Origin of the sequence: Actinomyces sp. HMSC065F12 (assembly GCF_001814535.1) — a bacterium.
Classification (GTDB): Bacteria; Actinomycetota; Actinomycetes; order Actinomycetales; family Actinomycetaceae; genus Pauljensenia; species Pauljensenia radingae_A.
The window spans coordinates 1-57671 of the sequence record NZ_KV816943.1; the positions used below are offsets into that span (position 1 = coordinate 1).

At 58.4% G+C, this 57671-nt stretch carries 49 protein-coding genes, 2 tRNA genes and 1 other RNA gene (1 of these 52 running past the window's edge); 16 read left to right on the plus strand and 36 right to left on the minus strand.

The genetic code is table 11. The features are described from left to right. Window positions 1-5 precede the first annotated feature (5 nt). Window positions 6-79, minus strand: a tRNA-Gly gene (locus HMPREF2975_RS01035). Window positions 80-156: 77 nt separating this feature from the next. Here HMPREF2975_RS01035 and HMPREF2975_RS01040 point away from each other — a divergent pair. The 3 genes from HMPREF2975_RS01040 to trxA all read left to right on the plus strand — a co-directional run bounded on the left by HMPREF2975_RS01040 (window position 157) and on the right by trxA (window position 2057). Next, window positions 157-645 carry a (deoxy)nucleoside triphosphate pyrophosphohydrolase gene (locus tag HMPREF2975_RS01040; RefSeq protein WP_307781422.1) on the plus strand — a complete coding sequence of 163 codons (489 nt, stop codon included), beginning with the start codon at window positions 157-159 and terminating at the stop codon, window positions 643-645. A 114-nt stretch (window positions 646-759) separates the two neighbouring features. Next, window positions 760-1530: a TetR/AcrR family transcriptional regulator gene (locus tag HMPREF2975_RS01045; protein WP_058237417.1), complete on the plus strand. Its 771-nt coding sequence runs from the start codon at window positions 760-762 to the stop codon at window positions 1528-1530. A 161-nt stretch (window positions 1531-1691) separates the two neighbouring features. Continuing rightward, window positions 1692-2057 carry a thioredoxin gene (gene trxA, locus HMPREF2975_RS01050; protein WP_058237418.1) on the plus strand — a complete coding sequence of 122 codons (366 nt, stop codon included), beginning with the start codon at window positions 1692-1694 and terminating at the stop codon, window positions 2055-2057. Between the two features lie 92 nt (window positions 2058-2149). Here trxA and HMPREF2975_RS01055 read toward each other — a convergent pair whose 3' ends face one another. The 10 genes from HMPREF2975_RS01055 to betT form a co-directional block, all read right to left on the minus strand. Beyond that, window positions 2150-3229 (minus strand): aspartate-semialdehyde dehydrogenase, encoded by a 1080-nt coding sequence (locus HMPREF2975_RS01055; RefSeq protein ID WP_070725225.1) that lies wholly within the window; start codon window positions 3227-3229, stop codon window positions 2150-2152. Beyond that, window positions 3226-4542, minus strand: coding sequence for an aspartate kinase (locus HMPREF2975_RS01060; protein ID WP_058237420.1), 1317 nt, complete (start codon window positions 4540-4542; stop codon window positions 3226-3228). The genes HMPREF2975_RS01055 and HMPREF2975_RS01060 overlap by 4 nt, the downstream gene beginning before the upstream one ends. Window positions 4543-4643: 101 nt before the next feature. Further along, window positions 4644-5240 (minus strand): recombination mediator RecR, encoded by a 597-nt coding sequence (gene recR / locus HMPREF2975_RS01065; protein WP_058237421.1) that lies wholly within the window; start codon window positions 5238-5240, stop codon window positions 4644-4646. Between the two features lie 9 nt (window positions 5241-5249). Continuing rightward, window positions 5250-8219, minus strand: coding sequence for a DNA polymerase III subunit gamma and tau (locus HMPREF2975_RS01070; RefSeq protein WP_070725227.1), 2970 nt, complete (start codon window positions 8217-8219; stop codon window positions 5250-5252). A gap of 68 nt (window positions 8220-8287) precedes the next feature. Beyond that, an RNA gene (ffs, locus tag HMPREF2975_RS01075) (signal recognition particle sRNA small type) lies at window positions 8288-8383 on the minus strand. A 129-nt stretch (window positions 8384-8512) separates the two neighbouring features. Further along, window positions 8513-9073: a TetR/AcrR family transcriptional regulator gene (locus HMPREF2975_RS01080; RefSeq protein ID WP_070725229.1), complete on the minus strand. Its 561-nt coding sequence runs from the start codon at window positions 9071-9073 to the stop codon at window positions 8513-8515. Window positions 9074-9782: 709 nt separating this feature from the next. After that, window positions 9783-10016, minus strand: a complete 234-nt coding sequence (locus tag HMPREF2975_RS01085; RefSeq protein WP_070725231.1) for a hypothetical protein — start codon at window positions 10014-10016, stop codon at window positions 9783-9785. Between the two features lie 4 nt (window positions 10017-10020). Further along, window positions 10021-10257, minus strand: a complete 237-nt coding sequence (locus HMPREF2975_RS01090; protein WP_070725233.1) for a hypothetical protein — start codon at window positions 10255-10257, stop codon at window positions 10021-10023. Between the two features lie 110 nt (window positions 10258-10367). Next, a tRNA-Ser gene (locus tag HMPREF2975_RS01095) sits at window positions 10368-10452 on the minus strand. Window positions 10453-10639: 187 nt separating this feature from the next. Next, window positions 10640-12937 (minus strand): choline BCCT transporter BetT, encoded by a 2298-nt coding sequence (gene betT / locus HMPREF2975_RS01100; protein ID WP_070725236.1) that lies wholly within the window; start codon window positions 12935-12937, stop codon window positions 10640-10642. Between the two features lie 230 nt (window positions 12938-13167). Here betT and HMPREF2975_RS01105 point away from each other — a divergent pair, with 230 nt between their 5' ends. Together HMPREF2975_RS01105 and HMPREF2975_RS01110 are read left to right on the plus strand one after the other, a co-directional pair. Next, complete coding sequence (locus HMPREF2975_RS01105; RefSeq protein ID WP_141757236.1) at window positions 13168-13620, plus strand: hypothetical protein; 453 nt, start codon at window positions 13168-13170, stop codon at window positions 13618-13620. Between the two features lie 9 nt (window positions 13621-13629). Continuing rightward, window positions 13630-14304, plus strand: coding sequence for a LytR C-terminal domain-containing protein (locus HMPREF2975_RS01110; protein WP_070725239.1), 675 nt, complete (start codon window positions 13630-13632; stop codon window positions 14302-14304). Between the two features lie 98 nt (window positions 14305-14402). Here the strand turns inward: HMPREF2975_RS01110 and HMPREF2975_RS01115 are convergent, their stop codons facing one another. Further along, a complete protein-coding gene (locus HMPREF2975_RS01115; protein WP_082628607.1) occupies window positions 14403-15875 on the minus strand; it encodes a uracil-xanthine permease family protein in 1473 nt (490 codons plus the stop codon). A 281-nt stretch (window positions 15876-16156) separates the two neighbouring features. Between HMPREF2975_RS01115 and HMPREF2975_RS01120 the strand changes: the two genes are divergently transcribed. From HMPREF2975_RS01120 to HMPREF2975_RS01135, 4 genes are all read left to right on the plus strand, one after another. Then, window positions 16157-16609: a hypothetical protein gene (locus HMPREF2975_RS01120; RefSeq protein ID WP_070725241.1), complete on the plus strand. Its 453-nt coding sequence runs from the start codon at window positions 16157-16159 to the stop codon at window positions 16607-16609. A 57-nt stretch (window positions 16610-16666) separates the two neighbouring features. Continuing rightward, window positions 16667-17404, plus strand: coding sequence for a glutamine amidotransferase-related protein (locus HMPREF2975_RS01125; RefSeq protein WP_070725242.1), 738 nt, complete (start codon window positions 16667-16669; stop codon window positions 17402-17404). Next, window positions 17404-18252 carry an SIR2 family NAD-dependent protein deacylase gene (locus HMPREF2975_RS01130; RefSeq protein WP_070725244.1) on the plus strand — a complete coding sequence of 283 codons (849 nt, stop codon included), beginning with the start codon at window positions 17404-17406 and terminating at the stop codon, window positions 18250-18252. Before HMPREF2975_RS01125 ends, HMPREF2975_RS01130 begins: the two co-directional genes overlap by 1 nt. A 128-nt stretch (window positions 18253-18380) precedes the next feature. After that, window positions 18381-20372 (plus strand): right-handed parallel beta-helix repeat-containing protein, encoded by a 1992-nt coding sequence (locus HMPREF2975_RS01135; RefSeq protein ID WP_070725245.1) that lies wholly within the window; start codon window positions 18381-18383, stop codon window positions 20370-20372. A gap of 194 nt (window positions 20373-20566) precedes the next feature. Here the strand turns inward: HMPREF2975_RS01135 and HMPREF2975_RS01140 are convergent, their stop codons facing one another. The 3 genes from HMPREF2975_RS01140 to HMPREF2975_RS01150 are packed head-to-tail and all read right to left on the minus strand — an operon-like array spanning window position 20567 to window position 23679. Beyond that, the gene (locus tag HMPREF2975_RS01140; RefSeq protein WP_070725247.1) at window positions 20567-21397 is read right to left on the minus strand and encodes a carbohydrate ABC transporter permease; all 831 of its coding nucleotides are present in this window, start codon (window positions 21395-21397) and stop codon (window positions 20567-20569) included. Next, window positions 21394-22302 carry a carbohydrate ABC transporter permease gene (locus HMPREF2975_RS01145; RefSeq protein WP_070725249.1) on the minus strand — a complete coding sequence of 303 codons (909 nt, stop codon included), beginning with the start codon at window positions 22300-22302 and terminating at the stop codon, window positions 21394-21396. Before HMPREF2975_RS01145 ends, HMPREF2975_RS01140 begins: the two co-directional genes overlap by 4 nt. 54 nt (window positions 22303-22356) lie before the next feature. Beyond that, window positions 22357-23679 carry an extracellular solute-binding protein gene (locus HMPREF2975_RS01150; protein ID WP_070725251.1) on the minus strand — a complete coding sequence of 441 codons (1323 nt, stop codon included), beginning with the start codon at window positions 23677-23679 and terminating at the stop codon, window positions 22357-22359. 217 nt (window positions 23680-23896) lie between these two features. Here HMPREF2975_RS01150 and HMPREF2975_RS01155 point away from each other — a divergent pair, with 217 nt between their 5' ends. Beyond that, window positions 23897-24997, plus strand: coding sequence for a LacI family DNA-binding transcriptional regulator (locus HMPREF2975_RS01155; protein WP_083314324.1), 1101 nt, complete (start codon window positions 23897-23899; stop codon window positions 24995-24997). 35 nt (window positions 24998-25032) lie between these two features. On the opposite strand, the gene HMPREF2975_RS01160 is transcribed toward HMPREF2975_RS01155, so the two are convergent. The 4 genes from HMPREF2975_RS01160 to HMPREF2975_RS01175 form a co-directional block, all read right to left on the minus strand. Beyond that, window positions 25033-25977 (minus strand): variant leucine-rich repeat-containing protein, encoded by a 945-nt coding sequence (locus HMPREF2975_RS01160; protein ID WP_058237445.1) that lies wholly within the window; start codon window positions 25975-25977, stop codon window positions 25033-25035. 117 nt (window positions 25978-26094) lie between these two features. After that, window positions 26095-26907 (minus strand): anaerobic ribonucleoside-triphosphate reductase activating protein, encoded by an 813-nt coding sequence (locus HMPREF2975_RS01165; protein WP_070725256.1) that lies wholly within the window; start codon window positions 26905-26907, stop codon window positions 26095-26097. Beyond that, complete coding sequence (locus tag HMPREF2975_RS01170; protein ID WP_070725258.1) at window positions 26904-28757, minus strand: ribonucleoside triphosphate reductase; 1854 nt, start codon at window positions 28755-28757, stop codon at window positions 26904-26906. The genes HMPREF2975_RS01165 and HMPREF2975_RS01170 overlap by 4 nt, the downstream gene beginning before the upstream one ends. A gap of 329 nt (window positions 28758-29086) precedes the next feature. Further along, window positions 29087-30124 (minus strand): phosphatase PAP2 family protein, encoded by a 1038-nt coding sequence (locus HMPREF2975_RS01175; protein ID WP_070725260.1) that lies wholly within the window; start codon window positions 30122-30124, stop codon window positions 29087-29089. A gap of 273 nt (window positions 30125-30397) precedes the next feature. On the opposite strand from HMPREF2975_RS01175, the gene HMPREF2975_RS01180 reads away from it, so the two are divergent. The 6 genes from HMPREF2975_RS01180 (at window position 30398) to HMPREF2975_RS01205 (ending at window position 36127) form a co-directional block, all read left to right on the plus strand. Continuing rightward, window positions 30398-30877, plus strand: coding sequence for a type III secretion system chaperone family protein (locus tag HMPREF2975_RS01180; RefSeq protein ID WP_058237449.1), 480 nt, complete (start codon window positions 30398-30400; stop codon window positions 30875-30877). A 2-nt stretch (window positions 30878-30879) separates the two neighbouring features. Next, a complete protein-coding gene (locus tag HMPREF2975_RS01185) occupies window positions 30880-31368 on the plus strand; it encodes a YbjN domain-containing protein (RefSeq protein ID WP_058237450.1) in 489 nt (162 codons plus the stop codon). A 70-nt stretch (window positions 31369-31438) separates the two neighbouring features. Next, window positions 31439-31894, plus strand: a complete 456-nt coding sequence (locus tag HMPREF2975_RS01190) for a hypothetical protein (RefSeq protein WP_058237451.1) — start codon at window positions 31439-31441, stop codon at window positions 31892-31894. Continuing rightward, window positions 31891-32370: a YbjN domain-containing protein gene (locus tag HMPREF2975_RS01195; protein WP_070725261.1), complete on the plus strand. Its 480-nt coding sequence runs from the start codon at window positions 31891-31893 to the stop codon at window positions 32368-32370. Before HMPREF2975_RS01190 ends, HMPREF2975_RS01195 begins: the two co-directional genes overlap by 4 nt. Beyond that, entirely contained in the window at window positions 32363-34933 is a 2571-nt protein-coding gene (locus tag HMPREF2975_RS01200) for a DEAD/DEAH box helicase (RefSeq protein ID WP_070725263.1), read from the plus strand. The genes HMPREF2975_RS01195 and HMPREF2975_RS01200 overlap by 8 nt, the downstream gene beginning before the upstream one ends. Before the next feature lie 309 nt (window positions 34934-35242). Then, window positions 35243-36127, plus strand: a complete 885-nt coding sequence (locus HMPREF2975_RS01205; RefSeq protein WP_070725266.1) for a hypothetical protein — start codon at window positions 35243-35245, stop codon at window positions 36125-36127. On the opposite strand, the gene HMPREF2975_RS01210 is transcribed toward HMPREF2975_RS01205, so the two are convergent. The 17 genes from HMPREF2975_RS01210 to HMPREF2975_RS01290 all read right to left on the minus strand — a co-directional run. Next, on the minus strand, window positions 36124-36876 hold the full coding sequence (locus HMPREF2975_RS01210) for a CDP-alcohol phosphatidyltransferase family protein (protein ID WP_227469082.1): 753 nt from the start codon (window positions 36874-36876) through the stop codon (window positions 36124-36126). The two genes, HMPREF2975_RS01205 and HMPREF2975_RS01210, sit on opposite strands and share 4 nt — an antisense overlap. Window positions 36877-37008: 132 nt before the next feature. Then, window positions 37009-37629: a hypothetical protein gene (locus HMPREF2975_RS01215; RefSeq protein ID WP_070725268.1), complete on the minus strand. Its 621-nt coding sequence runs from the start codon at window positions 37627-37629 to the stop codon at window positions 37009-37011. Between the two features lie 34 nt (window positions 37630-37663). Next, the gene (locus HMPREF2975_RS01220) at window positions 37664-40375 is read right to left on the minus strand and encodes a hypothetical protein (RefSeq protein ID WP_070725270.1); all 2712 of its coding nucleotides are present in this window, start codon (window positions 40373-40375) and stop codon (window positions 37664-37666) included. A 2-nt stretch (window positions 40376-40377) separates the two neighbouring features. Further along, window positions 40378-40728 (minus strand): hypothetical protein, encoded by a 351-nt coding sequence (locus tag HMPREF2975_RS01225; RefSeq protein WP_193599953.1) that lies wholly within the window; start codon window positions 40726-40728, stop codon window positions 40378-40380. A gap of 179 nt (window positions 40729-40907) precedes the next feature. Beyond that, window positions 40908-41738: a prephenate dehydratase gene (locus HMPREF2975_RS01230; RefSeq protein ID WP_257525583.1), complete on the minus strand. Its 831-nt coding sequence runs from the start codon at window positions 41736-41738 to the stop codon at window positions 40908-40910. Between the two features lie 135 nt (window positions 41739-41873). After that, window positions 41874-43151 (minus strand): zinc-binding dehydrogenase, encoded by a 1278-nt coding sequence (locus HMPREF2975_RS01235; RefSeq protein ID WP_058237458.1) that lies wholly within the window; start codon window positions 43149-43151, stop codon window positions 41874-41876. 31 nt (window positions 43152-43182) lie between these two features. Continuing rightward, window positions 43183-44223 (minus strand): SDR family NAD(P)-dependent oxidoreductase, encoded by a 1041-nt coding sequence (locus tag HMPREF2975_RS01240; protein ID WP_070725271.1) that lies wholly within the window; start codon window positions 44221-44223, stop codon window positions 43183-43185. A gap of 43 nt (window positions 44224-44266) precedes the next feature. Next, a complete protein-coding gene (locus tag HMPREF2975_RS01245; RefSeq protein ID WP_070725273.1) occupies window positions 44267-45580 on the minus strand; it encodes a PHP domain-containing protein in 1314 nt (437 codons plus the stop codon). A 139-nt stretch (window positions 45581-45719) separates the two neighbouring features. After that, on the minus strand, window positions 45720-48170 hold the full coding sequence (locus HMPREF2975_RS01250) for an alpha-ketoacid dehydrogenase subunit alpha/beta (protein WP_070725275.1): 2451 nt from the start codon (window positions 48168-48170) through the stop codon (window positions 45720-45722). A 42-nt stretch (window positions 48171-48212) separates the two neighbouring features. Next, window positions 48213-49583: a dihydrolipoyl dehydrogenase gene (gene lpdA / locus HMPREF2975_RS01255; protein ID WP_070725304.1), complete on the minus strand. Its 1371-nt coding sequence runs from the start codon at window positions 49581-49583 to the stop codon at window positions 48213-48215. Between the two features lie 5 nt (window positions 49584-49588). Next, window positions 49589-50938: a dihydrolipoamide acetyltransferase family protein gene (locus HMPREF2975_RS01260; protein WP_070725277.1), complete on the minus strand. Its 1350-nt coding sequence runs from the start codon at window positions 50936-50938 to the stop codon at window positions 49589-49591. An 11-nt stretch (window positions 50939-50949) separates the two neighbouring features. Further along, window positions 50950-51702, minus strand: coding sequence for a DeoR/GlpR family DNA-binding transcription regulator (locus HMPREF2975_RS01265; protein WP_058237464.1), 753 nt, complete (start codon window positions 51700-51702; stop codon window positions 50950-50952). Window positions 51703-51977: 275 nt separating this feature from the next. Next, the gene (locus HMPREF2975_RS01270; RefSeq protein WP_058237465.1) at window positions 51978-52409 is read right to left on the minus strand and encodes an RbsD/FucU family protein; all 432 of its coding nucleotides are present in this window, start codon (window positions 52407-52409) and stop codon (window positions 51978-51980) included. A gap of 13 nt (window positions 52410-52422) precedes the next feature. Continuing rightward, entirely contained in the window at window positions 52423-53463 is a 1041-nt protein-coding gene (locus HMPREF2975_RS01275; RefSeq protein WP_227469084.1) for a LacI family DNA-binding transcriptional regulator, read from the minus strand. Then, a complete protein-coding gene (locus HMPREF2975_RS01280) occupies window positions 53438-54844 on the minus strand; it encodes a rhamnulokinase (RefSeq protein WP_070725279.1) in 1407 nt (468 codons plus the stop codon). Before HMPREF2975_RS01280 ends, HMPREF2975_RS01275 begins: the two co-directional genes overlap by 26 nt. Window positions 54845-54998: 154 nt before the next feature. Next, entirely contained in the window at window positions 54999-56765 is a 1767-nt protein-coding gene (locus HMPREF2975_RS01285; RefSeq protein WP_058237467.1) for an L-fucose isomerase, read from the minus strand. 178 nt (window positions 56766-56943) lie between these two features. Next, window positions 56944-57671, minus strand: the 3' portion of a protein-coding gene (locus HMPREF2975_RS01290) for an ABC transporter substrate-binding protein (protein ID WP_058237468.1). 292 nt of this gene lie beyond the right edge of the window; the window shows 728 of its 1020 coding nt (coding positions 293-1020); its start codon lies off the right edge, out of view; it ends in the stop codon at window positions 56944-56946.

Genomic DNA, 57671 nt, shown 5'->3' on the forward strand with positions numbered 1-57671 from the left:
AAGTGTGGAGCGGGCGACGGGAATCGAACCCGCCTTTACAGCTTGGGAAGCTGTCGTTCTACCGATGAACTACGCCCGCAATGGCGTCACTTTCTTCTCAAAGACGCTTCACGATGATAACTGTTTCCGAGCGCTAACACCAATTCAGAACACAAAGTGGACACCCACGCAAATCGCGCCACACGCATTACGCCTACCATAGAGGCCGTGACCATCACGCAGCATCAACCGGTACGCCCCGTCGTGGGCGCAGCAATCGTCGACAGTCTTGACCGGCCCCACCAGCTCTTGGCAGCGGCACGCTCCTATCCACCCGAGTTGGCCGGCCGGTTCGAACTTCCCGGCGGAAAAGTGGAGCCAGGTGAGAACGCGATGGACGCCCTCGTCCGTGAGGTGCGTGAAGAACTAGGGACGACTATTGAACTGGGCGCCCAGGTCGCAGGACCGCTCGACGGGTGGTGGCCGATCCTTGGGACACGCACAATGGCCGTGTGGCTGGCGCAGGTCTCGCCGGGTTCCAAGGCGCCGCGAGCTGGATCCTCCCATCAGCGTATTCAATGGGTTCCGCTCGAGGAAGCGCTGAGGTTGAACTGGCTGGATCCTGATTTTCCAATCGTGCAGGCGATCATTGACCAGTGCGCATGAACCGACACGGGTGAATCCCCGCTCTCATTCTCCGCTGGCACCGCGCTATTCGCGCACTCAGCAGATTTCAACATAATTTGACGACACACAGTACGCTTCTGTCAGAATACAATTATGCCGAAGATTATTGGATCGACTCTTGCGGCTCATCGCGAGCTGACTCGCAGCCGACTTTTTACTGCCCTGTCAGAACTGCTGTCCGAAGAACCGTTCGATGCCATCACCATGGCACAGATTGCCGAACGTGCCGAAGTGGGTCGAACTGCCGTGTATAACCACTTCAGCGACAAGGAAGCTCTGCTGCTGGCATTCATGGAGGATGCCACCGCCAAGTTCGCTAACTTCCTCAGGGACAAGCTGGCCGGAATTGACGATCCGATCGAGCAACTCACCGTATATCTGCGCTCCTATCTCGATCTCAAAGATCAGTTTCATCTCGCATCGAGCATCACGCTGAGCAAGCAGGTATCGTCACAGCACACTGCCCGCCTCCATGACCACGCCGGAATCGTTGAGCATATCCTGCTCCACATCCTGGAAGCAGCAATGGCACAGGGGCGCATTCCACAGCAGAACTTGTTGACGCTGGTTGCGCTGATTCACTCATGTCTGGCCGGCGTGCGAGTACCGACACATTCGCCTGCAGACTCACCGGCAGATGCGCCTGACAACGCGCGCGCAGGAAGCGACGAGGATGCCGCGAGCCGCACCGATGCCCGAGAAGCCACAATCGGCACCGTCGTGGCGTTTATTCTCAGAGCGATCGGTGTGGCGGCCGATGAAGTTTCCCTGCCTCCAGCTGAGCAGCTTGAACGAGCACACTCGCAAACCTCCGGCAGCACCGATTCTCTCGCGATACTGCGCTGCCCTGTTGCGCACGGCTGATACTCACAATACGGCCACTCAGCACGAGTTTCCTGACTCACAGTGAGGCGAGGATCTTCACAGCCTGATTGCTCCAGTCATGGAATAATCGTGCATACAGCACAGTTGAGATAGGTGAAAGGCTGCGGACCGACCGTAGACCACTCATGATGGGAGGCCCTATGAGCACTGTTGAACTGACCAAAGAGACATTCGAGCAGACTATCAAGGACAATGACATTGTCCTGGTCGACTTCTGGGCAACGTGGTGCGGACCGTGCCAGCAGTTCGGCCCTGTTTTCGAAGAAGCGTCGAACAAGCACGAGGACATCGTCTTCGGCAAGATCGACACCGATCAGCAGCAGGAGCTGGCCACCGCCATGCAGATCAGCTCAATCCCCACGGTGATGGGTTTCCGCGATGGTATTGCCGTTTTCCGCCAGTCCGGCGCTCTGCCGGCAGTCGCGCTGGAGGATCTGATCACTCAGATTCAGAACCTCGACATGGATGATGTGCGCGCCAAGATCGCAGAGCAGAAGAACCAGTAGGCTTTTCGCACTCACGCGTGAACGCAGTCGCCCTCGTCAGTTATTGATTGACGAGGGCGACGCTGTTTGTCTGGGGCGCAGGTGGATGGAAGCTAGCCGGCGAGCAGCTCCTGAGCGACCAGTTCGGCCAGTTGCACCGAGTTCAATGCAGCGCCTTTACGCAGGTTGTCACCGGCCACTACCAGCACAAGCCCCTTACCGTCATCAACGGCCTGATCCTGGCGGATCCTGCCGACCAGCACATCATCAATGCCGGCGCAATCAAGCGGTGTGGGCACATCCACCAGGCGTACACCGGGAGCCTCGGCCAACAGTTCGCGCGCACGGTCAGGAGTGATCGCGCGGTCGAACTCGACGTGGATCGTCAGAGTGTGGCCAGTGAACACGGGCACGCGCACACACGTTCCCGACACCTTCAGATCCGGGACGTGCAGGATGCGGCGCGACTCATTGCGCAGCTTCTGCTCCTCATCGGTTTCGTCTGACCCGTCATCGACGAGCGCCCCCGCGAAGGGCACCACGTCAAAGGCGATCGGTGCGACGTATGTGGACGGTTCTGGCAAGGTGACGGCCTGGCCGTCCAGTGTCAGTTTGCTCAGATCCTGGTGCGCGCCGGCACGAATACCTTCTTCCAGTTCACGCACGCCTTTCAGCCCGGATCCGGAGACAGCCTGATAGCTGGAGACGAAGAGGCGGCGCAGGACACCCTCGTCGTGCAGGACTTTCAGTACCGGCATCGCGGCCATCGTGGTGCAGTTCGGGTTCGCAATGATGCCTTTGGGACGCTGCGCGATATCCTCGCCGTTAACTTCGGACACGACCAGCGGCACGTTCGGATCTTTGCGCCAGCCGGAGGAATTGTCCACCACGACTGCGCCTTTTTCAACGAAACGTGGGGCGTAGGTGCGTGAGGCGGTAGCTCCGGCGGAGAAGATCGCGATGTCGATACCGGACAGGTCAGCGGTCGCCACGTCTTCGACGACGATGTCCTGGTCACGCCAGGTCAGTGTCTTGCCTGCTGAACGTGCGGTGGCAAAAAAACGCAGGCTGGTCAATGGGAAGTCGCGCTCATCGAGCAGGGTGCGCATGACAGAGCCCACCTGGCCGGTGGCTCCTACGACGGCGACGCTCAGGTCGCGCTGGGTGTGACTACGGGTTTCAGGCGTGGTCATCGTCCTGTTCCTCCATATACGACGGCTTCAGATTCGGTGGAATCCAGACCGAAAGCAGTGTGCACTGCCTGCACGGCGCGGTCAAGGTCTTCCAGCTTGGTCACCACAGAGATGCGGATCTCTGAGGTGGAAATAAGATCAATGTTGATGCCGGCCTGGGACAGTGCGCCGAACAGTTTGGCCGATACGCCGGGGTTGGTTCGCATGCCAGCTCCAACCAGGGACAGTTTGCCGATATCGGGGTTGTACTTGAGTTCCTTGAAGCCCAGTTCTTCGCGCGCAGCTTCCAGCGCCTGCATGACGTGGTCGGCGTCCTCGGCGGGCAGTGTGAAGGAGATGTTGGCGCGATTTTCCAAGGTGACGGGAATGTTCTGCACGATCATGTCAATGTTCGCACCTTGCTGCGCCACCAGTTCAAACAGGCGTGCGGCCATGCCGGGTGAATTCGCAATGCCGACCACGGTGATCTTGTCCTGTGACCGGTCGTGAGCAATGCCGGAGATAATCGGCTCTTCCATTGGGTCCTCCTGGTTGGCAGCTAACGCAGCTTGAGGGACGAGGCCGGCCAGTGCAGGGTTTGCGGGTCTGTCGGAAATCCATGTCCCATTCTTGTCGGAAAAAGATGAGCGCACATGCAGCGGAACGTGGTATCGACGAGCGAACTCCACTGCCCGAAGGTGCAGAATCTTTGCTCCATGTGCGGCAAGTTCGAGTGTTTCTTCCTGACTGATGGTGCGCACGCGCCGCGCGGTCGGCACGATGCGCGGGTCAGCAGTGAACAGCCCGTCAACGTCGGTGTAGATTTCGCACACGTCGGCGTGCAAAGCGGCAGCCAGGGCGACCGCTGTCGTATCGGAGCCGCCGCGACCCAGCGTCGTCGTTTCGTCATCTTCTGATATTCCCTGGAATCCTGCGACGATGGCGACCTGACCGTCACGGATGGAGCGCGCTACGCGTTCGGGCACCATGCCGACGATTTGCGCTTTACCGAAGTGAGTGTCGGTACGGATGCCGGCTTGTGCACCGGTGTAGGCCTGTGCAGGCACGCCGCATTCATTGACCGCCATCGCCAGCAGTGACATGGAGATTCTTTCCCCGGCTGTGAGCAGGATGTCGAGTTCGCGGTCAGGTGGCGCGCTGGTGATCTGGGCGGCTGTGTCCAGCAGATCATCTGTTGTGTCACCCATCGCTGAGACCACCACGACGACCTGGTGTCCTGCATTTCGAGTGTCCACGACACGCTGGGCGACCCTCTTCATCGCGTCTACGTCCGCGACAGATGAGCCACCGTATTTCTGAACAATCAGTGCCACTTTGTCTCGTTTCCTTGTGATCAACCTGGGATGGGTTTCCCCTTCATCCTATGAGTCTGCGACTCGTGACGGAAAGATGCCCGCTATGCGGTCGCGTGGAGTTATTCGGCGCGACGGCGGCCTTCGAGCGCGCGCCCCAACGTCACGGGATCTGCGTATTCCAGGTCGCCACCCATTGGCAGTCCCATAGCCAGGCGCGAGGTCACCACGCCGATTGTGGACAGGGTGCGCGAGAGGTAGGAGGCGGTTGCTTCGCCTTCAATGGTGGGGTTCGTGGCCACGATAACTTCTTGAACCGTGCCGTCCTGAAGGCGAGTGAGCAGTTGACGCACACGCAGTTGATCAGGCCCCACGCCATGAATCGGGTCGATCGCTCCGCCCAGGACGTGATAGCGCCCTTTGAACACTCTCGCATTCTCAATGGCACGAATATCTTTGGGCTCTTCGACAACGCAGATCACTGATCCGTCGCGCGCGGGGTTACGGCAGATGGTGCACTGGTCGGCTTCGGTGAGATCACCGCAGATTTCGCAGTGGTGTACTTTTTCGCGCACGGCCTGGATGGCGTCCACCAGGTGCGTCACGTCATCGGGTTCAGCGTCGAGCAGATACAGGGCCATGCGTTGAGCTGACTTGGGTCCGACACCGGGCAGCATTCCCAATTCATCGATCAGGGTCTGTAAGGCGCCTTCAAACACGAGTCACACTCATCTTTCTTCGCTCTGGTCTTTTTCTTCGATCACTGTACCGCCGAGTATCTCCAGTATGGCCGGCAACCCGACGCTGGTCGACATCTCCAGATCCACGTCATCCATGCTGGCCGAGTCATCCTCATTGGGCGGCACGATAACTGGGTCAGGTTCACCACCAGGTGCGTCGTGGCCGTACGGGGCAGCGAAATGGTCCTGCTGGCGATGCCGCCGTGTACCGCGCACCTCTGCCTCGTGGGCGTGAGTATCGCCTGTGCCCTGCTCCCCTGCTTCGTCAGCTCGTTCCTGCTGCACTTCACGGATCGCTTCGGCGCGCATCTCCTCCACGCTGCCTGGTGAAAAGGTGTCCTCACCCTGCGGTTCAGGTGGTGTGGATGAGTGAGCTGTCGACGGGGCGGTCGGTTCTGTGTCACCACTGTCTCGCACATCCTCAACAGCGTGTGCCACTCCTTGAGGGCGACCGCCGATCTTCTGCTCCACTAATTGTGCGGCGTGCTCGGCGTTCTGCTCGTCATGGTCGCGGTCGCGCAAGGGTTCGGCGCGACCGGAAGTCGCTCCGTCTCCCTCGCCCTCGTCGTTTTCGTCCTCGTCATCAAAGATCGGGCCATGTGCGGCTCGAGGTGGCTGTTTTGTGCCATTCTCGCGCCCAAATGGACGATGCTGGCGTGCTGCCGGATGAGCGTCACGCTCTGACTGATGATCACGCGCTACCGGGTCAGAGTGGACGGGCTCGGAGGAAGACGCCGATGCGGCCGGTTCAGATGCCTCGGCACGTCCGCCACCGGGTATGGCTACCGGCCCCCAGCCGTCATCATCGTCATCGTCGTCAACTGTCGGAGTCGAGGGTGAGGCCGGCGCTGAAGGCTGGTCAATTTGTGGGCGTGACGGCGCCTGCGCTGCCTGTTCGTCGTGCGTTGCCTGTTCAGAGCGCGTCGACTGTTGGCCGGGCATCGCACCGTGCTGCTGAGTGGACAAGGGCGGCTCGTGACCTGCAGTGCGCTGGGGCGTGCCCTCGTTACTGGGCCCGTGTGCCTGATGATCAGTGCGTTGTGATTGCTGTGGAACCGATGCAGGCGTAGTCAGCGACGCGCCGCCTACTGACTGCGCGATCTGAGCCCTGACCTGCACGTCTGCACCGCACACGTCGTGGACTGCGCGGGCGACGTCCTGGGCTCGGGAACCCGAGTCGAATGCCTTTACCAATCCTGGAGTGGTGAAGCTGAGGATCACGGTAGATTCGTCCACGCCTCCCAGCTGGGCGTGAGAGTCCACGAGCGACCATGTGGCTCGGCTGAGCGAAGCGATACGATCGACAATTTCCTGCCAGCGCATGCGAATCGAATCTGCAACCGCGCCGCTTCGATGAGGTTGTTCGGACGCAGCGTGCTGTTCAGGCGCAGGGTGGTGGCCGGGGCGGTCAGGTTCAGGACGCCTCTGCTCAGTCGGGCGCTGCTCAGCCTGGCGCTGGCCATTTTGGCTGTGTTCTGGCCGACCCCGCTCGGCCCCCGGTGCGGCGTCAGATGCCCGCGTTGCGTGTGTCGGCTTGCCCGGCGTGCCGGCTTCGGGCCTAGGTGCTCCCTGCGTCTCCCCGGTTTGCTGGGAATGCTGAGATTGTTGCTCGCGACGACGACGCAGATCCGCTTTCGCCTGAGCCGCGCCATAAGTTCCGCCGCGCTCGTGGTCATACTGACCATCGCCAGCACCACTCGCACGACCAGACCCGCTGCCACTTCCGGCACTGCCATGTCCAGCATCACCGCCTGGCGACTGGTAATTCGGTGCGCCTCCGCCGACTGTTCCCACTGTTCCGGGGAAGCCCTCCTTGCCCTGCGGCGCTGCCACCTCTGTGCGGGATGCAGGTGAAGTCTGTGACGGCACCAGGATTCGGCCCAACAACAACTCCAGCTGTATGCGCGGAGATGTCGCGCCCACCATCGAACGCAAGGCCATATCAGTCAGATCGGCTGCGCGCGACAGGTGGTACGGCCCCCAATTTCGGGCCTGCACCTGCATGCGTTCAAACTGGTCACTGGGCGTTCCCGCCAGGACATCGACTGCCGCATCTCCCGACACGGCGATAATCAGGAGGTCACGCAAACGCTGCAGGAGGTCCTCAACGAACCGACGAGGATCATGGCCCGACTCCACCATATGCTCCACAACTCGGAAAGCGGCAGCACCATCACCGCCCGCGAGCGCATCAACCGTCTGATCAAGCAGAGCAGTGTCGGTGTACCCCAGCAACGCAACAGCAAGGTCATAGCTCAGCGCCCCCTCCACTGCGCCAGCCATCAGCTGATCGAGGACCGACAACGTGTCGCGCACAGACCCTCCACCCGACCGCATCACGAGGGGGAGCACGCCCGCGTCTAGATGAATCCCTTCTTCTTCACACAGATGCTCCAGATACGGTTGCATCACGTCCGGCGGCACCAGTCGGAACGGGTAGTGATGGGTACGCGAACGAATCGTCCCGATCACTTTTTCGGGCTCAGTCGTGGCGAACACAAACTTCACATGCTCAGGGGGTTCTTCAACCAGCTTCAGCATCGCGTTCGAGCCCTCTTTGGTGACCATGTGGGCTTCGTCGATAATGAACACCTTGTAGCGGTCGCGCACGGGCGCAAAGGTGGCGCGCTCACGCAGATCCCTGGCATCGTCAACGCCGCGGTGTGAGGCTGCGTCAATTTCCACAACGTCCAGTGATCCGGGCCCGCCAGTTGCCAGTTCCCGGCATGATTCACACTGTCCGCACGGGGTGTCCGTCGGCCCCTCCGCACAGTTCAGACAGCGTGCCAGGATACGTGCCGACGTGGTCTTTCCGCATCCGCGTGGACCTGAGAACAAGTACGCATGTGTCACTCGGTCGGCACGAAGAGCTGCACGTAACGGCTGCGTCACGTGGTCCTGGCCGATCATCTCATCAAACGTATCGGGCCGATAGCGGCGGTACAGAGCTGTGGTCACACTCGAACCTTAAAGGTATCCATAGGCATTTGGCGACACCAACCGTCCTGAACAGCAACGACGATGATAAAAAAGATCCTCCGCGCACCCGGCAGAGCGCCCTTATCCTTGCTGCCTTCCAGCCCTGGGGAGGTTCGGACGGTACCGTCACGCGGAGGACCGCCATCTAGTCTACACAATTCCAGCCCGCTCAGCGCGCCGCGTCACCCTCGTCAATTACTTCGACCAATGAGGTCATGAGGTGCCAGCTGATAATTCAGGAATCGTTTCCTCATACCAATTCTCACTCGTATTCACGAGGCGATCACGTGCTGGATAAAATCGCGCATCGTTTCAGCAATATCCAGAGAGGGGTCATTGAGCCACAGCAGCTGCAAACCTTCGACTAACGCCCTAATTTCATGCGCCAACTGCTCAACATCAACGTCGTTTGACAGCCTGCCAACACGCTGTTCCCGAAGCAGTTCGATGCACAATGATTCTTGAAAGTCCTCCTCGCGCTGGCGGACGAAGTCATGGGCGGGATGCTCCGCGTCGATCGCCTCCAGCGTCAAAGTTGTGTCCAACCTGATAATGGCCGGCATGGTCATATTGTGTGCCAAGACTTCAGGTAGAGCAGCCAAGAGCCCCCGCTGTTCAATCAATTCAGATCGCCAGTCTCTCTCACTTTCTTCTCGCTGCTCCAGCACAGCTTGAAGCAAATCGTCTTTTGAGCCGAAATACCTCAAGAGCGTCGTATGCGAGATGCCTATTTCATCGGCAAGTTGACGCATCGAGAGGTGACGAAATCCGTTTTCACCGATGGCCTTAACAGCAGCAGCAATAATCCTTGTTCGTCGACGCTGACTGTTCATATAAGGGAGATAGCGGCCATTTTTGGTGTCTAAACTATTGACTTTTCGTTGGTATACTGCCGAAAATCGCGTTTCTAATGATTGTGAACCTTATGGTGAGGTAAAGCTGAGCAAATCCCACATATCGCGGTTTTGTATGCTAAACGTCTTTCTTGGTCTGCTTCCTGCATGGCACGACCTGCATCAACAAGAAAATACCCAACGTGTGGCGAACCTGGGCTCACATGTAACGGGACTCGGGGCGGCAAAACCCGATGACGGAACGTCAAGTGCGGCTCCAGCACTTTACGGCTCCGCGAACACGCCGGCGAGCTGACAACATTCCAACGCTTCCTAACACGGGTCAAAGACCAACGCCCCCAAAGGGACTGTGACGCCACCACAACAGGACGCACCCTACGCCGCCACAGCGCATGGTGCTGGAATATCCCAATCCCCCCGCCACCTTGCACAGGCCAGGTCCATGATCAGATCTTCATTGACGGGACCTACCTCGCCTACGGCTGATGCGTCCTCATAGCCTGAGCAAGCACAGGACCAGTAGTGGCCTGGCAATGGTGCCACACGGAAAACAGCACAGCCTACGGAAAACTCCTGTCCACCATCCCAGCCCCGCGGGTCATCACAATTGACGGCAACGGCGGTACACTCAAAGCCATCGCACATCACTGTCCAAGAATTGGGGTTCAGCACACACATTCAGGTTTGGTTATCCGAATCGTTTTTGTGCGCCTTGTCGGGTGATGCCGAGCGCGGCTCCGATGATGGTCCACGAGTCGCCTGCCTGGCGTGCGTCGTCGACGGCTTGGCGTAGGCGCCTTTCGGCTTCTTCTACTTGCTTGTTGGCTGCGACTATTTTCCTGAAGTTTTGTGCGTCTCGCGCGTGGTGTGTGGTGACGTCGAGTTCGTCAAGCCCGGTGTCGGTGTCGGTTGCGTATGTCATGTTTTTACCTCAAAAAGTCGTAGAACTTTGCTCTGAGTCTGTCAGCGTGAATGATTCGGTCGGGCGTTGGGGCTGGGACTGCGACGAGTTCGAGCAGTGTGCCGTCGGCGGCGGGCCCGATCAGGAGTATGCGGTCTTGTCCGTGGTATTCGTATTCGATTATCCGTATGGCGTTTTCCCACGCGTGTGTGATGTCAGCATGTGTGATGCCGTGCTTGTGGGCGCTGGGAAGAACTTTCACACTGTCAACTGTAAGTTGACGGCATGGGGGTGTCAATCCTTGCTGGCTTGGTGCGCTGGCGTGGGGAAAACGAAAAACCCCGCCATTTCAACGAAACAGCGGGGCGTTTGCGGAGGATGGGGGATTCGAACCCCCGAGGGCTTGCACCCAACACGCTTTCCAAGCGTGCGCCATAGGCCACTAGGCGAATCCTCCAAGGCGCTGCACCGATTCGACCACACAGCTGATCAATACGTGCAACAACATAGGAGCATATCTGATTGACCGCCCTTTCGGCCACCTCGCAGCGTTCACATCAGGGTGTAATCGCTCACGCAGCGCCAGCCAGGTGCAGCGTGGTCGCCCTCGTCAATGCAATCAATCAACGAGGGCGACCCATGTGCTACTCGTCGTACACGCCCAGGTAGTCTAGCCACCCTTCGTAATGATCCAGAACGTCGTGCGCGATCTGGTCAGAGGACCACCCCACAATGTCGTACCCCTGACCACCGCCCGAGGGACGCACTTCCAGGCGCACCGTCACGTCATTCGCCTCAGCAACCATCGCGGTGCCCACAGACGGAACGGGAGACTCGACCACTCGCACGGTGTAGCGGAACGGATGCTCGGTCAGCAGGCCCGCGATGCTCGGTTCAGCTCCGTCAGCAGAAGTACTCCCGGCCGTTCGAGGCTTCGCATCATCAACCATTTCATTGATCTGCTCGTGCAGCTCAGTGGTGGAATCGGTCTGCGGTTGCTCGCCCGTATCAGTGGTCTGAGCACCTGAATCCCACTCCTGCGCGCCCGATGCCCTGGCCTCCGATTCGCCGCCAACTGTCAGCGTGACGCGGCCCAGGAAGTTACGCTCGTCATCCGGATCCTGTGCTTCGGGACCCTCAACAACCACCCATGCGGGCAGATCTTCCTTGTGGAGTTCATCGGCCACAGCCTGCAATGCGGGAACCACTCGCCTGTCAAGGACACGCTGAGCGCGCACAGGGGTGACAACGTCGAATGTCTTGCTCAGACGGTCACGCCAGGAGCGGCGAGCCATCGTTCCGGCTCCTGATGCGAGCACGCGGTTTTGGACGATGCGGCGACGACGCTGAGCCATCGACGCCTCTTGCGACAGCGAGCGCCACAAGCCGATCATCACCAGCACAAGGACGAAGGAGAATGGCAGCGCCATAACGATCGTGGCCTGCTGCAGAACCGTCAACCCACCGGCAACCAGCATCGCAATGGTTAGCACACCGGTCAGCGTCGCCCAGAAGATACGCAGCCACGGCACAGCGTCCTGGCGAGCGTTCGTGATGCGGCTGGACAGGTTTGACATGACGAGGGAGCCTGAGTCCGCGCTGGTGACATAGAACAGGATTCCGACGAACAGTGCGACGGCGACAACCACTGTTGAGCCAGGTACTCGTTGCAGCAGGGCGTAGAACCCCTGTTCCGGAGCGTTCACAGTGATTTCTGCGAATTCCCTGTCACCGTTCATCACGAGTTCCAGTGCAGCGTTACCGAAAATTGACACCCACATGATGACGTAGTTCAGGGGCAGGATCAGTGAGCCCATGACGAACTCACGGATGGTGCGGCCGCGTGAAATACGTGCCAGGAACATTCCGACGAATGCGGCCCAGGTGATCCACCACGCCCAGAAGAACAAGGTCCAGCTATTGAGCCACGTGTTGATCACATCTGCCGTTGCCGGGTTCACACGCAGGTCAGCGTAGGTTTCCAATGTGAGGGCGGGGAACATGCGCACCAGGTCGCCCACGGAACGAACCAGCGAGTCCAGCAGGTACGCGGTGTTTTGGGTGACCAGAACCCACACGGCCAGACCGATTGCCAACAGTACGTTCACGTTGGACAGAACGCGCACGCCGCGATCGACGCCGGAAACAGCGGAAACTGTCGCCATGATGACACTCAGTGCGATCAATCCGATCTGAGTGGAGGTTGCCTGCGGCAGTCCGAACAGTATCGTCAGACCGACATTCAGCTGAATGATGCCCACGCCCAGGGATGCGGCGATACCGAAAACACCGCCCACAACGACTGCGCCGTCAATGATGTTGCCCAGCGGGCCGTCCACGTGTTTGCCGAAAAGAGGCCGCAAGGCTGACCGCACCGCGAGGTGGTGCTGGTGACGGTAGGCGAAGTATCCCAGGGCAATTCCGACCAGCGCATACATGCCCCACCCTGTGATGCCGTAGTGGAAGAGCGTGTAGACCACGCCGGCGCGGGCAGCTTCCACTGTCTGAGCTTCACCGGTGGGAGGCGCCATGTACTGCGCGATCGGCTCTGCGACAGCGAAGAACATGATGTCGGTACCGATACCTGCGGCAAACAGCATGGCTGCCCATGAGAAAGTCGAGAAGTCAGGTGTCGCGTTATCTGGCCCCAGCCTCACGTTGCCGAACTTGCTCAAAGCGAGCACAACGACGAACACCAGGATGAAGGTTGCGAGAAAAATATAGAAAGATCCGAACCAGTGACTGATCCAATCCACCGCCACGGTAAACCCTGCCTCCACGCTTTGCGGTGATGCGATCGCGATGATGGCAATGACCGCAACGATCAGAGCTGATCCGATGAATACCGGGTAGTTAACTGGTGGTGATTGGGGTGTGGGTCGAGTGGCGCTCTCCCCTTCACGGGGCCGTCCGTCCGGTGAGGATTCTGCCTGCTCATCCATATCGTGACTTGCGCTGTTTGTGTTGATGTGCGCGCTCACACATCGTCCTTTCGCTCGTGTGCGCGACAGCTGGGAGCCGCACACTGCTCTATCACCATAAGGCGTTGATGGTGACAACTGCATATCAACCTTATCGACGAGGGTTCTCATGGCGCCTTCGTCGTGACAGACTCCAAAATGTGAGAAAACCGACCAAAATTCTCGCGCTCCTGAGCACAGTCGCCATCACCATGACCCTGAGTGCATGTGGACCACTCGTCAAAAAGGACCCCACTGCACAGGGCATCCAACCCACACCGCAAAGCACGCAGCCCGTTCCAACTCCAACTCCGACTCCCACCCCGGCGCCGGCTCCCGCCCCGTCCCCCCCAATCCACGGGCCTCACGCCGGGCGGCTCACAGACGACGATCGCACGAAGAAGAACCTACTCTCACTGGCCGACAAGGCTGAGCAGGGCGATGACATGGGTATTGTCAACGTGTCGATGGATCAGGCACAGTTCTGCTATCCAGACACTTTCTCGGGTGACGTCGAAAACCTCACGAGTGACCTTGACGACCAGTTCGCAGAATTGGATGAGCAGCTCGAGAGCTTGACAAGATGCTCGAGGACTTGGACAGCGGCAGCTGAGCTTTCACCGCCCGTGCATGGCGAGGTCACATTCACAGTGTATTTCGGCTAAGTTAGTGACGTGAACCCGCAGCAATCTCGGCGTCGAACAGCACGTCAACGCTTCCTTGATGCCCGACAGAGTAAGCAGAATCTGACATTTTCCGTCGTGGCATCCGTCATGGCAGTACTGGTCATTGCTGCGCTCCTCGTGATCACGAACATCATTTCGATGCCCTCCGAAGAGTTCTCCAAGACGGAAAAGACGGCAGGTCTGGGCGACATTGTGTGCCCGACGGAAGGTACGACACCGCTGCCGGCAGACACGATCCATGTTCAGGTTCTCAACGCCACCTCACAGTCGGGCCTGGCCAGCTCGGTGACGACGATGCTGGCCGAGCAGGGATTTGTCATGCAGGATCCTGCCAACGCGGCAAGTGAGTTGACCGGCACCGTCGAAATTGACGTCTCCCCCAAGAACATTGATGCCGGCTACACGGTTGCGCGCTTCTTCCCTGATGCGCGCGTGGTGCTGAGCGAAGGCACCGACGAGGTTGTCCAGGTCATCCTCGGTACATTCTTCGATTCACTGCTGCCTAAGGAAGATATCAAGAAAATCGCAGAGGCTCAAAGCGCCTTGAAAGGCAGCGACTCGTGCCTGCCTGTCGACCCGGAGCTTCTTGCGCCCGCGACCACCCAAACCGGCGACGATGATCAGTCAGGCGACGGCAGTCAGTCAGAGGGACAATCCGAGTAGCGTCGCCGCGGTGTCACAGCAGTGACGTTGCGTCCGCTTTTAATAGGAACGAGGGCGACTCAAGTGAGCCGCCCTCGTCACATACCTGAAGAATTGGCTTAGCGAGCCTGTTCAGCGCCGCCAGTCTGTTCGGTGCCATCTGCCAGTTCAGCAGCGTCCGCCAGTTCCCCTCGTGAATGATGACGGGTCGAATAGGCCGTCGACTCCAACTCGGTACCTGACGGGGCTGACGCAGGTGAAGCAGCCTCAAGCGTCGTGCCGCGCAGCTTAGAAATCCAGCGCATGACATGGTAGATCAGCAATGCTGCACCTGAACCCAGTGCAATACCTTCGAACTGCATGCCGCCGGCAACCCACGTGAAGTTCGCGATTGCGACGATCAGGGAAACCGCAGCGGTGTTGAGGTTAACCGGGTCAGAGAAGTCCACCTGGTTCTGCACCCAGATACGCACGCCCAGCATGCCGATCATGCCGTACAGAACCGTTCCCGCACCGCCCAGAACGCCAGCCGGAATCGTCGAAATGAGGGCGCCGAACTTGGGCGTGAGAGCCAGAAGGAACGCCATGCCTGAGGCGACCAGGTACGCGGCCGTGGAGTACACGCGGGTCGCTGCCATCACACCGATGTTTTCCGCATACGTCGTGGTACCTGAACCACCGCCGGCACCGGCAAGCATGGTGGAGCAGCCGTCAGCGATCAGTGCGCGCCCGGTGATGCCGTCAAGATCGCGCCCGGTCATCGCTGACACCGACTTCACGTGACCAACGTTTTCAGCAATAAGGACGAAGACAACCGGGACAAACAGGCCCAGCGTCGATGGATCAAAAGCAGGTGTGGAGAACTCAGGCAGACCGATCCAGGAGGCTTCAGCAACGCGTGAGAAGTCAACCTCGTGCTGGAGGATTGCTGCAACGTAGCCGATCAGCACGCCGAATAGGATGGACAGGCGTCCGATAATACCCTTGAAGAGCACGGTGATCAGACAGATTGACACGATGGTGACCACTGCCGTCAGTGGGCCTTCCTTGACCCAGTTCCATGCGGCTGGCGCAAGGTTCAGGCCGATCAGCGCGACGATTGCGCCAGTGACGACTGGGGGCATCACGACGTCGATCCAGTGCGCGCCGGCGAAGTGCACAATGATGCCGACCAGCGTCAGGGTTGCACCGGTGGCGATTACGCCGCCCAGGGCGTAGTTGTGGCCGAGGGTCTGCGTGACAGCGGTGATCGGCGCGATCAGCGCGAAAGATGATCCGAGGTAGGACGGCATGCGCCCGCCGGTGATCAGGAAGAACAGCAGTGTGCCGACTGCGCAGAAGAACAGCGTGGTCGAAGGTGGGAAGCCTGTGATCAGAGGGACGAGGAACGTCGCACCGAACATGGCGACAACGTGCTGCGCACCGATTCCGATGGTGCGCGGCCACGACAGACGCTCTTCGGGGGCGACAACCTCGCCGGGAGCGATTGACGTGCCATCACCGTGCAGTCGCCATGAAAAAAAGCCGCCCCGAGGACGACTTGACGAATGGGAAGACTCGCGCGAGGCGCGAGGGGTAGCTGAACCGCTCATGCGGATGTCTCCGATCAGTTGATAAGGATGCAAAAGTGCAGGCCGTTCACCGGTCGGAACATCACAGTATCGAACTTGCCGACAAAAGGCTAAATTCCACGGCAAATCATGGTTGATTTCACACGGGTGAACTGATGGGCGAGTTGCCTGAGCGTGCAGATAAGCTGTGACCATAGATGAACCCAGTCGTCATGCCGTAGGGTGGGACGTAGCAGGATCGTCACAAGGGGATACCAAAGATGCCCTCGGTCAGCACAGGGCCGCGGGGAGTGAGGGGGGAAATGGTGAGTCAGCCAGCGACAGGTTCGCAGTTGCACGTGCTGGATCCTTCTCTTGATTCCTCACACAGTGCCACAGAAAGTCCGACGCTGGATCCGCCCTTGGATCCATCCCTTGATCCTGCACTGGATCCCTCGTCGCCCCAGTTCGTTTTCCCCGGAACCCAGGACATTGACCCAGCCATGGTTTTCTCGGCCCCCGGATACAACGCCCCTCGCCATAACTCCAACACTGCCGCCACGATTGGCCTGTGGATGGCAGCCCTTTCCCTGCTGGCGTTCCCTCTGACAATCTTCGCCCTGATCTTGAGTATTGCCGGACTCATCACCTCGTTTTCACGCGGTGGTCGAGGAAGGCACGAGGCCGTCGCCGGGCTTGTTGTATCGGGCATCGTGATCATCTCGATCTGTCTCGTTGTCGGCATCTTCGTCATCGGTTTCACGGCCGGTCTGTAGATCCCATGTTTCGACCGTAAGGGTACCGGAAATTCTTTCTTTGCCTACACTTGAAGCATGAAGCCTTTCTTGCTGGTATCAACACGCCCCGAAGAAGAAGCGATCGACGCTGAATACCATTCGTACCTCCTGGTCAGCGGTTTGACGCCGTCCACGCTCGAACAGGTTCGCATGGATATGCTGGGGCTGCCCGAAGTTGACGTCAATGCCTACAGCGGCATCTTCGTGGCTGGATCGCCTTACGGCACCACTACTCCCACTGAGAAGAAGTCATCGTCCCAGCGCAGAACTGAGGAAGATCTGGCTCACTTGTTCCATCAGATCCTCGAGGCGAAAACCCCATGTCTGACCACGGGTTACGGAACGGAGGTTGCCGCGACGGTTCTGGGCGGCACGGTGACGACACGGTGGGCTGAACCGGCTTCGATGGTGACAATCACCCTGACTGAGGAGGCCGAGGATGACCCGCTGCTTGAGGACTTTCCGCGCACATTCACAACCTACGTCGGCCACCACGAAGCAGTAGAAGAAGTGCCGCCGGGCACGACGGTTCTTGCTAAATCAGTCACGTGTCCCACGCAGATGATGCGTTTTGGGCCGGCTTTTTGGGCTACGCAGTTCAACCCTGAACTTGACTCCGACGCGATCAATCAGCGCCTGGCGATCTATGCCGATGCCGGCTACTCAGGCACTGACGATCTGGAGACCCTGGTGCAGATCGGCCACATGGGTGAAGGAACCCACCAGGCGGGACAAATCGTGAAGAAGTTCGTTGAAAGGTTCAGGCAGCAGTAATGCCACGGTCGTCATCCTCGCTGCCTCACCTGGATGAGCTGGTCGAACTGTGTGCGGGTAAGCGTCTGGCTGCTCTGACAGGTGCCGGAATGTCCACTGATTCAGGGCTTCCGGACTATCGCGGAACCGGATCGTCAGGCACGCCGACAGTGGATATCGACCTGTTCCTGTCGGATCCGAAATGGCAACGCTGGGTGTGGGAGCGAAACCAGGTGACATGGCGAGCGTTGCAGGACCTGCCCGCCACACGTGGACATGAGGCGCTCGCACGCATGGAGCGGGCAGGAATCCTTCACGGCGTTGCCACCCAGAATGTCGATGGCCTAGATGAAAAGGCTGGGATCCACCAGCTCGCTCTGCTTCACGGCTCGTTCTTGACGGTTGACTGCATGCAGTGCGCAGCGCGGTATCCTCGAGAATGGCTCGATGGCGAGTTGCGCGCCGCCAATCCGAATCTGGTCGACGACCCTGATCCCACTCACGTTGCGATTCTGGCTCAGGTTGATCCCGAGGGCGCCACGGCTTCCGCGATCACACTGGTTCCCTGTCCGCAGTGTGGTGGAATCCTCAAACCGAATGTCGTCTTTTTTGGCGAGATGCTGCCATCAGACCAGATGGACAAGGGACTGACCTTTGCTGCGCAGTGCGACGTACTCCTGGTTGTGGGCACGTCAGTGAAAGTGTCAACCGCCGTGTGGATTGCTCATCAGGCGATCAGCAGCGGCGCTGACCTGATCGTCATCAATCGTGGGCCGTGCGACCTCGATCATCACCCCGCTGTTCGCCTGCGCATCGACGGTTCTGCCAGTGACTATCTCGAGGCGCTGGCAGACGCCCTCGGTGCGTGACAAAGCGCTCTTTCTGGCAGAACATATCAGTAAAGTTCCAAGTTTCGAGCACTCAGGACTCACGTTTTCGCCAAAACTTGTTTAGAATAAAAACAAAATCAACTGGCAACGACAAAGGAGTATTACTAGTGCCACGCACCATTCATGTCGCCATCACTGGAAACGATGAAGCGACCGGGGAACAGAAAGCACCCCTCCGCACCATCAATGCGGCCGCGAACATCGCCCGGCCCGGAGACACTGTGATTGTTCACGAGGGCGAATACCGCGAATGGGTTCAACCCCGTTTCGGTGGTCTTTCAGATAACCGTCGTATCACCTATTGTGCAGCCCCTGACGAGCACGTCGTCATCAAGGGGTCCGAGGTAGTCAGCGAGTGGGAATCAACTTCTGACAACGTGTGGAAAGCAGTTGTTCCCAACTGCGTGTTCGGAATTTTCAATCCTTTCGCTGAAGAACTCTCCGGCGACTGGGTTGTCCGCCCGAATCCTCGAGTTGAGGGTCCGCGCCGACACTTAGGAGCCGTGTACCTCAACGGAAGGAGTCTGCTTGAGGCAGATTCGCTTGAGGATCTTTCAAACCCTTCTGCGACAGAAACTATGATCGACGACTGGACAGGTCAGGAAGTTACAATCGCCGACCCTGAGTGGACGAAACGGCGTTGGTTTGCTGAAGTCGGGCCTGAAAACACGTGCATCTGGGCTAATTTCGGCAATCAGGACCCACGCGAGGAACTCATCGAAATCAACGTTCGCCCTTCAGTCTTCATGCCGGCTGAACACCACATTGACTACATCACCGTACGCGGCTTCGAACTCGCACAGGCAGCGACCCAATGGGCTCCTCCCACAGCATGTCAAGGCGGCCTCATTGGCCCAAACTGGGCCAAAGGCTGGATCATCGAAAACAACCGCATTCATGATGCCAAATGCTCAGCTGTTTCACTAGGCAAGGAGAAGAGCACTGGCCACAACTACGCCACCGAGCGTCAGGACAAGCCAGGCTACCAATACCAGCTGGAATCCGTATTCCATGCTCGCCAAATTGGCTGGGACAAGGAACACATCGGATCCCATATCGTCAGAGGTAATGAGATCTATTCATGCGGCCAGACTGGAATCGTCGGTCATCTTGGATGCGTATTCTCGACGATCGAAGACAACCACATCCATGACATCGCTACCGACCGCGAGTTCTTCGGACACGAGATTGCAGGTATCAAACTCCACGCTGCTATCGATGTGAAAATTCGACACAACCACATCCATGACTGTTCTTTGGGTATCTGGTTGGATTGGGAAACTCAGGGCACTCGCATTAGCCGTAACGTCATGCACTCAAACTGCCGCGATCTTTTCGTTGAAGTGTCACACGGCCCATACATGGTGGACAATAACGTTCTCGCTTCACCTGTGTCTTTCGAAAGCGTCTCTCAAGGCGGCGCTTTCCTCCACAACCTCATTGGAGGGACAATTCGTGTCAGCCAGGAACTCACGCGGTCGACTCCCTATCACGTAGCCCACTCGACTCAAGTTGCTGGATACGGAACCTTCTGTTGTGGAGATGACCGCTGGATGAACAACGTGTTTGTCGGCGGAGACAGGGACGCTGCTTACTCGGCGCACGGTATCGGTGATTTTCTACCTGATACGACGCTGGGTACGTCCGTGTACGACGGTTGCGATACTTCAATCGGAGAACTTATCAAAGAGCTCGACGAATCCTCTGAAGGCGACCACGAGCGTTACTTCGGCAGGCGTCTTCCCGCTTACATTCATTCGAACACCTATGTGGGCGGCCCAACCCCCTTCAAACGAGAAGAAGATCCCACTGTAATCGATCGAGAGAGCGCCAAGATCTCAGTCGCCCTAGACGAGGATCAACGCGGCGCCATTCTTCACCTCAAGGAAGCAGCCGCGCTGGACATTCCCGAAGTTAATCGAGTTACCGGAGCTGATCTGCCTCCTGCATACTTCCCCGATGCACACTATGAGAACGCTGATGGCACGCCGGCAACCTTTGACACAGATGTCCTTGGCAATATCAATGAGGCTGATAAGCGCCAAGCAGGTCCATTTGCAACTAATCTGTGGAACCAGGAGACGATCAAGATCTGGTAAATAACTTTTGATCGTCCTCAAGAGGGGGCCGGCTGCACAGACAGCTGGCCCCCTCTAGTCTTGCGGAGAAGTTATGGCAGGTTTCCCATCATGAGCTTTTTCACGCCACGCATGATCACCCTTCTGTACAAGCAAACAAGAAGGCGCCCCGAAACCTCGGAACGCCCCTCTAGTCCTGTCTATCGGAATAGCACCTACTTTCCAAAGCCCGCGGTCAGGCCTGCAACCATTTGCCGGCGGCCCACAATGTAAGCGGCGAGTACAGGCAAAGCTGACAGCGTAACAGCGGCCAGAATTGCGGGAATATTACTCGTATATTGGCCCTGATAATTCCACAGGGATAGGGTCAGCACTCGAACTTGCGAACTCTGGGTCAATACAAGAGGGAACAGGAACCCGTTCCAGACCTGTAGCGCCTGGTAGATCCCCGCGGTCATGATCGCCGGAACTGACAAGGGCCACACCAAGGTCCACATCATCTTCCAGTTCGTCGCGCCATCAACTGCCATCGAATCGAATAATTCATTGGGAATATCACGCATAAAATTGACCAGGATCAAACACGTGACCGGAATCCCGAATGCAATTGAAGGCAGAATGATGGCCAGCAACGAATCGTACAGCCCCATTTGAACCACTAGGTAATACACGGGGATAATCACTGCCTGCAATGGAATTCCCAGTCCAAGCAGTATCAGGCTGAAGGTCCTCCGCGACCACTTATTCTTGCGTCTCACGACGTAATACGATGCCATGACGCACACCACCATCAGAATTGCAACGGTAGCTACTGTCACAATCAACGTATTAAAGAAGTACATCCAGAAATCATTTTGGAAAACTGAAATATACGCTGCGATTGTTGGCGACTTCGTTGGAAGCAGAGGATTTTCCGTATAGAACGAAGACTGCGACCGCAAACTCGTGATGACGATGTAATAGATCGGCAGGATCACGATCGCGAGCCAAATCCAACCACCAAGACCGGCAAGAAGACTCGATACTGTCGTTTTGTTTCTGTTCATAGCCCCTGTGCCTGACTTTCCATTCGTGTCGCACCGGAAAGCTTATTCAGCCCCAGTGAGAGCGCCAATCCGACCGCAAGAAGCAAGGTTCCTACCACTGTAGCCTGACCCATGTTGAAACTCTTGAAGCCAAGCAGATACATATGCAGTGGAAGAATCCTTGTTGCTCCTCCAGGTCCGCCTCCTGTCAAGACATAGATGAGATCGAAATAGGTTAGAGCACCGACCAGCTGCAGCGTCGAATCAGTGACGATCGTGTACTTTAGCTGAGGAATCGTCACGTGCCAGAACTGCTGCCACTTTGATGCTCCGTCCAGTTCTGCGGCTTCGTAGAGCATTGCTGGGATTTGCCGCACTCCACCCTGGTAGATCAGAGAGTGGAACGGAATAAAGGCCCACGCGATGATCAAGATCGTCGCAGGTAAAGCGAGCTTTGCATCTCCAATCCAATCCTGTCTCAGCCATGAGATACCAAAGGCATTTGACATTCCAAAATTGGGATCCAATAACGCTTTGAAAGCAATACCCAATGCTGCAGACGAAAACAGCAGCGGGAGGAAATACAGCACGGACAGGAACTCTCTGTACCGCTGCTTCTTGGCCATAAAGATTCCGAGCATTAGTGACATCGGAGTCTGAATAAGCCACGTAACGACCATGACAATTATCGTCAGTTTAATCGCGTTAATAGTCAGCGGGTCAGAGAGTGTCACTGCCCAGTTGTGCATACCTGCCCATGACGGCGTTCCCAGACCATCCCAGCTCATGAAGCTTAGGAAAACTACGCCTATGAGTGGGATGATGGCGAAGAAGATAAAGAATGCCATCGCAGGGAGCGCGAACCACCCGCTTGGGCCGTTAGCCTTGCTGGCTACTCGCGTTTCATTGCGAGGTTTCTTGTTCACCTGACCTCCTACCGAATGGGTTCTAATCTCATTACTTGTCATGGAACGCACAAGTTACTTGATCGTTGCATTCATCGCATCAGCGAATTGCTCAGGTGTAATGCTCAGATCAAACAGAAGCTGGATGTTGTCAAGCAGCGTCTGCGAGGTATCAGACGGAAGCTCCTGATCCCAGGAAAGCTGGAAGTTGCTCGAGTTGAGAACCATGTCGTAGCCGAAAGTCAGGTAATCTTCCTGTTCACTGCCCTTGATGAATTTCTCTGCTCCAACAGTTGGAGGAATATCTCCACCATCTACCATCGCCTTGACGTATTCATCGTCGAAGAGGTTGTTGAGATAGCCTTTCGCAGCAGTTTGCGCCTGTTCGCTTGATGCGGCGCTCACGGACCAGAAATTCGACTGATTTCCTGCAACAGCGCTGGGATCACCCTTACCACCTTCGATGGACGGGAATGCACCAAAGGCCAAGTTGCCATCTTTGACGAAATCAGGCGCGTCCGTCAGGAATGTTCCGTATGCCCATGATCCGTGCAGCATCATGGCGGCCTTACCTGTGTGAACCAGTGCCACATCAGCATTGGCGTCTGCAACTACTGACCCATAGGCATCTCCGAAGGCGCCGGCCTTCACGAGTTCCTGAGCTTTTCCAAGTGCTTCAATCGCGGCTGGGTCTGACCATGCATCCTTTTCGCCGTTCGTGATCCGATCAAATACTTCCGATCCGCCGATCCGGTCGAACAGATATTCCAACCACATCATGGATGTCCACTTGGATGCGCCGGCCAAGGAGATCGGAATAATGCCAGCTTCTTTGAACTTTTCGACACAATTGAGCAGATCATCCCAAGTTTGGGGAATTTCCAAACCCTGCTCTTCAAACAGTTGCTTGTTGTAATACATGTGGACGGGTTGCGTTCCAACATTGGGAAGTGCGTAGTACTTACCGTCAACGATTCCGCCGTCAGCAATGCTGGGAATCAGTTTATCAACCGAATCCTTTACATCGTCAGTAATGTCAACAACCTTGCCGGCCTCGACATAGTCGCGCAAGGTCGCGCCGCCCCAGCCAAAGACCAGCGTAGGGGCATTATCAGAGCCGATCGCGGTGCGGATCTTCTCTTTATAAGCGTCGTTGGCAAACCAATCAACACTAATCGACTGATCGCTGTTTTCGGTATTCCACTTCTCAAACGAGTCACGCCAGATGATTTCATGGGTGCCGCCAGTGAGCGCCCACGCTGACGCCTCTCCGTTACCATTCGAACCTGTTGCCTCACCAGACTGGCCAGGCTGAGCGCCGCCACAGGCACTCAGAACGAGCGAGCCAGCCGCAAGAAGCGCGCCCACAGTGAAGATTCCTCTTTGCCTAATTTTCATCTCAGTTCCATCCCTTTCTCAGACTTGAGCCTCTATCCTCAGCGATAAGACGTTGACGAGAGAACCTGCCTCACGCCACGCTGCTCGTTGGAACAGCACAATGAACGGTCTCCATTGATCACAACCTCAATGTTTCAAAGTGCGGTCTCGTGACTTAGTTTAGTAGTTAATTTTAATACGTCAAGATCAGTTGACATGCCGATACAAAATCTTAACAATGCACGATACTATTGAAACAGTTTCAAAGAGGTGGGACAATCACGAGGGACCGAGGGACACAGTGACAGCACGAAAGCAAAACGGCCGCGTTACCCTGAGCGACGTCGCACAGCAGGCGCAGGTATCAAAGGCAACCGCTTCAAAGGCAATGAATAACCGCGAGGAGGTTGCTGCCCACACGCGGAAGAAGGTTCAAGAAATTGCTCGCACAATGGGGTACAGACACGCGTCTCCTCTCACTCATGTGCTTCCAGACATCGTGGCAGTCTCGGACAGCCTTCAGAGCCCCTATACCATGAGCGTCCTCGATGGAATGGTCCACGAATGCACTACCCATGGTTTGTCGCTATCGATTACTGCGCTCAGCGCACCGTCTTCTCAGCACATGCCGCCGGTGCTGAGCGCTCCCTGGCTCTCACTTATTGCGCAGAAGAAAGTTTTCGGACTAGTCCTCATGACGATGCCTGTCTCAAGAAAACAGGCAAGCATGATTAAAGCTGAAGAAATCCCAACGGTCCTGATCGACCCTCGCAACCACCCACCGCAAGGTCTGACATCGATCGGAGCGACTAATTGGAATGGCGGCCTACAGGCGACCCAACACCTTATATCCTTAGGACACCGCCGAATCGCTTACATTTCAGGCCCACCGCATTCCGTTCCTTCCACTGAGCGCTACCAGGGATTCCTGTCCGCGCATCACATGGCAAATGTGCCTTTTAATCCCGAACTGGTTGACGGAAACGAATTTTCCTACGCCGAGGGAGTACGGGTGACGGAGAAACTCCTGGCCCTACCAGAAGGGAGTCAGCCCACAGCCATATTCGCAGGATCCGATCTGACGGCTCTAGGAAGCCTCGAAACTCTCCGCCGTCACGGTAAGAAAGTGCCGGAGAAAATTTCTATTGTCGGATTTGACGACTCTCTGCTCGCCCTCGCTGCAAATCCACCATTGACAACCGTCAGGCAACCGGTCAGCGACATTGGCAAAACTGCTATTCGCACTTTGATCGATATTCAAGAGGGCAACAGACCCACCGGACCTCTTCGATTCGAAACGACTCTGGTTATCCGCGACTCAACCGCAAAGCGTGCCTGACCCCAGTTATCGCTCCTCCCGCACGCCCCGTGCAACTACCACCTGAACTGGTCTTCACCGATGGGGCCTTGCTCCCCGACCATCCATCCTTGACGGGCAAGGGCAAATGAAGCTCCGGACTTCACGTTCCAGCAGCTCATGCCGTTCTGCGTCGACTGACATGCGACGTCACCACTGGTTGCAAACTTGCCGTATTCAAGGGCCTGCCCACCACCTTGTGCGGACTCCACGCATTCGCGCGAAGCTCCTTCGGCGGTGGCAACCAGATTTGTCAGCCGGTCACCGCAGCTCTCAACTCCGGCAGCTGCGTAATCGTCATCAACAATGACACATGAGACAGTTTCGTCGGACAGGGTGCAGGCAATATTGCCCGAGGGCGCCATGATCTCGCCGGCCTGAACTGCACCCGCCGGTGCCGGGTACACGATCGGTTGTTCATCTGACTGAGCCTGCTCTGGTTCGGCCTCCGACTGCTCTTCAGCCGCCCCGGTGCTTTCAGGCTCGGTCGACTGCGCAGACGACTGCGGAGCCGGCGCGGGGCTGGGATCAACCGGACGGGAGGGGAAAATCCCTTTGAATACCACGATCGAGATCACCACAAGCACAAGAGCGATGGCGATGAGGATTCCGAGCACCAGTCCCACTCTGGACTGCGACGATCCATCAGATTCACCGCTTCGATTCCCCTGCTGGCGACTGGCCTGGTCGAGGGCGGCCGTACCCGACGCCGCCTGAGAAACAGGTGGGAAACGCCCCGCTCCCTGCTGCCCGTATGCACGCCTCTGAGCAAGCGCCTGGTCCACCGCGGGATCTCCCAACGATCCCAACCACTCGAGCAGCCCTGAGTAGGTGTGCGGATTCTGAGCAACGACGGCACGCAGCTCCGGGTGACGGTAGGCGATATCCCTCAGCGTCTCATAATCCGTACCGGGGTCAGCGGCCAGTTGATGTAGGTTGCGAGGATCTGACTGATTATTCATCGCGTTTGCCTCCATCAGCTCCAATGGTGTTACTGACAAGCCTAGCGCACCGCTGCGCGCCTGACGATCGCGCGGGCGAACTCTGCCCTATTGTCCGAGGTCACCGCACTCACCTATTCAGTGCGCGGGCCGATAGGCGAAGGTGTCGAACCCGATCTGTTCGATGTCGCGGGCCAGCGCCTCAACCTGGTCATCCCACCCCACCGCATCGGAGCGGAAACCGTCAGGCGCACCCATCGCCCTGGCCTGCTGCAAGGCAAAACGGCGAACGCCGCGCCGGAACGCCTCTCTCGCCACCGTCAAACCGTCACGCGGCCCATCGGGGTACACCGTCAGGCGCACTTCGTAATCCACCGACCGCGAGCGCGCACCGTCATCACCCTCGTCGCCAGCCGAACCAGCGCTATCCGCGCCTGGGCTGCGTTCGGCATACTCGAGCAGCACGTCCAGCGCCTCCCACGCTTTCGTACCGGCACCTTGGCGTCCCGCCACGACCTGATACGTGTCCGGCATCGCTTTAACATCAATCCCGACCCAGTCAACCAGGCCCTCAGACAGCACATCACGCAGGCGATGCGGATACGGCCCTGCGGTGTGCAAACCAATCAGGAATCCCATCTCGCGCACCCGACGCATCGCCGGTATCAGCGCCTGCTGGCGTGTGGCCTCCCCTCCGGAAAACACCACGCCATCGAGCAGTCCGCGGCGCCGTGACAGCAGATCCTCCACCGATGACCATGCGACCACGCCCGGGATCGTCGGATCGATGATCGCGTGGTTATGGCAATACGGGCACAGCCACGGACATCCCTGGCAGAACACCGATGCGACCAGCTTGCCAGGCCAGTCCACCGTTGACATCGGGGTGAGCCCAGCTATTTGAAGGTCGTCGGCGTTGACAAGGCGCCCGCGGCCTGCCTCGTCCTTCATGAAAGGGAGACGGGAGGAAAGGCGCTGACCAGTTCGCCGTGCTGAGAGGCGGCTGATTCAGTGAACATTGTGCGTTCGGCGTACTCACCCTTCTTGCCGATGTTGAAAGACTGGACGGGGCGGAAGTAGCCCATGACGCGTGTCCACACCTCACACGTCTGCGGAGCACTGTTCGGGTGGGCATCCGCGCAGCGTTCACACGTGAAGTGCTCGCCAGCCAGATACCCGTGGACCGGACAGATCGAGAAGGTCGGCGTGATTGTCACGTACGGAACCTTGAAAGCAGTCAGAGAGCGACGGACCATTTCCATGCAGGCCTTCGCAGATGAGACACGCTCCCCCATGTACAGATGAAGCACAGTGCCGCCCGTGTACTTGCCCTGCAGCACTTCCTGCTCTTCCAGAGCCTGGAATGGGTCGTCGGTGTAGCCGACGGGCAGCTGCGAGGAGTTCGTGTAGTACGGCTGATCGGCGGAGCCGGCCTGCAGGATGTCGGGGTAGCGTTTGCGGTCTTCCTTGGCGAAGCGGTACGTCGTACCTTCGGCAGGGGTGGCCTCCAGGTTGTACATGTGACCGGTGGATTCCTGCAGCTGCACCATGCGGTCGCGCACGCGATCGAGGATCTTTTCGCACATCTCGCGTCCACGCGGATCCGTGATGTCCATCTGGTCGTCGGTGAAGTTGCGGACCATCTCATTCATGCCGTTCACGCCGATGGTGGAGAAGTGGTTATCCAGCGACCCCAGGTAGCGGCGCGTGTAGGGGAACAGGCCGTGTTCCATGTGGTAGGAAATGGTTTCGCGCTTGCGCTCCAGCGTGTCGGAGGCAATGTCGATCAGCTGGTCCATCGCACCGATCAGTCCGTCCAGGTCACCCTTGTACAGGTAGCCCAGACGCGCCATGTTAAGCGTGACCACGCCCACCGATCCGGTCAGCTCGGCCGACCCGAACAGGCCGTTGCCGCGCTTGAGCAGTTCGCGCAGATCCAACTGCAATCGGCAGCACATTGATCGGATCATATGCGGATCCAGATCGGAATTGATGAAGTTCTGGAAGTAGGGCAGGCCGTACTTCGCGGTCATTTCGAACAGGCGCAGCGTGTTGGGCGAATCCCAGTCGAAGTCCTTGGTGATGTTGTACGTCGGGATCGGGAACGTGAAGACGCGTCCGTCAGCGTCTCCCCCGGTCATCACTTCGATAAACGCCTGGTTGATCAGGTCCATTTCATGCTGCAGGTCGCCGTAGGTGAAGTCGCAGATCTCGTCGCCAATCAGCGGAGCTTCATCCATCAGATCGTCGGGGCATGTCCAGTCGAACGTGAGGTTCGTGAACGGGCACTGCGAGCCCCAGCGTGAAGGAACATTCAGGTTGAAGATCAGTTCCTGCATGCACTGGACGATCTCCTCGTACGTCATGTTGTCGAGGCGGACGAATGGCGCCATGTAGGTATCGAAAGATGAAAACGCCTGCGCACCGGCCCACTCGTTTTGCAGCGTGCCCAGAAAGTTGACGATCTGACCGCACGCAGAGGAGAAATGTTTGGGTGGGGCCGAGGCGATCGCACCGGGCACACCGTTGAAGCCTTCCTGGATGAGGCGTTTGAGCGACCAGCCTGCGCAGTACCCGGAGAACATGTCGAGGTCGTGAATGTGCAGGGCGCCCGAGCGGTGCGCTTCACCGGCTTCCGGTGAATAGATCTTTTCCAGCCAGTAGTTTGCGACCATCTTGCCGGAGGCGTTGAGGATCAAACCGCCCAGGGAGTACCCCTGGTTTGCGTTCGCATTGACGCGCCAGTCGGAGCGTTCCAGGTATTCATCAATTGTGCTGATGGCATCTACGTCATAGCGCACGGTTCAGTCTCCTCTGCCTTGATGTGGGGTCGACGCGCGGAAAGCCCGCCACGCGTCGGGGGTTTCGTCACAGGAAAACAGCCCGTACTCGGGCTGCTGCGGCGTCAGGCCGTCGTTCTTGTCAACGTTGCGTGAACACCATATCTAGTTGCCGTTTTAAATTCCACCCACTAGATGTCGTGGTTCGGCGTGTCGCATGCGTCAGCTTTGATTCCCTCGTCGAGCATGGGCCGAAAGTCCCCATCTCGCCCAGTGGGCGTTGCACAGCGTCCCCCTCGTCGGTCACTTTGTGCGTGTTGTCATTGACGAGGGCGACCGCGCCCGCTGTTTCACCGACTGTTGCGAGATTGCGGCTGCGCCCACGACAGGCGGTCCACCTCGCACATCACAGCCCCCGCGATACCACTGAGCATGAACATGACGGCCAGGGCGAGCCACCTGGTGCGCGCCGGGTCACTGGCAACGAACTGTGCGTAACCCAGGTCCCACGCGCCCGGCGCAAAGTGCGAGACGATGTCGACGTTGGGCATGAAATACCATGCGATGAGGAGCGCGAAGATGATCGCGCAGCCACAGAAGAAGGACAACATGCGCCGCGCCATCACGCCGTGCCGCCTGCGGTGTTCAACGGGTGCGAGCAGCTGCGCCCATGTGCCGGCCACCAGCACTGCGACCAGAACATCGGAAGGGCGATGCCAACCATACATGATGACGGTCATGGCCATGAGCGTGGTCCAGATCCACCCGACGTAGGCGGCCGGGGTGCGCACCCATCGAGGCGCCACGATGACCAGGGCGAGCGCGATGGATGCGGCAAACGTTGTGTGGCCGGAGGGCAGTGAGTTTGCGATGTGGATCGACGATCCCAGATCCGGTCGCGCGATCAGGAGTTTGACCAGCTGCGTGGTCAGATTTGCCGCAACGACGACGATGATGGCACGCACGGCCAGGTGCCACCGCCTGCGCGCAATCGCAACGACCGCGACAACGACACACATGACAACGACGGCCTGCCAGGAGGCCAGGTGAACCAGGATGCGGCCCACCGGCGCAACAGTGGGGCGCCACGTGGCCAGCGTTTCCATCAATGCCGTATCCCAGGCCTGCCCAACTGCCGTGAAGACGGCGCCGCGAATCGTCACCACGATCACGACGATATACACCACGGCTGACACAATCCGGCGGAACAGCCGTGCGCTGTATCCATCCGGGCGGGCGGCCCACTGCTGCGCCGGGCGAGATGATGGCCCGATTTGGTAGGACGCGGACGGCGATGTGGATGAGGCCGGTGGTCCGGCTGCGCGCTGACCAGCACCATCTTCGGGCACCTGCCGCACGTCAGGGCGAGGCTCGTCAGGCATGGCCATCTCGCTTACTCCTCGGTTCGTGTTGAGCATTCCCGATAGAAACTGTATTCCATGATGCGCCAACTTCCGAGCACGGTTTCACGGCCGCGCGCCGCCCAAGCGCGCGAGTCACACTCGTCTAGACATGTAGGATCTTGCGGCTCTTCGCAACGAAGTTCTGCCGCCCTCTTTTCCCTCACGTAGGATGAAGAAAATGAGGCCTGGGCACCTCGCTCAGGAAACGGCACGATAAGCGCATATGATGAAAATGCATCGGCAGCTGACAAGGGAGGGATGAGCGTGTCACCATCACAGACGTCGCCCGTCACATCGACCCGACTGGATCGGACTCTGACGGATCTTCATGTCGATTTCCGCCCCTCCTCAACCGATGACGCAGTGTTCACCAGCCTGGAACAAAACGCGTTCTACTTCTGGGATCTGTCCCACCCTGATTTCTTCCGTATCCGCGCTCACTGGCGCGGTGAAGCTCCTGATGAAGACAGCCGCACCGAACTTGAACTGGTAGCCGCCAAGATCAATCCAGTCGAGTTCAGCCCCAAGCTCTTTATCGTGCCACTGGCTGACGATGAGGGATACCAGCTCGTAGCCGAGACGACCCTCATCATTGCGGACGGCGTCAGCGACGAACAGCTGACCGGGTTCATCACGCGCTCGGTGGCATCCATTGCTGAAGTTCTGCACGCCCTCGAACGCCAATTGCCGGACATGGTGACCTGGGATGTGGACGCGCCGCACGAGGAGGATCGCTGACCATGTCTGACGCACCTGCAATTCTTCCTGTCGACCTGGATCGCATTGAGCGCGCACTGCGCGACGTGGGCACACATCCGCGTCCCTCCGCATCCAACCCGACACAGCTTCAGGTCAGACTTGGCAGTGACCTGTTTTTCGTCTCCCTTTCCGAGGGCGACGATCCGTGGCTGACTGTCAGTGCTGCGCGCCTGATCACACGCCTCTTTTCGCGCCAGGCTGGCACGTTAATTGAACGAGCCAACCAGTGGAATGCGCAGCGGGTGACACCCACGGCGTTTGTCCAGACCGATGCTCAGGATCGTTCCTTCGTCTTTACCCGCCTACGCGTCTCAACAGCACACGGCCTGTCAGATGCGCAGCTTCGAACCAATGTCAATGTCGGGCTCAAGGGCGGCAGACAGGCTCTGGACTTCATTGACGGCGTAAGCCAGCCGCCAGCCACTACGGCCCCGACATCTCAGCGCGCTGAAAGCGATGACGTGTCATAGGGTGTTGGCAATGCCAGTGCGCCCACTTTTCCACGTATCCGCCACTCGTCCTGAGCCAGAGGAGGTCGTCATGGTTGCGTTGTCCCGTCCCATTGATGTCCAGCGCATACGCACATTGCTTGCGGGCAATCACGTGCATTTTGATGACTGGGAAAACAACCAACTCGTCGTTCCCACCCCGAACGCGATTTACCTGTGGGATGCGACGTATCCGAATGTGCTGATCATGCGGGGCATCTGGCGAGGCATCGCACGCAACGACGCTCAGTTCTACGCACTCGAATGTGAAATCGAAGCCTGCAATTCGATGCGTACGGCACCCAAGGCTTACCTGGCGCCCCTGGAAGATCAGACGAGTTTCGGCCTCCACACCGAATGCGCCATCCTCACGTCAGCAGGTCTGACCGACCAGCAGCTCTCCACGTTCTACGAAACTTCGATGGCGATGACCATGTCGTTCTTCCACGATCTGGAGGCAACACTGCCCGAATTCATCACATGGGAACGCGAGGAGGAGGCACAATGAACACGTCGCTGCATTCAGTGCCTGATTCAGCGGATTCCGCGCGCCCCACACCGGTCAGCCTGGATCGCGTCATCAGCTGCGCCCACGCGTTGACATACGAGCTGGGTGTCCTCGTCAAAGATCAGGCAGCCGGAGTAGTGATCGAGGAGGTTCCTTTCCTCTTCTCCTTCGATGCGAGCGAGCGCTTCCTGTGTGTTCGCGCAGTGTGGGATACCGATGCGCAGCCTGGTCGGTGCAAGAAGCAGCTCTTTGCCGCATCCGACTGGTGGAATCGTGAGAAGTTCATTCCCACCGTCTACACGATGAACAGCCCCGATCACCACGTCCAGGTGTGCGCTGACTTTACCGTTGACACGCAGTGCGGCCTCACGGACGCTCAATTGTCCGACAACCTCGCAGCAGGGGTGAGCGCCGGCCTCGAAGCCATCGCCTACATGCGTCAAGCGTTCACCCATACGTCGTGTCCCAATGGCTGATGTCGCAGGTGCCGGTTCGACGAGGGCGCCCTCGTCCCTGAGCGCGGGCATTGACGACCTTCTTGCGATGCTGGAGCGCATTGGTGCGCGTGACGATCGGCTGGTCCACGTTCACAGCATTCCTGCACGACCGGCACGCACCGCACCGTGGCCTGGGTGGATCAACCCCTCCGTCACACACGCGGGCGCTGACCTGGGTATCGAGCACGTGTGGGAGCACCAGCGGCGCGCACTGGACGCCGTGCACGCCGGGCAGGACACAGTTGTTGCCACCGGGACTGGCTCCGGGAAGTCTTTGGTCGCATGGGTGCCGATTCTGTCCGATCTGGCCGACCACGCCGCATCCGACAGGCCGGCGCGTATCTCCGAAGTGCACCACCGGCCCACACTGTTGTACCTGTCCCCCACGAAGGCGCTTGCCGCCGACCAGTTGAGCGCACTGCACAAGTGGATCAACACGGCGCAGGGCACGCAGTGGGGAGTGCGCGTGAGTACGGCGGATGGTGATACACCACGCGAGGCGAAGGACTGGGCGCGTGCTCATGCCGACATCGTCTTGACCAATCCTGATTACCTGCATTTTGTCATGCTGCCTGGTCATCAGCGGTGGACACGACTGCTGGCTTCCCTGCGTTACATCGTCATCGATGAGCTGCACTACTGGCGCGGCATGACTGGCTCCCACATTGCCCTGGTCATTCGCCGCCTGCTGCGTATTGCCCGCCACCTGGGTGCGAACCCCACCGTCATCATGTTGTCCGCCACTGTGCGTGACCCTCACGATGTCGCCCGTCAGATGACGGGGCGTGAGGACATCTGCGCCATTACCGAGGACGGCTCACCTGCCGGTGAGCATCAGCTCATACTGTGGCAGCCTGCGTTGCGCCCCGACCCGGACGATATCCCCATTGACGCATTCCTGGACGCGCTGGCTGACAATGAGCCGGTCGTGCTGGAGAAGGCACCGTCCACGTGGCGTATCAGCGCCACGTCCGAGGCTGCCTCGCTCATCGCTGCTTTGGTGGAGCGTGGCGCTCGTCTCCTGGCATTCGTGCGCTCACGCGTGGGAGCTGAAACCCTGGCGGCGCATGTGCGCGACATACTGTCTGCCTCATTGTCTCCGCTGGTTGGGTCCGTTGCCTCCTACCGGGGCGGATATCTGCCTGAAGAGCGCCGAGCATTGGAACGTTCTTTGCGGTCTGGGCAGCTGAGGGCGGTCGCCACGACAAATGCACTGGAACTGGGCATGGACGTGTCCGGACTGGACGCGACCATTACTGTCGGCTGGCCGGGTACGCGCGCATCCTTGTGGCAGCAGGTGGGCCGTGCCGGTCGGGCCGGAGCGCGCGGCCTTTCGATTCTCATCGCCAGCGACAATCCGCTCGACTCCTACATCATCCATCACCCCGACGAACTCACCCGGGAGGTTGAAGCCGCGGTCATTGATCCGCTCAATCCGTGGGTCCTGGCGCCTCACCTGTGTGCCGCCGCTCAGGAGCTGCCGCTGACCGCTGACGATGCCGCTTGCTTCGGTCTGCCTGACGGTGACACCTCTATGTTCGATGACCTGGCTGATCAGGGGCTTTTGGTGCGCCGCCCGGCAGGCTGGTACTGGGATGTCACGCGCGGCGACCGCGCAGCTGATCTGACCGATTTACGAGGGGGCGGCGGCGAAGTCCAGATCATTGATCAGGCCACCGGCACCGTCATCGGCACAGTCGACGAGGGGTCCGCCGACGCTCAGGTTTTTCCAGATGCCATCTACCTGCATCAAGGGCGCACCTATCACGTACTGAGCCTGGCACCGCTGTCACCTGGTGACGGCGGACGGGTCGCCCTCGTCGAACCTGTCTCAACGCAGCTGCGCACCCGCGCGAAACAACACGTTGCTGTCTCCATCGTAAGTACATCCCAGGAGTGGCACAGTGCAGATGGCGCGGTCACATGGCACACCGGCGAGGTTGACGTCACCACTAGAGTCACTGACTACGACCTGCTTCGACTTCCGGGCCTGGAATTCATCCGTAACCGCGAGCTGTCGTTGCCGTCCCACACGCTGGAGACTGTAGGCGTGTGGTTCACTCTGGCTCCCGGTGCACTGCGCAGCATTGGCCTGACGCAAGCTGAACTGCCGGGCGCTTTGCATGGCGCTGAGCACGCGATGATTGCACTGCTACCGCTGCTGGCGACCTGTGACCGCTGGGACTTGGGCGGGCTGTCGACCGCGCTGCACGAGGACACTGACGCGCCTACCGTCTTCGTGTTCGATGCCTATCGCGGCGGCGCTGGTTACGCGATGTACGGGTGTGCGCATGCTGCGCGGTGGGTGCAGGCAACTGTGACGCGCCTGCAGGAGTGTCCGTGTTCGGACGGGTGCCCGTCGTGCGTGCAGTCTCCCAAGTGCGGCAACGGCAACGAGCCGCTGTCGAAGGCTGGCGCGATCGCGGTGCTGGAGTTCCTGGCCAGTCACTGCCCACCGGAGGAGGCGGCGCCCTCGGATTCGCCCACGCCGTCTGCTTCTCCCGAAGCTTTGTCTTCCTGCCCCGCGACCGTCCGATCCTGAGTCGAGGATCTCACCACAGGACCAAAATTCACAGGGATTTTTAAGGTTCGCTCAAAGCTATTCCAAGGTAGGGCCCGTAGTGTTGACACCATCGAGCCAACGAGGTTCTATAGCGACTGTTTCAAGGGAGCTGTTTCTCGATTAGACTCGCACTGTGTTGATGGGATGCCTGAGGGGCCGGTCTGCTGACCGGCCCCTCAGTGCGTCTGCACATCGCGTCTGCTTACCTCCAACACTTCAGCCTCGCAGATACGCCACTACCGACGCACCTTTTACCGCGCGAGAGGTCTCGACATGTACTGTGTGTAGGTGCATCTTCTTCTGGGAATCTCTTTCGCCAGCGACATCAGCCTCGACCCGGTGTCCGTGCGCGGAGCTGCAGGTGTCGAACGCACAGGCGACCTGCGGGATCGCCACGTCCGCGAATTCTCCCACGTCATTGATCCCACTCGCCCTGACAATATCCGCGAACTGCAGGTCACGCTGCGTGACTCGGTACGAAAACGCGAACGGCTCTGGCTTTTGATGATGACGCCCACCGATCGCGCGCACTGGGAACAGTGGCTGGCCCCCGACCTGCTCCACGAGCTCGGACCCGTGCAGACCTACGAGGGGCAGCAATGCCAGCCCATCGGCGTAGCCCCGCGTCTGTTAATCCCATTCCTTCTGGAACGAGGCAGACCTGAGGACCTGGCGTTCCTTCACCATGCCCTCACGGGCCTGGATGCACTTTTGGTTTCAGCTTCCACTTACCGCAGCCTCACGCAGGCAGGTATCCGCCTACAACACCGTTTCATGGTCACGCGAATACTGACGAATCCGAAGTTCCTGGCTTACGCGGTTGTGCTGATCTACTCGGCGCTGCGCGTGTTGCCCGTGTCGTATGTGCGCGAATTCCACGGCTCGCTTCTGTTGTTGTGGCTCATCGACCTGACGACGGCGATTCCCTACACGTGGGGCGTGCTCACGATGGTGACGGCCGCGCATTTCCTCAAACGCATGGCAGGACTGGCCGTCACCGTCATCACCTTCGTCGCGCCCTACGTGTACTTCGGGCTCAACGGAAAAGACTACCCCGGGTACGTCATCGTGATCATCGCACTGCTGATTGCCTCTGCTTTCGTGCTCGAAGGTTTCAAGTACTGGCTGGACCGGCGTGCCAATCGCCAGCTCTCCAGCATCGAGCCTGATTAGGACACGTGGCGCTTGGAGGGGCGCCCTCGTACGGTACGTTCTGCGCTGACGACCATCAGCCACACGCCAGCCACGAGCCACACGATCATGAGCCACAGCGGGCGAGCCGGGTACAACCCCACCATCACCGCAGTTGTCACGACCCACAAGGCGGCGGCAGTGGCATTGAAGATGCGCAGGTGAGTGACTCTGAAGGGATGGATCCACTTGAACGGGATAACGGCCAGCACGGTGAAAATCACGACGATCAGCCAGTTGAACCACCAGGGCGTCGCGAACAACCACATGATAATAGCGACGACGTTCCACGCTGCCGGGAACCCTACAAAATACCAGTCCGAGGACTTCATCTTCGTGTTGGCGTAACAGAACATGGATGAGCCGAGGACCAGTGCTGCAGCAAGGATTGGCCATTTGCCCGGCCCGAGCGGAATGTAAAGGAACATGAACACCGCTGGAATGAATGTCCACGTCAGATAGTCCACGACGTTATCCATCATCACGCCAGAGAACCACGGGACCACTTTCGTCACGTCAGCCGCGCGTGACATTGGCCCGTCAACAGCGTCCACAATCAGCGCAATTCCCAGCCACAGCCACATCATCTTGATGTCGCCAGAGCGCAGTGAGTCGACTGCCAGCAGTGCCCAAAGCAGACCGCTCATGGTGAAAGCATGGATGCACCATACGGTCACTCGTCGTTCAATGGACCACTGTGTCTCGTTCACCGCGTGAGTGTCTGCGCTCATGTTTCCCTCGATTGTTGCCTACAACGATGCTGAACGAGACAATACACGAAAAAACTGCTCATTCCGGCGATCGTTGGGCACATCACCTGCGGTGGAGCCAGATGATCGGCTCCGGTTACCTGCGCCGCGCGTTCAGCTCCACGTCACGGTGTCGAGGGCGGCCACGAGTTCGTGCGGCAGCGCCTCGTTCGGCGCACTTCGAAGGGTCATCACCCACATGCCATCAGGTCGAGCCACGTACACAATCATGGTCTCGACAGCACCCTCATCCTCATCCGCAACGAAAGCCAGTCCCGTGGCTTGACAGCCGTCGATACTCCGATCAGGCAATGCCTCAGTGTTGGACACGCGAGAGTTCTCCTGAGCGAGTTTGATTCTGTCTTCTCGCATGTCAGCAGGGTCCGGGATCAGCTCCATCGGATCAGAGCGAGGTTCTTTTGTGTCGATGTCTCCCCAGTCGAAAATGTGGTAGCGCACGACTTCGGCCGTTGCGTTTGAATCCGGATCAGTGGACGCTTCAATCCGATAATCCACTGTCGGATTATCCGGAGTTTCACGGATGACCCACCCGCCGGGCAAGTCAATATTCATGGTGTTGACCTCCTTGGATTGGTCATCATCGGATGATTGCATGCACTGCGTCGAATCCGACATCGATGATTCCGACTGCCCCAACGTAACGTCGCATCCAGTCAAGTGTCCCATTGAAACAAGTCCAATGGTGACCAGTGCATACCGCCACAGTCTCCTCATCTTTCAACAGCCTTCCATGCGATTCAATGAGTCCTTAGTTCCCGCCTTGCGCGTTCTTTTCATTTTGCTGAGTGTCATTGAACACCGAATTGACTTCGTGCTCAATATTCGCAGTATTCTCATTATTGTTGATGAAATTCTGGAAGGCTGTGCGTTGTTCCGGTGAAAGATCCTCGTAGTCTTTCAATGTCCCATCAGAATTGTAATAGTCGTCCAGACCGGCGCCAGAGCGAGTGCTCAAAAAGCTTCCATCAGGCTGTTTGCCCATAACTGGCGCGCCCATGACTTCCGAATCGGCATAACGTGAGTACAACGACTGAGCCATCAAAGTACGCGCAACTTCCTGATCATTAATGCGTGAAGCCTGCGCCAGTTCAGCGTGATTGGTCGGCAGAAATTGGTCAAGAGCCATGTCAGTTCCGGCACCGAGTGCCTGACCCGCGATAAACTGCGTAACTTTGCCGGCGCCGGGAATTTTGCCCGGCAGTCCTGCTGCACCAAGACCCCCCTCAGCGAGCTCTCGCCAGCGTTTGTTGGTTTCGTCAAGCCATTCGGCATGAGCCCCGTCTGCGGCTCCGTGCGCACCGAACAATTGATTGAAACCGGGCGCCCATTTTTGAGCAATGTTTTGTACGCCTGCTGTTGTCGGCGACGAACCATCGACGTCTTCCTGGAACTTCTCAATTGCCGAAAGTCGCAGATTATCAATTGCGGGTCCGCGTCCACCGATGTACGAACCGTCATCCATTTTTACCGGATGATCAAATGCCAAATCAGTCAGCAGGCTCTTCTCACCTAGAAGCGATTTCCTGAGATCTTTAGAGAACGCAAACGATGCCCGATCATCATTCAGACCCATTTCCGCTACGGTGTTTTCAGCACTCGACCCAGAACCGATTTCGAACAGAAGATTATCAACTCGAGGCGCAAGCGCGACGCCAGCCCAGCTTCTCAGTTGACTGTTCATCATGCCGAAGCGATTTTCGCCTTGTGATTCTCCAAAGTCTTTCAGGCCATCTTGATACCCCTGAACAAAGTCCATGGTGATTTGCGCAGACTTCTTCTCACGATCCGCCCATTCTGCATACGCTGGATCGTCGGGAGAGGCGTCAGGCTTGTCAACAAGCATCGTATTTTGCGCAATGACCTCACCAAATGCATCTCCCTGATCAGTCCATCCGCCGAAGATATCAGTAATAGCGCGGTGCCCTGTCAGGTACTCCGTCATCGACATCGCCCGACCGTCAACAGCAAAATCTGTATTACTGGCAAGCAGGTTACGCACACCATCTGCGCGTTCAGTTTCTGCGGCAGACAAAGAATCCGGTGTCCCATCGGCAAAAGAGTCGGGCATATCCATCAATTTCATCATGGAGGTGACAGGATCAAGTGTCCAGCCGTAGGCACCGTAGCTGCCTCCAGGCATGTGCGAGCCAATCCATGAAGAGTACGGGAAAGCGTTTTGTCGCAACTCAGGATGCTCATTATCCCAGGTGATAATGTCGCGAGCTATCGAGTCTTTCCCGTTGTAATCTTCAACGAATCCTCCACCAAGTGAAATGTTTTCATTTTCTGACGCTACGCCGAGCATGTGCCCAACGTATTCATAGCCATAATGAGTTCCAGCCATCCCCGCGAAATTGGGGTCAACAGGTTCTCCGGAAGAGTCGACAAGCGTGTGGCCATACTTCTTCAAGCCATCCAGATTATGCTCCTGAACAGCGGAATAATACTGTCCATCAGATGCCATCAGGCCGTCTTGCACCACATTGAAACTGTTCTGGGCGCTCTGGTATGCAGGATCACCATTCATTCCCCCAGTTGACAGAACCATGGCTGTTCCCAGCGAACGCGTCACATTTTCGATTGCTTTATCGAAATCGGTGTCAATTTCATGAGTCCCTGGATCAACAATCTGTCCCTTGAAATCCCCCATCCTCGCCACAAACCGGGCCATATCCTCAGGAGGTACCCGTTCGGCCAGCGCATTGGCAAAGAACGGGTTATCCAGATCGTCGGCGTATTTCTTATTGAATTCCTTGATGTTTTCAATGAGATCCGGGGAAGACATATCAAGAAGATCAGCAGCGTCGTCCGCTATGCCCTGACAGTATTCCCATTCGGCCTGGCCATCTACCAGCGGCATGTCGTCGAATAGGCTCTTTCCTATCGAGTCTCGCCCACCCTTGCGATCAGCAGCCGATACGATTGAATTGATTGATCCGGTTAAAGCGGACGCAGTAGCTGACGCCTCACTATCCAGTCTTTCCATCTCATTTTTATATGATTCTCTCAGACGAGTCTGCTGAATATCTTTTGACTCAATGATCTCTCCATGGCTCCGGCTGTACTCAAGACGATCCATCGGATTGTTTGTGTTTTGTCGGGCGTCTCTGTCGGCATTGAGCGCGTTGATTCTCTGCGTAGCTTCTGCTTCAGCGTCATCCCATTCCTGCTGCCACCGCTCAACCTTGCGGATGGCTTCGCCTACAGTGTGAGCCCAGTCCCGTAGTGAATTCACAGGATTTGAAAATGATTTAGCCAATGTGGAGACGTGTGTCGACAGTGATTGAGCTTCCGAACAGTACTTTTGAGCAGCCTGGCCTTCCCAGCCCGGCACCTGATCTGCTCCAGATGCGATTTGGGTGTTCGCGATACGTTTACTCACCATCTCGAAATCGTCGGCATACGCGTTCGCGCCTGCCTGGATATCAGGCGGGGTGGGCAGTTCGTCAGCACCAGCCATAGTCAGCCTCCCAACCTCTCACTCAGCACTGCGATACCTTCGCGGACATCTCGTATGAAGAGATTTCCATTCGCCGCTTCAGTTTTGTCATAGTTGGCAATTGCTTTTTCCTGACCTGATCCCAGAACAGCGCAGGCATCCGAAAATTCAAAGATCACGTCCTTCATGCCATCGCGATAGTTCCTCACTGCATCGCGCAGGGATTGAACACCTTCGTTCGGGCCTTCTGGCAGATTCTTCGCAATTCCCACTATGGAAATCTGTCTGGCAACAGCACCGATTCTCCCGAATTCTTCAGAATCGGTCCAATCTTTCTTCGCGCTCACACCAACGGCAGCGCGGTCGAATTCCAAGTCAGCCATCGAACTGTCAATCTCTCGTCTCGGAGGAACTCAGGCGTTACTACATTAAATGGAGAATTGACTGTCAGTCAATAGTTCTGACTATTTTCTTTTCATGTTCCTCGCCGATCATGAAAAGGAAAGGTTACAAGGCACAGATGAAGGACCGAGACAGCCGCAACGATAGGGAACTACGCCAGTTCCTCGCGGTAGGGGTCCGCCGGGTAGCAGCCCATGACTTTCATGTCCGCGACGTAGAAGTGCAATTCATCGAGGGCACGCTTGACGTTTGGATCCTCCATGTGCCCATCGAGGTCGACATAAAACTGCGTGGCGCAGAAAGAGCCCCCCAGCTGGTAGCTTTCCAGCTTTGTCATGTTCACCGAGTTCGTCGCGAATCCGCCCAGGCATTTGTACAGCGCGGCAGGCACGTTCTTGGTGCGAAACAGAACCGTTGTGATGGCTGGCCGTGTCTGGCTCACCTCTGGCTTGGGCGACAGGACAAGGAATCGCGTCGCATTGTTGTCGTTGTCTTCGACATGGCTTTGCAGCACCGCCAGATCGAATTTGTCTGCAATTCCGGAGGGAGCCAATGCCGCTACGGATCGGTTCCCCATCATCGCAACTTCACGCGCAGCCCCTGCCGTATCGGCACTGATGTGGCGCGTCCACTTCCAGTTGGCAAACAGTTTCGTACACTGGCCGAATGCGTGGACGTGGGAGCGCACGGAGCGGATCGACTCCAGTGTCGCACCCTGGGGTGCCACCAGATCGAAGTGGATCGGCAGAAACAGTTCACGGGTGATGTACAGGCCAGAGTTGGGCAGCAGCTGGTGCGGGTCTGCGACGCGACCGGCCGAGGAGTTTTCCACCGGTATTACTGCTACATCAGCTGCCTGGTCGTGCACTGCATCGAAAGCGGCGGTAAACGTCTCGCAGGGCGCAATCGTTGCGTCCGGAAAGAGTTGGAGAGCACCCACTTCGGAATTCGATCCGGCCTCTCCCTGTATCGCAACTGTCATCCCGCGTGTCATGAAAATTAGGCTATCAGGGCGGCAGCGTTCTTCTCACATCGTGTGAGCAGGATCTACAGAAGCGATTATGGGTCGCCCTCGTCCATCACAATGAACGAGGGCGACCCATGACGCGCGACGATGCTACTCGTCAATCGACGGCGCGTGCTCCAGGAGGTATTCTTCAGCCTGCTTGTTCCACAGACCGTTGTTCGCCTTGCACAGGCGATCCAGCTCCGCATAGAACGGATCCGTCTTGCCGCGCTCAGCGAAATCGTCAATTGCGACCAGATCCAGCCTCTTGTGGGTGTAGATCAGCTTCTTGCCACCGGGAATGTTCGGCAGATTCAGCGTCGTTTCCTCGACCACGTTCAGACCACCGATGTGGGTGACCAGGACGGCCGGGTTCAGCTTGCCTGATTCAAACATATCGATCGCATCAGCGACGTCCTCGTACGTGCCACCGGTTGTGGCCACGTAGTGGTGACCTGAGTAGTGGATATCGTAGAAGTTGATCGTCGCCTCAAAATCGTTACGCGGCGGGCCGGCGAAGAAGTTCATGCAGCCTTCGCGAGCCAGCAGCTTCGAGCCGAGCTCCACGACCGGACGCACCGGAGCGAACACGAAGACGTCATCAAACAGTTCGCCCTCGTTGATCTTTGTCAGCTCCGCGACCGGATCCTCCATGTCGCCGGTGTTGACGTAGTGAAGCTCGATGCCGTTCTTCTTCGCATCTTCAACGGTCAGCAGCGCGGCTGCACGATCGAGGCGATCCTGTGCAATGTCGGTGACGACGATACGGCGCGGCTTGCGCTCCTGATGCAGTGCCACGTCCAGGCCGGCCAGTCCCATCGGGCCGACGGATGCGAGCATGGCCAGTGTGCCGCCCTCGCGAATACCCATGTAGTGCGTGTAGTCGTTCGGCTTCATGTGGTACTGCGCCTTGAATGCGCCGATGACGCACGAGTACGGCTCGGTCAGGGAGCCAGTGAAGAAGCTGTCTTCCTTGTATTCGAACAGGCAGTTGGACTCCATGACCTCGCTGGGGATCACGACGTAGGTCGCGTCGCCGCCGATGTACTGGTAGGAGTATCCCGGTGCCCACAGTGTTCCCTTGTAGTTCAGGGCGGGCTGAATGGCGAACTTCATGCCGGGTGTGAACTGGTCAGCCCACTTGGAGCCGACCTTCTTGATCGTTCCGCAGAATTCGTGCCCGACCATTGTCGGGGTTTCCGCCAGCGATCCGCGCACGCGTTTGTGCGCCTCGCCCTGGTGCGCGAGCTTGTTGGTGGACATGCAGATCGAGTCTGACGTGACTTCAGCGAGGATTTCGTCCTCACCGATTTCAGGCAGGTCGAACGTTTCCAGGCGGAGGTCCTCCACTCCGTGGATACGCACTGCAGTTGTTGTCTGAGTGGACATTGAAATGTGTTCCTTTCGGCCTGTGGCCCTGTTAATTCATCATGACCTGACCGCCGGTGACGGGCACCGCCTGGCCAGTTTCATAGGCTTGCTCAACGATGTAGTAGATGGCGCGCAAAACGTCGATGCCCTGTGCGCCGCGATGCATCGGCACCTTCGCTTCGTAGTATTCCTTCACATCGGCAACGGTCTTTGCGCCTGGTACCTTCCCTGAGTTGAGGTACTGGACGAACAGTCCGCGATCAGGGTCTGACCACAGTGGTCCGTCGAGGAAGTTGCCCGGGCACACAGCGTTGACTTTGATGCCGTGGGCGACCAGTTCGAGGGCGAAGGACTGCACCAGTCCGAGGCCACCGAACTTCGACCCGGCATAGGCGGCGTTCTTGTTGGATCCTTCCAGGCCGGACTTGGAGTTGACCTGGATGATGTCAGTCAGCCACTGGGGTGCAGCCTTGTGCTGGCGGGCCAGAAGATTGCCGCACGCCTGAGTGACCAGGAAGAACGCAATGTAGTTGATGTTCGTGGACAGGCGGAATGCGGACGGGTCCTGCGTCAGGACGCTTCCAGCGCGCACGATTCCGGCGTTGGAGACCACCAGGTCAAGCCCGCCGGCCACGCGCTCAATTTCCTCAGCCATCGCTGCCACTGATTCCTCGTTGGACACGTCTACCGTGATCGGCCATGCGTGTTCGCCGAGTTCTTCGGCCTTGGCGCGGGCGCCTTCTTCGTTGAGGTCAGCAATGAAAACGAAGCAGCCCTGGTCGATCAGACCGCGTGCGATTTCAGCACCGAAGCCCTGCGCGCCGCCCGTTACGACGGCAATCCTGCCGGAGATCTCGCGTTCACCGCGTTTACCTGTTTCGGTGACCTCGAAGATGTCCTCTCCGCATCTGACGGTGACCGGTAGGTTCACGCCGCCCAGAAGCTCGTTCACCTCCGAGTCATTCATCTGGATCAGGCTGTCTTCGTCTGCAGGCAGCGTGATCGTTGCTTCCTTGTCGCTGCGGCTGACCAGAATTGGTCGACCTAGTGCGCGCAGAAACACTCCGCGCACGATAGGTGCAACGCTCATCTTTCATTCCTCCACATCACTTGGGTCTTGGGTAAGCCTGTGATCACGCCGTCAGGCGTGAAGCTATGTCCTCGGCGGGCGTCCCGTCGGCGTATTCGCGGCCAAGCGGCGCGTATTGTTCGATGCGGGCCGCCAGGTCCTGCGGGCTCAGTCGACCTGATCCCAGCAGGTGCAGCTGCGGGTCCACACTGGTGAGTGCTTCGTGCGCCACGAGTGCCCAGGTCGCCTGGTTGAGTCCGGCAAATTCCTCTCTGCGCAGCTCAGGGCAGTTGAAGGATTGGCGCGGCTGGTTGATGTCCACACCGGAGATTTCCAGCATGCCGTGCTGCGTGGCCAGTTCATGAATCCGGGCAAGCTGCTCATCGGTGTTGCGTGGCGGCATGTAGGTCACTGCCCTGAACCCGCGTTCCTCCAAAGCTTCGAACAGCTCATCAAGGAAGGAGTCTTCAAACTTCTCCGCCTTCTTGTCTCCTGTCGGTGAGGCTGACACGTCTCCCAGGTAAGCGTAGGTCGCGATCGCGCCGATCGAATCAGCAAAGGCGACGACCTCGCGGGCGGTCGGGCATTCCTCGTGAGAAGGCTGAATGTAGATCTGCTGCAGGTATTCAGATTTGAGCAGGCCGAGCAGGTCGTACATCAGGTACGGATTGGCCTCGTCTCCCAGTCGATCGACGAGGGGGGCCGGCACCTCCACATTCATGGTCGCCAAGCCGTCAAGCAGAGCCTGTCCCCTGCCGAAACCGTTGATCAGTGCGCGCGCCATCGCTGCAAGCAAGTGGCGTTCCGTGATTCCGCCGCCGTTGGCATATTGGGAGTGATCCACCATGTCGCGCTGTGGATCGAAGGGAGTCAGATTCAGGCCGGCCAAAATCTTGTTGGCACGTTCGGCCATTTCGAGGGTGCGCTGCAGGCGTGCCACTCGCTTGGGTGCAAGCCACTGATCGGCCTTTTCACGGGACGGCGCCGGAACTCCCTGGACGGTCAGGTAGGCCATACCCGCTGAATCGGGGTTGTTGAGTTTGCGCGATGCAAACGGGCCGTCGGGCGTATCGTCGAAGAACGCGCGGATTTCAAAGCCGGTCACCGAACCCATCGACAGGATACGGCAAGCCTCGCTCATTTCCGGGGCGGCAGCGATCGAGTCGTGGTCAACGGACCCAACAACCCGCAGCCCTGCCTGCCTGGCTCGCAGTGCAGCATGGGTCGGTGTGTACGGGCTGAAGGAGTAGCACGTGTGGATGTGGTTGTTGGATTCTGGCGCCCACGCAGGGAACGTGAAGTGTGCGGCGCCCTCACGCAAAGCATCGAGGCGTTCACTCTGAGTGAGGCTGACATCGTTAGTAACTGGAACGCTCATATTTCCTCTGCTGGGTTCGTTGTCGGCCAGGTGCTCACGGCATCGCTCAGTGAGCACCGTGGCCGTTGGATATGTTGTGGCTGCGAGTGGGATACGGCGGTGAGGTGGCAGCAGCCTTTTTGCCGCCTCACCGCATGTCTCAGATTCCGAGGCGGTTACGACGTGCCAGTTCACCCTCAGTCTGGTTGGTGGTGGGGGTGTGTCCCGGCAGTGGAACAATGCGCTCGTGAATGGCATCGATTATCCATTCAGGCTGCGGGAAGAAGGTCTTTTCCAGCTCAGCAGCCGGGATCACGGTGTTGCGCGATCCCACGATGGTCACCGGTGCGTCGAGTGCGTCGAAGGCCAGTGACTGCACGTTCTGTGCGACGTCCTGCAGCACCGAGCCGCGTTCACACGCGTCCGAGCTCAGCAGCAGGCGGCCTGTCTTCTTCACTGATTCGATCAGCTTGTCGTAGTTCAGCGGGCAGACGAAGCGCAGGTCGATGACCTCAGCGGACATGCCGTACTTTTCTTCCAGAATGTCGGCTGCTTCAAGCGCACGGTAGAGCGTTGCGCCCAGGGTTGCAATCGTGATGTCCTTGCCTTCGCGGCGGATGGCGGGCTCACCTTCAGGTGTTTCGTAGTAGCCCTCGGGCACGCCCCCCTCTTCGAAGTCTTCGCCCTTGTCATACAGCTGCTGGGATTCGAAGAAGACCACGGGATCCGTGCCGTGCAACGCCAGATTCAACATGCCCTTTGCGTCGGTTGGCGTGGCCGGGAAGTATACCTTCAGGCCAGGAATGTGAGCGGTCAGAGCTGTCCAGTCCTGTGAGTGCTGCGCACCGTACTTGTTGCCGACAGACACGCGCAGCACCAGTGGCATCTTGATCAGGCCCGCGGCCATTGCCTGCCACTTGGCCATCTGGTTGAACACTTCGTCACCGGAGCGGCCCAGGAAGTCGCAGTACATGAGTTCTGCAACAGCGCGGCCACCACAGATCGCGTACCCAACACCGGCACCGACAATCGCTGCTTCCGAAATCGGCGAGTTGAACAGGCGACGGTACGGCAGTGCTTCGGTCAGGCCACGGTAGACGGCGAATGCGCCACCCCAGTCGCGGTTCTCTTCGCCCCATGCCGCCATCGTCGGATCGACGGAGAAGCGATGAATCATGGCTTCGAACAGGGCGTCACGGAACTGGAACATCTTCATCTTCGAGACGGGCTTGCCGTTCTCGTCGCGCGAAGAGCGGATCTTCTTGGACAAAGCCTTGATACGCGGGTTGTCCTCGAGGGTGATTTCAGATTCGCCCTCCTCCATCGCTTCGGTCGGCGTGTTGGAGAACATGGCGTTTTCGACGTACTCGGGTCCCACACGCGGGCACTTCTCATCGTCGGATGCCAGCACCAGCACCTTGGTGAGCTTCTCGGTGAACTTCGCGGAGAAGTCATCGATGTCGCCCTGGGAGACCAGGTCGTTGGAGATGAGCAGCTCAGAGTATGTCTTGATGCAGTCGACTTCCTCCCACAGATCCACTTCAGCCTTGTCACGATAGCTGGAGGCGTCGGACGGGGAGTGGCCTGAGAAGCGGTAGGTCAGGGTGTCCATGAGGACAGGTCCGCGACCTTCTTCCAGGATCTTCTTCTTGCGCGTGACGGCATCTGCAACGGCCAGCGGGTTAATGCCGTCGACGCGTTCGGCGTGCATGGCTTCGGGGTTGACACCTGCGCCAACGCGAGCCAAAACGTCGTATCCCATTGTTTCGCCGGAGGTCTGGCCGCCCATTCCGTAGAAGTTGTTGAAGAAGTTGTACATGATCGGCGGGTTGCCGCCGTCTTCTTCGCGCCACAGCGTGCGGTACTGATCCATCGATGCCAGCTGGATGGCTTCCCATACCGGGCCACAGCCCAGGGCTGCGTCACCGACGTTGGCCACCACGATGCCGGGCTTACGGTTAATGCGCTTGTAGAGCGCTGCGCCCGTGGCAATGGGTGCCGAGCCGCCAACAATGGCGTTGTTCGGCATGGAACCGAAAGGCTGGAAGAAGGCGTGCATCGAGCCGCCCATGCCGCGGTTGAAGCCTGCCTTACGGGCGAAGATCTCCGCCAGCGTGCCGAACAGGATGAAGTTTTCGGACAGCTCACGCAGGTTCTCGTACCCGATTTCTTCGGCCAGTCCCAGCGTTTCACCGTCGAGGAAGCCCTTCATAACTGCTTCCAGATCAGCGTCCTCGTACTGGCGTGCAGCTGAGAAGGACTTGGACAGGATCTCACCGTGTGAGCGGTGAGAGCCGAAGATGAAATCGTCGGGGGTCAGCACAAAGGACTGGCCGACGTATGCGGCTTCCTGACCGATTCCCAGGTGGGCGGGGCCACGGTGGTTGTATTCCACGCCCTGCCATCCGCCGGTCTTCTTGATGGAATCAAGCATGGATTCAAATGTGCGCACCGCGATCATGTCGTGGAGCATCTGCACCATGCCATCTTTGCCGTATCGGCCGACCTCGGTGTCAAGGTCGAACGTGTATTGGTTGATCGGAATATCTGGAATGGTGATCTTTCCGGACGCGCGGACCTTCGCCGGGTCAACTGTCAGTGACTTCGTCATGTTCTTTCTTTCGCCTACTTCTAATCAGTTATGTCGGTGCGCTCAGGCTTTGACAGCCCAGGCAGCTTCGCGGATGAGTTCAGATACTGTCGGGTGCGGGACGACAAGCTGACGCAGATCGTCCAGTGTCAGTTCGGTTTCGAGGACGGCGCATGCGCCCCAGATCATCTCGGATGCGTATGTGCCCAACACGTGAATGCCGAGGACGTGGTTCGTCTCAGCATCCACAATCACTTTGGCGCTGCCGGGTGCTTTGAAGCCGTTCTCAGCGATGAACCGGCCGGACATCTGGCCAGGCACGGACCCGACCTTAATGGCGCGTCCCTCAGCCTTGGCCTTCGATTCGGTCAGTCCCACACCGGCTGCTTCCGGCAGGCAATACACAGCCCATGGGATCGTGTTCCAGCGCATCACCTGTCCACGCTTGTAGGCCTGGTCATCCAGGATGTTCGCCGCCACGACCTCGCCCATGCGGTATGCAGCGTGTGCCAGCAGGGAACGACCCGTCACATCACCGATGGCCCACACGTTGGGAAGGTTCGTGCGCAGGCGGTCATCAACCGTTATGCCGCGGCGCTCGATGTCAAGTCCGGATTCTTCAGCTCCCCAGCCGCGCGTGGCTGGGCGACGACCCACCGCCATGAGAACCAGGTCGGCCTCCACCGTGTGCTTCTGGCCTTCCTTGGAGAAGACGACGTTCGACCCTTCGACCGCCTCCACTTTGCAGCCGAGGTTGAAGGTGATGGCGGGCATCGCCTTGCGCAGCTGAGCTGCCATGTCGTCATCCATGAAGGGCAGGATCTCGTCCATCATTTCGACGACGGTCACTTCACTGCCCAGGCTGGAGAACAACGAGGCGAACTCCACGCCGATGACACCGCCACCGATGACGGCCAGTCGTTTCGGCACGTCGGAGATAGATAACAGTCCGGTGGAATCCACGACCTTTTCGTTGTCGGCGCTGCCCGGGATGGGCGGCATCGCAGGAACTGAACCGGTCGCGATGATGACGTGTTCAGCGGTGTAGTGCGTGTCATCCACGCGTACCTTGCCGGGGCCTTCGAAGTAGCCACGCCCGTACACGACGGTGCAGCCGGCTTTCTTGACGCTGGCTCCCACGCCTCCGACCAGACCTTTGACGACCTGGCCCTTCCACTTTTGCATCGCTTCCCAGTCATAGGAGGCACCCTCGATCCCCACGCCGTAGGCGCCGGCCTCACTCGCGTGCACGTAGTGCTTCGCGGAGTTCAGCAGGGTCTTGGTGGGGATACATCCCACCGTCAGGCATGTGCCGCCGAGATCTTTCTCCTCGATCAGCAGGACTTTCTTGCCGCCGTTGCCGAGGCGTTCGGCTGCAAGATATCCGCCCGGGCCTCCGCCCAGTACGATGACGTCGAATTTTGTCTCTGTCATGGCGCTCATCCCAATACTGTCAGGTCGATGTTTTCGATGGCGTTGACCAGGTCGCGCAGGAATCGCGCTGCGTCAGCACCATCAATCACCTGGTGGTCAGCGGTCAGCGAGAAGCCGATCCTCTTTTCCACCACAACATTTCCGTCATTGTCGAGGGCGGCCCGCGGCGTCACAGCTGCCACGCCCAGGATCGCGACCTGCGGACGGTTGATGATCGGTGTGAAGGTCTCCACGCCGAACGATCCCAGATTCGTCACGGTGAAGGTGCCGCCGTTGAGCAGGTCGGGGCTGATAGTGCCGTCAATCGAATCACCAGCCACCTGCTTGGAGGCAGCGGAGAATTCCTTCAGGTTCATGGCGTTGGCTCCGCGGATCACCGGGACCAGCAGGCCACGCGGAGTATCGACGGCCACCCCGAGGTGAATGTTCTGGAACTTCGTGTAGGTGCCGTCAGCCAGATGCGCGTTGAATGTCGGGTACTTCGCGATCGTCTTGACGACTGCGTATCCGACCAGGTCACCGATCGTAATGGCATTGACGCCCAGTGATTCGTCGGCCTGCTTGAAACGCTTGCGCATGGCCATGAGCTTGTCGGCCTTCGCGCTGACCGTGTAGGACAGCTGAGCGGTTTCGGCCAGGGACTCCATCATGCGCGTGGCGACAACCTTGCGGATGCCCTTCAACGGTGCCGCTTCGGAGGGGCCAGGGAAGTCGGCGTCGGCACTGATCAGCGGCGCTGCGGCTGCCTCGTCGGCTGCCGGGGAAGCCAGGTCGGCGGTCGTGACGCGTCCACCCAGTCCGGTTCCAGTTCCGGTTGCGCCCTGGGCACGAGCTGCGTTGGTGGCAGGGTTCTCGGCAAGATAGGCCTTTACATCGCGTTCGAGCACGCGTCCGTGGGGGCCGGATCCTTCGGACACTGCCGACGGGTCCAGTCCTTCACTGTCGGCCAGTGCGCGGGCGCGAGGCGAAATCGCTCCGCCGGATGCTGCCGTCTGGAACGAGGGCGCCTCAGGCTTTTCTTCTTCAGCGGGTGCTTCCTGTTCGGGAGCACTGGCGGCTTCGTTGGAGTCACCGGAGACACCGGCCTGCGCGAGAACTTCCTCGCTGATCTCTTCGCCAGGCTCGCCCAGAATCAGCAAGGGATCCTTGACGGGGACTTCATCACCGACTTCCCACAGAAGTTTGAGGACTGTGCCGGCATCGGTACTGGGCACGTCCATTGTTGCTTTGTCCGTCTCAATTGAGCACAGCACCTGGTCAACGGCGACCGCGTCGCCAACGGAGACCTCCCACTCGTTGATCAAGCAGGACTCCACTGAGTTACCCAGTTGGGGCATCACCACGATGGTGGCCATGTGTTCCTCCCTTACACCGCGCGAACGCGGGTGTGTTCTTCCAATTCCTTCATCGAGTCCGCCGTGAGGTCATCATCGGTAATGATCCCCGTGACGTCATCAAGTCCCATGAAACTGACAAATCCGCTCTTTCCGTATTTCGACGAATCTGCCAGCAGCCACGTCTCTTCTGCACGCGCCCTCATCAAGGTGGCGACTTCTCCGCCTTCAACCAGCTGAGTTGTCAGACCACGCTCGACTGTGAATCCGTCCGTCCCCAGGAACGCGATGCGTGCATTGAACGAGTTAATTGAGCGTTCCGCCAGCGGTCCGGTCAGCGATTCTGATTCAGCGCGGAACTGGCCACCCGTCAGCGTGATGTTGAGCTGTGGATTCGAGCGAGCGTTGGCGAAAACAAGCACCGAGTTGGTGACAATCTGCACGCCGCGTTTTCCGGCCAGGTGCCGAACGATCATCGCACAGGTCGTGCCCGCTTCAATCATGATGCGGTCATTGTCCCTGACCATCGCTGCCGCTGCACGCACGATGCGCTCTTTTGCGTCGACGCGATCCATCTGGCGCAGTCGAATATTGCGGAACGCGGTCGGACGCGCACCGCCGTGCGTCCTGACCAGGTAGCCGTCTTCTTCGAGCTGTTTGAGGGTGGATCGGACGGTAACTGGAGAGACATCGAGCTCAACGGCAAGAGTGCTCACAGAGACTTCACCCTCAGCCGCCAGCTGGTCGAGAATGAAGCTGTTACGCTCGTGTTGCGCTCTCGTCATCTCATCGCATCCTTACGTTTCGATTTGCCTATGATGAATTTTAGTAAATCAATCGAAAGTATGCAACACTCGATATGTGAACTTTTCTCCGCCATTTTTCCGCTGAATCACGCCCTTCCAGCCGTCAGATAACAACTGGAAATCAACGGAAGGCAGAAAACTAAGTCGCCCTCGTTGAAGAAAAATCTTCACGAGGGCGACGAAAGTCCCAGATACTCACCTCAGATCAATCGTCACTCAAACGAAAATCCGGTGAACGGAGGGTAACGGAGCGGCTACTCACCAGGCTGGCGCACGCCGATTGTCAGCAGCAAGTTCGCGTACAGGCGCTGATCGCCCGTCGCCACAATAATGCCGACATCCTCACTTCGAGCCGCGTCGTAGAACTTGAAGCGCGGAATCTCACCGAATTCCACATCCGGCAAAGCTGCCTTGTAGTCGGCGTGAGCCGGAATGTCAATCGTGTCCTGATCATCCTCAGGCACCATGATCTCCGCTTTTTCAATCGGGATCGTGCGCTTGAGAACTTCGAGGATCTCGTTGACGCCCAGCAAGCCGGGCGCAAGGTTGAGGGAGATCAGTTCGCAGCGCTCGTTCACGCCGGTGGTGTGCGGGTAGTTACCATCGGCCAGCAAGATCTTCGAGCCGTGTCCGGCTGCGGCAAGTGCGCGTAGGAACGCGGGGTGAGTCATAGGTCCGTACAGCATCAGTGGTGTCCTTTCATTCGTAGTGAGTGACAATTTGGGAGCTGGTCCGAATGACCAGTTCGGGGGGAATGATGAAGTCCTGCGGTGGGCGTCCGGCAATGAGGTCGACGATCTGACGAATCGCCGTGCGGCCCACCCGGTCAAAGGGCTGTCGAATAGTTGTGAGCGGCGGCGAGAAGCACTGCGCGCCCGCCTCATCGTCAAAACCGACCACGCGGGTGTCGTGGGGGAGCTCTCCGCCGAGCTCGCGAACGGCGCGCATGGCCCCCAGCGCAATCTGGTCGTTGGATGCGACGATTCCCTGAGGGATGCGCCCCATGCTGTAGGTGGCATCGAATCCGTCCACAGCATTCCACGAGCCACATTCGATGATCTCGACATTTAAAGAGGCGTCGGACTGCGCACACGCTTCTTCGAATCCCTTGCGCCGCTGATGTGCGTCGTTCCAGCTTGCCGGCCCCATCAGGTGAACGATGTCAGTGACTCCTCCACGCAACAAGTGGTCGGTGGCGACTCGTGAGCCCAGCACGTTATCGACAGAGACGGTCGATACGCCATCGATATTCGTTTCCGATGACAGCAGCAGCGTCGTCGGCGTTGTGCGAGCCAGCTTCATCGCCATTTCGATGACGGGGTCCTGACCGCCCAGAATGACGATTCCGTCGACTCGAAATGGGATCGCGTTACTGGTGACGTGCCCGTCAGACATGTAGACATTCGAAATCGACACGCTCAGACCGGCATCGCTGGCAGCGTTGAGCACATGCAGCAACGTCTGGCCGTGCCCGTGGAACATCGGCGCCGCCATCAGCACATGGATGACCCCTGTACGCTTGCCGGCAAGAGCCCTGGCCGCATAGTTCGGCCGGTACCCCATCTCGTGGAGCAGCGCGGTGATATTCGCTCGTGTGGAATCTGCGACTTCAGGGTCGCCTCGTACCACGCGCGAGACCGTGTTGGCTGACACGCCGGCATGGCGCGCCACGTCTGCGAGCGAGACTCGCTTGTTCTTCGCGGGTGGTCCGTTCTTAACGCGCAGAGGGTTCGTGGACACGGGTCTTCGCTGTCGTTGCAATGATGTGGGGCCTGTCGCCTGAAGCGATGTTCCCCATTATTTCCAGTTGCGCGATGAGGGAGCCCAGGATCGACGCTTCGATCGGGCCGGCCACGACACGCAGCTGAGCGGCCTGCGCGGTCAGATCACACAGAAGGTGGTTGCGCGCGCCACCTCCTACCAGGTTGAGTTGGTCGGGCCTGCTTCCAGCGATCTGCGCCAGCTCGTCAATGCCGCGCGCATAACGCTGGGCAAAGGATTCAATGACCAGTCGTACGTACTCGGGCTTCGTCGAGGGAGGCTCACCGCCGGCTTCCCGAATCACGGTGTCGATCTTTTCAACCATTTCACCGGGTTCGGCAAAACGGGAGTCATCCGGGTCAAACAGATGTGCGGACGGGGCGCATGTGCGCGCAGCGGCCACCAATTCGTCGGTGTCGGTCGGCATCCCTTCGCGCTCCCACTGACGCTGGAGTTCCTGCAGGATCCACATGCCGGTGATGTTGAACAGCGGACGAACTCCTCCGTCACTGCGTGATTCATTGGTCAGGCCCAGTTTGAATGCTGCGTCAGTGAGCAGCGGGCGGTCCAGCATGCCGCCGAGCACGGACCATGATCCGCAGGACAGGAAGTACGCTTTGACGCCTTCTTCGACAGGCAGGCCGTGGACTGCACATGCCGTATCGTGTGCGCCGCCGCGCACCACCGTGAGCGATTCAAGCCCTTCGACCGTGCACGGGCCGACTGTGGTGAGGTCATCGTTGAGATCACCAACCCATGAACGGGGAAGACCAAGGCGTGAAAAGACCGTGTCTGACCAGCGTGGCGAACCAGGTTCGCACAGTCCTGAGCTGGAGCAGATAGAACGAGACCAGCCTTTGACGCCGGACAGTTTCCACGCGAAGTAATCAGGCAGAAGCAGAACCGTGTCGATGTGCTCAGCCAGTTCCGGTTCTTCGCGGGTCAGTGCAACGAGCTGGTTTGCGGTGTTGATGGTGGCTGGAGCGATTCCCGTCAGATGAAAGAATTCTTCATCATCAATGCGTTGACGGAATTGTTCCAATGTGCGTGCCGTGCGCTCATCGCGGTAGGCGCGTGGTGGGCCAACAGGATGATCGTCGCTGTCCAGCGCGACGAAGTCGACGCCCCAGGTATCCACAGATACGGATTGTGCGTCGGGATATTCCTGGACGGCTTTCTGCAGACCTTCAACGGTTTGATCCCACAAACGCTCCAGGTTCCACACCAGTGAGCCGTCACGTCGGATCGCTTCATGTGAGAACCGATGCACCTCGTGGATCTCAATATGGTCGCCTTCCAAGCGTCCTGCAACAACGCGGCCTGACGACGACCCTAAATCGACAGCAAGCGCAGTGGTCATGAAACGTCCTTCTTTTCTCAGTATTTTCAGTGTGATGTCAGTGGTAATTGTCCGAGGGTGACAGTGCATTCGCCCAGTGGGTGCAGTGATGGGTGGGGCGCCTTGACGCCCCACCCATCGGGCATCCTGATGTCAGCGGCGAGAGCCGGATGACTCAGCGGTACAGCGGTCCGAAGTTCTTGCAGGCACGGTAGTCCGCGCCTTCAACGTCGGCTGTTCCGAACAGTGTCCATGCGCGCGGACGGAAGATATCATCTTCCGGCACGTTATGCATGTTAACCGGGATACGGAGCATGGAGGCCAGCGTGATGAGCTGAGCGCCAATGTGTCCGTATGAGATTGCACCGTGGTTGGCGCCCCAGTTATTCATCACGTCGTAGACGGAGGCAAAGGCCCCCTCGCCGGTCAGACGCGGTGCGAACCAGGTGGTCGGCCATGCCGGGTCGGTGCGCTGCTCAATGGTTGTGGCGACTTCGTCGGGCAGATCAATGGTCCAGCCTTCAGCGATCTGCAGAACCGGGCCCTGTCCGTAGACAAGGTTGATACGGCACATCGTCACGGGCATTTCGCCGCTGGTGCGGAAGTGGGTTGACCACCCACCACCGGGGAAGTATTCGTACCCTGAGGGGTGGAAGGTTGTTGCCTCAAGGGCTGCCTTCTGGTCCTCTTCGGTTACTTCCCACCACGGCTTGATGACAGGCTTGCCGTCACGGGTGGCCTTGCCGGCACCATCCAGTGTGGTCGAGCCGGAGTTGCGCAGATCCAGGAAGCCGTCCTTTGCGTGTCCTTCCAGCTCATAGCCGGTGACTCGCTTGACCGATTCCGGGCTCCAGTAGGTGCGCACGTCGGAGAAGATCTGCGGGGTGTTGGTCAGCAGATATCCGAACAGCATGGATGCACCGTTCAGGGAGTCATTTTCGGTTGCGACAACTCCGACTGGCTGACGTGCGCCGTTCCAGTCAAAGTTGGTGTTGAGGACAGTTTCCATGACGTCGCCGTTGGGCATGCCGTCTGTCCACTGACGCTGTCCCTGGAATCCGGCTGCGATTGCACCATGGCCGCCGGCTTCTTCGGCCCATCCCTTTTCTGCCAGCTTGGGGTTGCCTTTCATCAGGTCGTGGCCGATCAGCACCATCTTGGCACAGGTTTCCCACCAATCTTCATGGCGCTCGGGATGCTGGTTCTTTTCCGGGTTGTAGTCCTTTCCGATGGTGAAGTTTTCCTTCATCCACTTCAGGGCCTTTTCGTACTCTTCTTCGTCGTAGATCTTCTCGTTGATACGGCGGTAGAACTCGGACATATCGATGTACTCATTGCGCATGCCAAGGTAGGGGCCGAAGAATTCGTCCTTGACCGTTGATCCGGCAATGCCCATGGCAACCGAGCCCATCGACAGGTATGCTTCACCGCGCATCTGTGCCACAGCCAGACCTGCCTTCGCAAAGTCGAGCAGACGGCCACGCACGTCATCGGGGATGGTCTCGTCGTCAGCATCCTGGACCTGCTTACCGTAGATGCCGAATGCCGGGAAGCCGAGTTGTGCGTGTCCTGCCAGTGCAGCGGCAAGGTAGACGGCGCCTGGACGCTCTGTGCCGTTGAAGCCCCAGATTGCGTGCGGGGTACGGGTGTCCATCTGCAGGGTTTCTGTGCCGTAGCACCAGCACGGGGTCACCGAGACAGTCAGACCAACGTTTTCAGTGTCGAATTTCTTCTGGCATGCGATGGCTTCGGAAACGCCACCAATGGTGGTGTCAGCGATGATGCATTCCACAGGTTCACCATCGATGTAGTGTAGTTCGTCCGTGTACAGCTTCGCCAGACGCTGAGCCATGCCCATTGTCTGATCTTCGAGGCTTTCACGCACTCCCCTGCGACGTCCATCGATAATTGGTCGGATGCCGATCTTGGGGTGTTCAGCCATGTTTCCTCATTCCTTCATTGGTTTCGTTTGTCTTAGTTGGTCCCCTGCGTGGCAGTAAGGACGGTGACGTTCGGCCGAAGCGTCACGTCACTATTATGTCCCGTTGGTCAGGAGGTGGTGGAGGGGGATCAACGGGTTCTCCCCCTCCACCTGGGCTATTATCCGGTGGGATGTGAAATCACTCGTAGAGGTTGGCCTTAATGTCAGGATCGTCCATATTGGTCTTGTCATACCAGGCGAAACCGGAGTCAATGATCTTGGGCAGTTCTTCACCCTTGATGGCTGCAATTGCAGCCTTGACAGTTTCGTATCCCATCTTGACTGGAGCCTGAGTCACAGCGCCGGCCTGCACGCCGCTGCGAACGGATTCGAGCTGTGCCTTACCGGAGTCGATACCAACCATCTGAACCTTGCCGGCGTTGCCGGATTCGGTCACACCCTGCATCGTGCCGATGGCTGATGCTTCGTTCGTTGCGCCAATACCTACAACATCCGGGTTGGCAGTCAGAATGCTCTTGGCAACGTCAGCTGCCACACCGACCTCGCCGCCGATCTGGGGATCGAGCAGTTCGATGTCAGGTTCATTCTCAGCCATGTATTCCTGGTATCCGGCGCAGCGGTCCTTACCGGTCTGGGAGGTGTCATCGTGGCAGACCAGAGCAACCTTGCCCTTGTGGCCCACGAGTTCCGCCAGGTGCTTGGCGGCTTCAGCGGCAGCGGCCTTGTTGTCCGTCTGAACGGTTGTCACCGGAATGTCGGACTCAACGCCGGAGTCGAATGCGACCACCGGAATGTTGGCGGCCTTGATCTGCTCGAGGATCGGGGCGGCAGCTTCTGAATCCAGTGCTGCAAATCCGATTGCAGCAGGCTTGGTGTCCAGTGCGGTCTGGAGCTGCTGGAGCTGCT

Bases quoted from the DNA above. Each gene is read 5' to 3' on its own strand.
- HMPREF2975_RS01165 (WP_070725256.1), bottom strand. From the start codon at position 26,907: ATGAAGGACGAGGCAGGCCGCGGGCGCCTTGTCAACGCCGACGACCTT.
- HMPREF2975_RS01085 (WP_070725231.1), bottom strand. From the start codon at position 10,016: ATGACATACGCAACCGACACCGACACCGGGCTTGACGAACTCGACGTC.
- lpdA (WP_070725304.1), bottom strand. From the start codon at position 49,583: ATGACAGAGACAAAATTCGACGTCATCGTACTGGGCGGAGGCCCGGGC.
- HMPREF2975_RS01250 (WP_070725275.1), bottom strand. From the start codon at position 48,170: ATGACGAAGTCACTGACAGTTGACCCGGCGAAGGTCCGCGCGTCCGGA.
- HMPREF2975_RS01160 (WP_058237445.1), bottom strand. From the start codon at position 25,977: ATGAATAATCAGTCAGATCCTCGCAACCTACATCAACTGGCCGCTGAC.
- HMPREF2975_RS01240 (WP_070725271.1), bottom strand. From the start codon at position 44,223: ATGAGCGTTGCACCTATCGTGCGCGGAGTGTTTCTGCGCGCACTAGGT.
- HMPREF2975_RS01080 (WP_070725229.1), bottom strand. From the start codon at position 9,073: ATGAACAGTCAGCGTCGACGAACAAGGATTATTGCTGCTGCTGTTAAG.
- HMPREF2975_RS01120 (WP_070725241.1), top strand. From the start codon at position 16,157: ATGGTGAGTCAGCCAGCGACAGGTTCGCAGTTGCACGTGCTGGATCCT.
- HMPREF2975_RS01155 (WP_083314324.1), top strand. From the start codon at position 23,897: ATGCACGATACTATTGAAACAGTTTCAAAGAGGTGGGACAATCACGAG.
- HMPREF2975_RS01130 (WP_070725244.1), top strand. From the start codon at position 17,404: ATGCCACGGTCGTCATCCTCGCTGCCTCACCTGGATGAGCTGGTCGAA.
- trxA (WP_058237418.1), top strand. From the start codon at position 1,692: ATGAGCACTGTTGAACTGACCAAAGAGACATTCGAGCAGACTATCAAG.
- HMPREF2975_RS01195 (WP_070725261.1), top strand. From the start codon at position 31,891: ATGAACACGTCGCTGCATTCAGTGCCTGATTCAGCGGATTCCGCGCGC.
- HMPREF2975_RS01115 (WP_082628607.1), bottom strand. From the start codon at position 15,875: ATGAGCGGTTCAGCTACCCCTCGCGCCTCGCGCGAGTCTTCCCATTCG.
- HMPREF2975_RS01105 (WP_141757236.1), top strand. From the start codon at position 13,168: ATGACCCTGAGTGCATGTGGACCACTCGTCAAAAAGGACCCCACTGCA.
- HMPREF2975_RS01270 (WP_058237465.1), bottom strand. From the start codon at position 52,409: ATGCTGTACGGACCTATGACTCACCCCGCGTTCCTACGCGCACTTGCC.
- HMPREF2975_RS01220 (WP_070725270.1), bottom strand. From the start codon at position 40,375: ATGGCTGGTGCTGACGAACTGCCCACCCCGCCTGATATCCAGGCAGGC.
- HMPREF2975_RS01125 (WP_070725242.1), top strand. From the start codon at position 16,667: ATGAAGCCTTTCTTGCTGGTATCAACACGCCCCGAAGAAGAAGCGATC.
- betT (WP_070725236.1), bottom strand. From the start codon at position 12,937: ATGGATGAGCAGGCAGAATCCTCACCGGACGGACGGCCCCGTGAAGGG.
- HMPREF2975_RS01280 (WP_070725279.1), bottom strand. From the start codon at position 54,844: ATGACCACTGCGCTTGCTGTCGATTTAGGGTCGTCGTCAGGCCGCGTT.
- HMPREF2975_RS01245 (WP_070725273.1), bottom strand. From the start codon at position 45,580: ATGAGCGTTCCAGTTACTAACGATGTCAGCCTCACTCAGAGTGAACGC.
- HMPREF2975_RS01265 (WP_058237464.1), bottom strand. From the start codon at position 51,702: ATGACGAGAGCGCAACACGAGCGTAACAGCTTCATTCTCGACCAGCTG.
- HMPREF2975_RS01235 (WP_058237458.1), bottom strand. From the start codon at position 43,151: ATGTCCACTCAGACAACAACTGCAGTGCGTATCCACGGAGTGGAGGAC.
- HMPREF2975_RS01185 (WP_058237450.1), top strand. From the start codon at position 30,880: ATGTCTGACGCACCTGCAATTCTTCCTGTCGACCTGGATCGCATTGAG.
- HMPREF2975_RS01200 (WP_070725263.1), top strand. From the start codon at position 32,363: ATGGCTGATGTCGCAGGTGCCGGTTCGACGAGGGCGCCCTCGTCCCTG.
- HMPREF2975_RS01180 (WP_058237449.1), top strand. From the start codon at position 30,398: ATGAGCGTGTCACCATCACAGACGTCGCCCGTCACATCGACCCGACTG.
- HMPREF2975_RS01140 (WP_070725247.1), bottom strand. From the start codon at position 21,397: ATGAACAGAAACAAAACGACAGTATCGAGTCTTCTTGCCGGTCTTGGT.
- HMPREF2975_RS01215 (WP_070725268.1), bottom strand. From the start codon at position 37,629: ATGAGGAGACTGTGGCGGTATGCACTGGTCACCATTGGACTTGTTTCA.
- HMPREF2975_RS01230 (WP_257525583.1), bottom strand. From the start codon at position 41,738: ATGACAGTTGCGATACAGGGAGAGGCCGGATCGAATTCCGAAGTGGGT.
- HMPREF2975_RS01175 (WP_070725260.1), bottom strand. From the start codon at position 30,124: ATGGCCATGCCTGACGAGCCTCGCCCTGACGTGCGGCAGGTGCCCGAA.
- HMPREF2975_RS01190 (WP_058237451.1), top strand. From the start codon at position 31,439: ATGGTTGCGTTGTCCCGTCCCATTGATGTCCAGCGCATACGCACATTG.
- HMPREF2975_RS01055 (WP_070725225.1), bottom strand. From the start codon at position 3,229: ATGACCACGCCTGAAACCCGTAGTCACACCCAGCGCGACCTGAGCGTC.
- HMPREF2975_RS01210 (WP_227469082.1), bottom strand. From the start codon at position 36,876: ATGAGCGCAGACACTCACGCGGTGAACGAGACACAGTGGTCCATTGAA.
- HMPREF2975_RS01150 (WP_070725251.1), bottom strand. From the start codon at position 23,679: ATGAAAATTAGGCAAAGAGGAATCTTCACTGTGGGCGCGCTTCTTGCG.
- HMPREF2975_RS01045 (WP_058237417.1), top strand. From the start codon at position 760: ATGCCGAAGATTATTGGATCGACTCTTGCGGCTCATCGCGAGCTGACT.
- HMPREF2975_RS01260 (WP_070725277.1), bottom strand. From the start codon at position 50,938: ATGGCCACCATCGTGGTGATGCCCCAACTGGGTAACTCAGTGGAGTCC.
- HMPREF2975_RS01285 (WP_058237467.1), bottom strand. From the start codon at position 56,765: ATGGCTGAACACCCCAAGATCGGCATCCGACCAATTATCGATGGACGT.